The 51,918-nt window shown below is 72.8% G+C and carries 41 protein-coding genes, 1 tRNA gene and 3 pseudogenes; 24 read left to right on the forward strand and 21 right to left on the reverse strand.

All coding sequences use genetic code 11. The features are described 5' to 3' along the window. Window positions 1–37 precede the first annotated feature (37 nt). Window positions 38–964 (reverse strand): rhomboid family intramembrane serine protease, encoded by a 927-nt coding sequence (locus Sdagh_RS32350; protein WP_190008210.1) that lies wholly within the window; start codon window positions 962–964, stop codon window positions 38–40. Between the two features lie 151 nt (window positions 965–1,115). Here Sdagh_RS32350 and Sdagh_RS32355 point away from each other — a divergent pair, with 151 nt between their 5' ends. Continuing rightward, window positions 1,116–1,841, forward strand: coding sequence for a vWA domain-containing protein (locus Sdagh_RS32355; RefSeq protein ID WP_189425217.1), 726 nt, complete (start codon window positions 1,116–1,118; stop codon window positions 1,839–1,841). Window positions 1,842–1,863: 22 nt separating this feature from the next. Here the strand turns inward: Sdagh_RS32355 and Sdagh_RS32360 are convergent, their stop codons facing one another. After that, window positions 1,864–2,763: a hypothetical protein gene (locus tag Sdagh_RS32360; RefSeq protein ID WP_189425219.1), complete on the reverse strand. Its 900-nt coding sequence runs from the start codon at window positions 2,761–2,763 to the stop codon at window positions 1,864–1,866. 219 nt (window positions 2,764–2,982) lie between these two features. Here Sdagh_RS32360 and Sdagh_RS32365 point away from each other — a divergent pair, with 219 nt between their 5' ends. From Sdagh_RS32365 to pepN, 3 genes are all read left to right on the forward strand, one after another. Continuing rightward, window positions 2,983–3,345: a chorismate mutase gene (locus tag Sdagh_RS32365; protein ID WP_189425222.1), complete on the forward strand. Its 363-nt coding sequence runs from the start codon at window positions 2,983–2,985 to the stop codon at window positions 3,343–3,345. A 146-nt stretch (window positions 3,346–3,491) separates the two neighbouring features. Then, window positions 3,492–4,058: a response regulator gene (locus tag Sdagh_RS32370; RefSeq protein ID WP_190078756.1), complete on the forward strand. Its 567-nt coding sequence runs from the start codon at window positions 3,492–3,494 to the stop codon at window positions 4,056–4,058. Window positions 4,059–4,114: 56 nt separating this feature from the next. Further along, window positions 4,115–6,616, forward strand: a complete 2,502-nt coding sequence (pepN, locus tag Sdagh_RS32375; protein WP_190078755.1) for an aminopeptidase N — start codon at window positions 4,115–4,117, stop codon at window positions 6,614–6,616. A 163-nt stretch (window positions 6,617–6,779) separates the two neighbouring features. Here the strand turns inward: pepN and Sdagh_RS32380 are convergent. Continuing rightward, window positions 6,780–7,037, reverse strand: a pseudogene (locus tag Sdagh_RS32380) (hypothetical protein); the annotation flags it as partial. A gap of 119 nt (window positions 7,038–7,156) precedes the next feature. Here Sdagh_RS32380 and Sdagh_RS32385 point away from each other — a divergent pair. Together Sdagh_RS32385 and Sdagh_RS32390 are read left to right on the forward strand one after the other, a co-directional pair. Then, window positions 7,157–8,545 carry a pyridoxal phosphate-dependent decarboxylase family protein gene (locus Sdagh_RS32385; RefSeq protein WP_189425067.1) on the forward strand — a complete coding sequence of 463 codons (1,389 nt, stop codon included), beginning with the start codon at window positions 7,157–7,159 and terminating at the stop codon, window positions 8,543–8,545. Next, window positions 8,542–9,948: a lysine N(6)-hydroxylase/L-ornithine N(5)-oxygenase family protein gene (locus tag Sdagh_RS32390; RefSeq protein ID WP_190008216.1), complete on the forward strand. Its 1,407-nt coding sequence runs from the start codon at window positions 8,542–8,544 to the stop codon at window positions 9,946–9,948. The genes Sdagh_RS32385 and Sdagh_RS32390 overlap by 4 nt, the downstream gene beginning before the upstream one ends. A gap of 87 nt (window positions 9,949–10,035) precedes the next feature. Here the strand turns inward: Sdagh_RS32390 and Sdagh_RS32395 are convergent, their stop codons facing one another. Continuing rightward, window positions 10,036–11,844 (reverse strand): bifunctional metallophosphatase/5'-nucleotidase, encoded by a 1,809-nt coding sequence (locus tag Sdagh_RS32395; RefSeq protein WP_190078710.1) that lies wholly within the window; start codon window positions 11,842–11,844, stop codon window positions 10,036–10,038. 157 nt (window positions 11,845–12,001) lie between these two features. Here Sdagh_RS32395 and Sdagh_RS32400 point away from each other — a divergent pair, with 157 nt between their 5' ends. Further along, window positions 12,002–12,706, forward strand: a complete 705-nt coding sequence (locus Sdagh_RS32400; protein WP_190078711.1) for an SIMPL domain-containing protein — start codon at window positions 12,002–12,004, stop codon at window positions 12,704–12,706. Between the two features lie 166 nt (window positions 12,707–12,872). Continuing rightward, entirely contained in the window at window positions 12,873–14,297 is a 1,425-nt protein-coding gene (pyk, locus tag Sdagh_RS32405; protein ID WP_190008218.1) for a pyruvate kinase, read from the forward strand. Window positions 14,298–14,484: 187 nt separating this feature from the next. Here the strand turns inward: pyk and Sdagh_RS32410 are convergent. Further along, window positions 14,485–14,559, reverse strand: a tRNA-Leu gene (locus Sdagh_RS32410). Window positions 14,560–14,663: 104 nt separating this feature from the next. Between Sdagh_RS32410 and Sdagh_RS32415 the strand changes: the two genes are divergently transcribed. After that, window positions 14,664–15,326 carry an ANTAR domain-containing response regulator gene (locus Sdagh_RS32415; RefSeq protein WP_189425056.1) on the forward strand — a complete coding sequence of 221 codons (663 nt, stop codon included), beginning with the start codon at window positions 14,664–14,666 and terminating at the stop codon, window positions 15,324–15,326. A gap of 68 nt (window positions 15,327–15,394) precedes the next feature. Here Sdagh_RS32415 and Sdagh_RS32420 read toward each other — a convergent pair whose 3' ends face one another. The 9 genes from Sdagh_RS32420 to Sdagh_RS32460 all read right to left on the reverse strand — a co-directional run bounded on the left by Sdagh_RS32420 (window position 15,395) and on the right by Sdagh_RS32460 (window position 25,326). Continuing rightward, window positions 15,395–16,111 carry an ABC transporter ATP-binding protein gene (locus tag Sdagh_RS32420; protein ID WP_189425054.1) on the reverse strand — a complete coding sequence of 239 codons (717 nt, stop codon included), beginning with the start codon at window positions 16,109–16,111 and terminating at the stop codon, window positions 15,395–15,397. Then, complete coding sequence (locus tag Sdagh_RS32425) at window positions 16,108–17,001, reverse strand: ABC transporter ATP-binding protein (RefSeq protein ID WP_370594881.1); 894 nt, start codon at window positions 16,999–17,001, stop codon at window positions 16,108–16,110. Before Sdagh_RS32425 ends, Sdagh_RS32420 begins: the two co-directional genes overlap by 4 nt. After that, window positions 16,998–18,824, reverse strand: coding sequence for a branched-chain amino acid ABC transporter permease (locus tag Sdagh_RS32430; protein ID WP_189425051.1), 1,827 nt, complete (start codon window positions 18,822–18,824; stop codon window positions 16,998–17,000). Before Sdagh_RS32430 ends, Sdagh_RS32425 begins: the two co-directional genes overlap by 4 nt. Window positions 18,825–18,829: 5 nt before the next feature. Beyond that, window positions 18,830–19,762: a branched-chain amino acid ABC transporter permease gene (locus Sdagh_RS32435; RefSeq protein ID WP_189425050.1), complete on the reverse strand. Its 933-nt coding sequence runs from the start codon at window positions 19,760–19,762 to the stop codon at window positions 18,830–18,832. 145 nt (window positions 19,763–19,907) lie between these two features. Next, a complete protein-coding gene (locus Sdagh_RS32440) occupies window positions 19,908–21,140 on the reverse strand; it encodes a branched-chain amino acid ABC transporter substrate-binding protein (RefSeq protein WP_190078712.1) in 1,233 nt (410 codons plus the stop codon). A 288-nt stretch (window positions 21,141–21,428) separates the two neighbouring features. Further along, window positions 21,429–22,025 carry a Tat pathway signal sequence domain protein gene (locus tag Sdagh_RS32445; protein WP_189425069.1) on the reverse strand — a complete coding sequence of 199 codons (597 nt, stop codon included), beginning with the start codon at window positions 22,023–22,025 and terminating at the stop codon, window positions 21,429–21,431. Then, window positions 22,022–22,438, reverse strand: coding sequence for a hypothetical protein (locus tag Sdagh_RS32450; protein ID WP_190078713.1), 417 nt, complete (start codon window positions 22,436–22,438; stop codon window positions 22,022–22,024). Before Sdagh_RS32450 ends, Sdagh_RS32445 begins: the two co-directional genes overlap by 4 nt. A gap of 46 nt (window positions 22,439–22,484) precedes the next feature. Further along, on the reverse strand, window positions 22,485–22,961 hold the full coding sequence (locus Sdagh_RS32455; RefSeq protein ID WP_189425044.1) for a hotdog fold thioesterase: 477 nt from the start codon (window positions 22,959–22,961) through the stop codon (window positions 22,485–22,487). An 85-nt stretch (window positions 22,962–23,046) separates the two neighbouring features. After that, window positions 23,047–25,326 carry an FdhF/YdeP family oxidoreductase gene (locus Sdagh_RS32460; RefSeq protein WP_189425042.1) on the reverse strand — a complete coding sequence of 760 codons (2,280 nt, stop codon included), beginning with the start codon at window positions 25,324–25,326 and terminating at the stop codon, window positions 23,047–23,049. A gap of 552 nt (window positions 25,327–25,878) precedes the next feature. Here Sdagh_RS32460 and polA point away from each other — a divergent pair. The 3 genes from polA (at window position 25,879) to Sdagh_RS32475 (ending at window position 31,494) form a co-directional block, all read left to right on the forward strand. After that, window positions 25,879–28,605: a DNA polymerase I gene (gene polA, locus Sdagh_RS32465; RefSeq protein ID WP_189423733.1), complete on the forward strand. Its 2,727-nt coding sequence runs from the start codon at window positions 25,879–25,881 to the stop codon at window positions 28,603–28,605. A gap of 403 nt (window positions 28,606–29,008) precedes the next feature. Continuing rightward, window positions 29,009–29,404, forward strand: coding sequence for a hypothetical protein (locus tag Sdagh_RS32470; RefSeq protein ID WP_190078245.1), 396 nt, complete (start codon window positions 29,009–29,011; stop codon window positions 29,402–29,404). A gap of 317 nt (window positions 29,405–29,721) precedes the next feature. Continuing rightward, window positions 29,722–31,494, forward strand: coding sequence for a lytic transglycosylase domain-containing protein (locus tag Sdagh_RS32475; protein WP_190012036.1), 1,773 nt, complete (start codon window positions 29,722–29,724; stop codon window positions 31,492–31,494). Window positions 31,495–31,557: 63 nt separating this feature from the next. Here Sdagh_RS32475 and hrpB read toward each other — a convergent pair whose 3' ends face one another. After that, the gene (hrpB, locus tag Sdagh_RS32480; RefSeq protein ID WP_190078246.1) at window positions 31,558–34,059 is read right to left on the reverse strand and encodes an ATP-dependent helicase HrpB; all 2,502 of its coding nucleotides are present in this window, start codon (window positions 34,057–34,059) and stop codon (window positions 31,558–31,560) included. Window positions 34,060–34,063: 4 nt separating this feature from the next. Then, window positions 34,064–34,924 (reverse strand): class I SAM-dependent methyltransferase, encoded by an 861-nt coding sequence (locus Sdagh_RS32485; protein ID WP_190078247.1) that lies wholly within the window; start codon window positions 34,922–34,924, stop codon window positions 34,064–34,066. Between the two features lie 326 nt (window positions 34,925–35,250). Here Sdagh_RS32485 and rpsA point away from each other — a divergent pair, with 326 nt between their 5' ends. The 4 genes from rpsA to Sdagh_RS32505 all read left to right on the forward strand — a co-directional run bounded on the left by rpsA (window position 35,251) and on the right by Sdagh_RS32505 (window position 39,422). Further along, window positions 35,251–36,750, forward strand: a complete 1,500-nt coding sequence (rpsA, locus tag Sdagh_RS32490; RefSeq protein ID WP_189423723.1) for a 30S ribosomal protein S1 — start codon at window positions 35,251–35,253, stop codon at window positions 36,748–36,750. A gap of 425 nt (window positions 36,751–37,175) precedes the next feature. After that, complete coding sequence (locus Sdagh_RS32495; RefSeq protein WP_189423721.1) at window positions 37,176–38,114, forward strand: PAC2 family protein; 939 nt, start codon at window positions 37,176–37,178, stop codon at window positions 38,112–38,114. A gap of 248 nt (window positions 38,115–38,362) precedes the next feature. Further along, on the forward strand, window positions 38,363–38,992 hold the full coding sequence (coaE, locus tag Sdagh_RS32500) for a dephospho-CoA kinase (protein ID WP_189423719.1): 630 nt from the start codon (window positions 38,363–38,365) through the stop codon (window positions 38,990–38,992). 49 nt (window positions 38,993–39,041) lie between these two features. After that, on the forward strand, window positions 39,042–39,422 hold the full coding sequence (locus Sdagh_RS32505; protein ID WP_189423716.1) for a tetratricopeptide repeat protein: 381 nt from the start codon (window positions 39,042–39,044) through the stop codon (window positions 39,420–39,422). A 214-nt stretch (window positions 39,423–39,636) separates the two neighbouring features. Here the strand turns inward: Sdagh_RS32505 and Sdagh_RS32510 are convergent, their stop codons facing one another. Beyond that, entirely contained in the window at window positions 39,637–39,894 is a 258-nt protein-coding gene (locus Sdagh_RS32510; protein ID WP_190078266.1) for a DUF6343 family protein, read from the reverse strand. 151 nt (window positions 39,895–40,045) lie between these two features. On the opposite strand from Sdagh_RS32510, the gene Sdagh_RS32515 reads away from it, so the two are divergent. Further along, the gene (locus Sdagh_RS32515) at window positions 40,046–40,726 is read left to right on the forward strand and encodes a class I SAM-dependent methyltransferase (protein WP_190078248.1); all 681 of its coding nucleotides are present in this window, start codon (window positions 40,046–40,048) and stop codon (window positions 40,724–40,726) included. Window positions 40,727–40,781: 55 nt separating this feature from the next. Here Sdagh_RS32515 and Sdagh_RS32520 read toward each other — a convergent pair whose 3' ends face one another. Together Sdagh_RS32520 and Sdagh_RS32525 are read right to left on the reverse strand one after the other, a co-directional pair. Continuing rightward, a complete protein-coding gene (locus Sdagh_RS32520) occupies window positions 40,782–42,653 on the reverse strand; it encodes a CocE/NonD family hydrolase (protein ID WP_190078249.1) in 1,872 nt (623 codons plus the stop codon). Window positions 42,654–43,022: 369 nt separating this feature from the next. Beyond that, window positions 43,023–43,529: pseudogene (locus Sdagh_RS32525) on the reverse strand (RNA-binding S4 domain-containing protein); the annotation flags it as partial. 253 nt (window positions 43,530–43,782) lie between these two features. Here Sdagh_RS32525 and Sdagh_RS32530 point away from each other — a divergent pair. Beyond that, on the forward strand, window positions 43,783–44,544 hold the full coding sequence (locus Sdagh_RS32530; protein WP_190012040.1) for a uracil-DNA glycosylase: 762 nt from the start codon (window positions 43,783–43,785) through the stop codon (window positions 44,542–44,544). Window positions 44,545–44,553: 9 nt separating this feature from the next. Beyond that, entirely contained in the window at window positions 44,554–45,522 is a 969-nt protein-coding gene (gene pip, locus Sdagh_RS32535; protein ID WP_190078250.1) for a prolyl aminopeptidase, read from the forward strand. 179 nt (window positions 45,523–45,701) lie between these two features. On the opposite strand, the gene Sdagh_RS32540 is transcribed toward pip, so the two are convergent. Next, entirely contained in the window at window positions 45,702–46,355 is a 654-nt protein-coding gene (locus tag Sdagh_RS32540) for a GntR family transcriptional regulator (RefSeq protein WP_189423705.1), read from the reverse strand. 158 nt (window positions 46,356–46,513) lie between these two features. On the opposite strand from Sdagh_RS32540, the gene Sdagh_RS32545 reads away from it, so the two are divergent. After that, window positions 46,514–47,980: an NCS1 family nucleobase:cation symporter-1 gene (locus tag Sdagh_RS32545; protein WP_190078251.1), complete on the forward strand. Its 1,467-nt coding sequence runs from the start codon at window positions 46,514–46,516 to the stop codon at window positions 47,978–47,980. A 6-nt stretch (window positions 47,981–47,986) separates the two neighbouring features. Then, the gene (locus Sdagh_RS32550) at window positions 47,987–48,709 is read left to right on the forward strand and encodes an aspartate/glutamate racemase family protein (RefSeq protein WP_189423701.1); all 723 of its coding nucleotides are present in this window, start codon (window positions 47,987–47,989) and stop codon (window positions 48,707–48,709) included. Between the two features lie 27 nt (window positions 48,710–48,736). Here the strand turns inward: Sdagh_RS32550 and Sdagh_RS32555 are convergent, their stop codons facing one another. Then, entirely contained in the window at window positions 48,737–49,312 is a 576-nt protein-coding gene (locus tag Sdagh_RS32555) for a TetR/AcrR family transcriptional regulator (RefSeq protein ID WP_189423698.1), read from the reverse strand. Window positions 49,313–49,457: 145 nt separating this feature from the next. On the opposite strand from Sdagh_RS32555, the gene Sdagh_RS32560 reads away from it, so the two are divergent. From Sdagh_RS32560 to Sdagh_RS32570, 3 genes and pseudogenes are all read left to right on the forward strand, one after another. Further along, a complete protein-coding gene (locus Sdagh_RS32560) occupies window positions 49,458–50,195 on the forward strand; it encodes an SDR family oxidoreductase (RefSeq protein WP_189423696.1) in 738 nt (245 codons plus the stop codon). Window positions 50,196–50,296: 101 nt separating this feature from the next. Then, window positions 50,297–51,073: a nucleotidyltransferase domain-containing protein gene (locus Sdagh_RS32565; protein WP_190012044.1), complete on the forward strand. Its 777-nt coding sequence runs from the start codon at window positions 50,297–50,299 to the stop codon at window positions 51,071–51,073. A gap of 222 nt (window positions 51,074–51,295) precedes the next feature. Then, a pseudogene (locus Sdagh_RS32570) lies at window positions 51,296–51,918 on the forward strand (FUSC family protein); the annotation flags it as partial.

Here is a 51,918-nt window from a genome sequence, read left to right on the forward strand (position 1 = left end):
GCCACCGGTACCGCCGCGAAGGGCGGCACCCCGCGTCTCACGCCGGGCCCCCGCCGGTCAGCGCGGACACCCGGGCCAGCACCGCCGCCGCCAGCACCACCAGCAGCACGGCGCACGCGCCCGCCTGCACCGGCACCCGGCGCCCGTCCCGGGGCGCGTGGGCGAACGCCGCCGCCACCAGACCGCCGGTCACCAGACCGCCCACGTGCCCCTGCCAGGAGGTCAGCCCGGCGGAGAGCAGCAGCCACACCAGCAGATACGCCATGAACCGGTTCACCGGCCCCAGGTCGGCGCCGACCCGGCGGGCCAGCACGTAGTACGCCGCCCCCAGCCCGAAGACGCCGCCCGACGCGCCCACCGTCCCCTGCCCCGGATCGGCGAGCAGCACGACGCACACCGAACCGCCGAGCACCGCCAGCAGATACAGCGCCGCGAACCGGACCCGGCCGAGCATCGGCTCCACCACCCGGCCCAACTGCCACAGCGCCACCATGTTCATCACGATGTGCAGCAGCCCGAACGTGCCCTCGGTCGGCTGGAGATGGAGGAAACCCCCGGTCAGCAGCCGCTCCCACTCCCCGGCCACCACCCCCTCGGCACGGAAGCCGGCGGGACGGTCGGCCTGGTAGACGTAGTGCAGGCCGTCCGGACCGGCCAGCCGCGCCGTCAGCACCGAGAAGCGGTCCACGATCCCGGGCCGGACCACCTCGGCGACGTAGACCAGCGCGTTCAGCGCGATCAGCGCGTACGTCACCACGGGCGTCGCCGAGATCCGGCCGCCGACGATCGTCCGCGCCCGGCGCACCGACCGCGCCCCCTCCTTCACGCACTCCGGGCACTGGTGGCCGACCGGCGCCTCCCGCATGCAGTCGGGGCAGATGTACCGCTCGCAGCGGGTGCAGCGGACGTGGCACTCCACCGACGGATGGCGGTAGCAGGTGGTGACGACGGGCTCGGACTCCACGAGCCGGCTCCTCTGGTACGGGCGGACGTTCGGGCAGAAGCGGGCCGGTGGGGGCGGCGGCGAACAAAATAGCGAACCGCTGGGGACCGGCCGAGAGCAGGGTCGCCCCGTGCCGTACTCTCGGCAGCCGGTGCGCCGGAGGGGGAAACACATGGCCGCGATCGGTCTGCGCGAGATCGAGGAGAGCGCGCCCGCGCTGGTGAGCCTCTACAAGACCGCCGGCGACTCGCTGCGCGGGCGGGGACTCGACGGCCTCCGGGCCGCCGTCTACCTCGTCGTCGACTATTCCGGTTCCATGCGGCCGTACTACAAGGACGGCACCGTGCAGGCCCTCGCCGACCGGGTGCTGTCGCTCGCCGCGCATCTCGACGACGACGGCACGGTCCCGGTGGTGTTCTTCTCCACCGACGTCGACGCGGTCACCGACATCGCGCTCACCGGCCACCAGGGGCGGATCGACCGGATCGTGGCCGGACTCGGGCACATGGGAAAGACCGCCTACCACCTGGCCATGGACGCCGTCATCGACCACTACCTCGACAGCGGCGCCACCGCCCCCGCCCTCGTCGTCTTCCAGACCGACGGCGGCCCGGTCGACCGCCTCGCCGCCGAGCGCTACCTGTGCAAGGCGGCCCGGCTGCCGCTGTTCTGGCAGTTCGTCGGCTTCGGCGACCCCGGCAGCACGCAGTTCGACTACCTGCGCCGGCTCGACGAACTGCCCGTCCCCGACCGGCGCGCCGTGGACAACGCCGGCTTCTTCCACGCCGGACCGGACCCGCGCGCGGTCCCCGACGCCGAGCTGTACGACCGCCTGGTGGGGGAGTTCCCCGAGTGGCTGGCCGAGGCGCGGGCCCGGGGGATCGTCACCGGAAGCTGACCGCGTGCGGCGCCGCCCCGGCTCACGTGTCGCAGTCCAGCACCGTCCGGCACAGCCCGCACCGCGCCCGCACCCGCCCCCGCACCGGGACGCGGATGCGCTGGTGGCAGGTCGGGCAGGGGAAGGACACCCGCAGCGGGCCGGGCCCGTCCGCGGCGAACGCGTACAGCACCCCGCCGGCCCCCGCCGCGCCGGCCCCCTGGTCCCGCGCGCGGCGCCGGTCCCGGGCATAGCGGCGCCGGCCCGCCCAGCCGGCCGCCGTCAGCGGCGGCTGCCGCTCGTCCGCGCGGGCCCGCTCCCGGCCGGCGACGTACGCCGTGTACGCCTGCGGACTGGTGAACCACGCCGACGGGTCCTCATCGAACACCCGCGCCCGCTTGGCCAGCACGTACCCGAACTCCTCCGGCGTGAGATACCCCAGCTTCTGCGACGCCTCCCCGTGCTCCCGGAACGCGTCCAGCAGCAGCCACCCGGCACCCAGGTACGCCGTCACCGTGTCCGTCAGGATCTCGTTGTCCCGCGTCCCCGGGAACGACAGCCCCAGCCGGTGCAGGTACACGTGCGCGACCTCGTGCGCCAGCGCCGCCCCGACGTCCCGCCGGTGGGTACGGAACCGGTCGTTCAGCTCGATGAAGTACTCCGGCCCCGCGGCCAGTTCCACATCCGCCGCGTGCGTCATCGCGCGGAAGGAGACGACCGGGCGGGCGTCCGGGAGGCGGTAGTGCCGCACCAGCCCGTGCGCGACCCGCTGCGCCCCCAGGTGCAGGTCGTCGGTGTCGCCGAACGCCACGTCGGCGGGGGCCACGCTGGCCGAGAAGGTCCGCACGGTGTCGTACGACAGCCGCCGGTACAGCGCGGTGATCGCCGCCCGCACCGTCTCCAGATGCGGGAAGCCGTGCTCGACCGGTCCGTCGTCCGCCACGCCCTCACCCCCGACACGCCCTCACCGTTCCACTGTACGGTCCGACCCCCTGACACGGCCCGCCCACGACGGGCCCGTGCCTCCCGCGCCGGGTGCGGCGAGGGTGTCACGCCGGACGCCGCACCGCGCCCGAGGCACCCCGGCGGTACCGTGCCGTGGGCTTTCGCCACCTGAGACGGACCCGCGCCGCCCGCCCCCCGCCCCGTAGGCTGGCCCGTCATGACCACCAGCAACACCCGCACCGACACCGTCGACCCCGCCGTCCGCGAGGAGCTGGACCGGCTGCGCGACAGCATCGACAACATCGACGCCGCCGTCGTCCACATGCTCGCCGAGCGATTCAAATGCACCCAGCAGGTCGGCCACCTCAAGGCCCGCCACCGGCTGCCCCCGGCCGATCCGGCCCGCGAGGCCCAGCAGATCGCCCGGCTGCGCGACCTCGCGACGAGCGCCAAACTCGACCCGGCCTTCGCCGAGAAGTTCCTGAACTTCATCATCGCCGAGGTCATCCACCACCACGAACGCATCGCGGAGGACACCGGCGGCGGCACCGCCCCGGCGCCCGGCCGATCCGGCCACTGACCCCGGCCGGCGCCGTACCGGGGGAGTGACAGCCGGGCCCGCACGGTGCATGCTGCGCTGTGCACCCCCCGCCGGACGACGGAAGAGACCCGCCGCCGGCTCCTCGCACCGCCACCGGGCGGCGCACGAGGAAGGGACGTCGGGCCATGCCGTCGGATGCCGCACCCCCGGACGCCGCGATACTCATCGTCGACGACCACGAGGACACGCTGTACGCGCTGGAGAGCGCCCTGGCCCCGCTCGGCTACCGGCTGGCGCGGGCCACCAGCGGCGACCAGGCACTCAAACAGGTCCTGCGCGGCGGCATCGGCCTCCTCCTGCTCGACGTACGGATGCCCGGCGTCGACGGCCTCGACGTGGTCCGCTACATGCGCCGCGTCGAACAGACCCAGCACATCCCCGTCGTCCTGCTCACCGGCTTCGGCTTCGACCCCGACCTCAGCGCCACCGCCTTCCGCCTCGGCGTCGCCGACCTCGTCCTCAAGCCCGTCGACCCCTGGACCCTGCGCACCAAGGTCCGCCACCTCTACGACAGCCACCGGCGCGAAGTCGCCCTCCAACGCGAGGTGGCCGACCTGCGCGCCCGCGTACGGGAGCACTCCGAGAACCCCGCCCGCCCCGCCCGGCCCCACCCCGACACCCCCGCCCCGCCCGTCCGGCACCGGGGGGCGCGCGCGGGGGAGTGCGACAGCCTCCAGAGAGACCGGACATAGGCCGCGTACCGAACCGCCTCTGTGCCCTCCGACACCCATCGGGCAGCATGGCGTCCATGTCCGTACTGACGCGCGACGAAGCGCAGACCCGAGCCAGGCTCCTCGACGTCCACCACTACACGATCGCCCTCGATCTGACCGGTGGCGACGAGACCTTCGACTCCCTCACCACCATCCGCTTCACCGTCCGCGGCGACAGCTCCGCCACGGACACCTTCGTCGAGGTCAAGCCCGCCCAGCTGCGCAACGTCACCCTCGACGGACAGCCCCTCGACCCCCAGGACCTCAACGACAACCGGTTCCCGCTGAAGAACCTCGCCCCCGGCGACCACGAACTCCGCGTCGACGCCGTCATGGCCTACTCCCGCACCGGCGAGGGCATGCACCGCTTCACCGACCCCAGTGACGGCGAGACCTACCTCTACGCCCAGCTCGCCCCGGACGACGCCGAACGGGTCTTCGCCGCCTTCGACCAGCCCGACCTCAAGGCCCGCTTCGACCTCACCGTCCGCGCCCCCGAAGGCTGGACCGTCCTCGCCAACGGCGTCACCGAACACACCGACGACGGCCGCTGGACCGCCGCCACCACCCCGCCCATCTCCACCTACCTCGTCACCGTCGCCGCCGGCCCCTGGCACTCGGTCACCACCGAACACCGCGGCCTGCCCTTCGGCATCCACTGCCGCCGCTCCCTCGCCCCCCACCTCGACGCCGACGCCGACGAGATCCTCGACCTCACCCGCGCCTGCTTCGACCGCTACCACGAGAAGTTCGACGAGCCCTACCCCTTCGACTCCTACGACCAGGCCTTCGTCCCCGAGTTCAACTGGGGCGCCATGGAGAACCCCGGCCTGGTGACCTTCCGCGACGAGTTCGTCTACCGCTCCGCCGTCACCGACACCGAACGCCAGACCCGGGCCATGGTCATCGCCCACGAGATGGCCCACATGTGGTTCGGCGACCTCGTCACCCTGCGCTGGTGGGACGACATCTGGCTCAACGAGTCCTTCGCCGAGTACATGGGCTACCAGACCACCGCCGAGGCCACCCGCTTCACCGGCCCCTGGACCGAGTTCGGCGTCACCCGCAAGCCCTGGGGCTACGACGCCGACCAGCGCCCCACCACCCACCCCGTCGCCCCCGAGGCCGTCGAGGACACCGCCGCCGCACAGCAGAACTTCGACGGCATCTCCTACGCCAAGGGCGCCTCCGCGCTGCGCCAGCTCGTCACCTGGCTCGGCGAGAAGGACTTCCTCGCCGGCATCAACACCCACTTCGCCCGGCACCGCTTCGGCAACGCCACCCTCGCCGACTTCCTCGACTCCCTCGCCGCCGCCACCGACCGCGATGTCCACGCCTGGGCCGACGCCTGGCTGCGCACCACCGGCGTCGACACCCTCACCCCCGTCCTCGGCGCCGGCCCCGGCGTCACCCGCACCCTCACCGTCGAGCACACCGGCACCCGCCCCCACCGCGTCACCGTGGGCCTCTACGACCCCGACCTCACCGACGAACGCCGCCTGACCCCGCGCGGACGCCTCGAACTCGACATCCCGCAGAGCGAACCCCTCCCCCTCGGCAAGCGCCCCGCCCTGCTCCTCCTCAACGACGGCGACCTCACCTACGCCAAGATCCGCTTCGACCCCGAGTCCTTCGCCACCGTCCGCGACCGCCTCTCCGGCCTGCCCGACCCGCTCACCCGCACCGTCGTCTGGAACGCCCTGCGCGACGCGGTCCGCGACGGCGAACTCGACCCCGCCGTCTACCTCGGCACCGCCCGCGCCCACCTCCCGTACGAGACCGACCTCGCCCTCGTCCAGGGCGTCCTCGCCTTCGCCCACACCAACATCGCCGACCGCTACCTCGGCCCCGGCCGCCGCCCCGCCGCCCTGGCCACCCTCACCGACCTCTGCCGCGACCTCATCCGCCGCACCGAGGACGGCGACCACCCCGGCCTGCGGCTGACCGCCGTACGCCACCGCATCGACACCGCCGCCCACCCCGACACCCTCGCCGCCTGGCTCGCCGACGGCACCGTCCCCGGCGGCCCCGAACTCGACCCCGAACTGCGCTGGCGCATCCTCACCCGGCTCGCCGTCCTCGGCGCCACCGACGAGACCGCCATCGCCGCCGAACTCGCGGCCGACCCCAGCGCCACCGGCCAGGAGGGCGCCGCCCGCTGCCGCGCCGCCCTGCCCGACCCCGACGCCAAGGCCCGCGCCTGGGACGCCCTGTTCACCGGCGACGACCTCTCCACCTACCTGTTCACCGCCACCGCCCAGGGCTTCTGGCAGCCCGAACAGGCCGACCTGCTCCGGGAGTACGTACCCCGCTACTTCCCCGCCGCGGTCGCCGTCGCGGCCCGCCGCGGCCCCGCCGTCGCCGCCGCCGCCGGACGCTTCGCCTTCCCCGCCCACGCCGTCGACACCGACACCCTCCGCCTCGGCGAGGACTGCCTCGACGACGCCGGCCCCGTCCCCGCCCTGCGCCGCAGACTCGCCGACGAACTGGACGACCTGGCACGGGCGCTGCGAGTACGGGAGGCGCACGGGAGCTGACCGGGACGCGGGCGGCGGTCCTCAGGCCGCTCGCACGCTCCCCGCGCCTTCGGGGGACGTACAGCGGACGTACCCAAGAGGCGCGGGGAACCGCGCGACCAGCCCCCTGCCACCCGCACCCGACCACGGACCCCCGGCCCCGGCAGACACCCCCTGACCCACCGCCGAAGAGGCCGCGCAGCGTCATGAGCCGCTCGGACTGCTCGTTCACCCGGTCCGTGTACTTCTTGAAGATGTCGTAGCGGCCGGAGCGCGTGGAGTGCTGGAGGCGGAAGACCGTCTCGGGGTCGAACAGGTGCGGCTCGCCCTCGCGGCGCCACTGGTACTCACCGCCGATGTCCAGCGCCCGGTGCGCGGGCGCGATGCCGGAGACGGGGTACGCCTTGGCGTGCCGGGCGGCGACCTCCTCGGCGATGACGCGGAGCGGAGCCGCACCCTACACGACCCCTGACACGTGCCCCCGCCCGGCAGTGCCCCCGTTCGGGTACCGCTCGTTGAACCTTCCGGACGCGACCCCCTCACCGCGCCCGGGAGGAACCCATGAGCACTCCGCCACCCCTCGCCTCGGACCCCGACGCCTCCGCCGGCCCACCCGCCCTGCGGCCCCTGCTCGCCACCGTCCTCGACGCCCTCCGCACCGGCACCCGGCACCGCCGCGGACCCCTCCCCGCCGGCGGACCCGACGCCGTCACCGCCCGCACCCGCGCCGCCCTCGGCGAGATCCTCCCCGACCACGGCGACCCCGACGCCCTGCGCACCCTCGTCACCGCCCTCGCCGCCGGCTCCGCCGACCCCGCCCACCCCCTGTGCACCGCCCACCTGCACGGCCCGCCGCTCGCCGTCGCCTGCGCCGCCGACCTCGCCGCGAGCGTCCTCAACCCCTCCCTCGACTCCTGGGACCAAGCCCCCGCCGCCTCCGCCCTCGAAGCCGCCGTCACCCGCGCCCTCGCCCACGAGACCGGCCACGCCGACGCCCTCGTCACCACCGGCGCCACCGAGTCCAACCACCTCGCCCTGCTCCTCGCCCGCGAGACCCAGGGACCGGACACCCGCCTCGTCCACGGCACCAACGCCCACCACTCCCTGCCCCGCGCCGCCTGGCTCCTCGGCCTCCCCGACCCGGTGCCCCTGCCCACCCCCACCGGCACCCTCGACCCCGCCGCCCTCGACCACACCCTCACCCGGCTCACCGGCCCCGGCGGCCCCGGCGGCCCCCTTGTCGTGGCCGCCACCGCGGGCACCACCGACGCCGGCCTCATCGACCCCCTCCCCGAGATCGCCGGCCTCTGCGCCCGCCACGGCGCCCGCCTCCACATCGACGCGGCCTACGGCGGCGGCCTGCTGTTCAGCCCCCGCCACCGCGCCCGGCTCACCGGCCTCGACCGCGCCCACACCACCGCCCTGGACCTGCACAAACTCGGCTGGCAGCCGATCGCCGCCGGACTCCTCACCGTCCGCGACCCCACCGACCTCACCGCCCTGCGCCACCGCGCCGACTACCTCAACGCCGACGACGACACCGACGCCGGCCTCCCCGACCTCCTCGGCCGCTCCCTGCGCACCACCCGCCGCCCCGACATCCTCAAGATCGCCGTCACCCTCAAGACCCTCGGCCGCGACGGCCTCGCCACCCTCGTCGACACCGTCTGCGCCCGCGCCCGCGACCTCGCCCGCCTCGTCGAGGAACACCCCGCCCTCGACCTGTGGGCACCGCCCGCCCTCAGCACCGTCCTCTTCCGCCCCGCCGGCGCCCCCGACCCCGCCGTCGCCGCCGTCCGCCGCACCCTCCTCACCGAGGGCCGCGCCGTCCTCGGCCGCGCCCGCCCCGACGGCCGGCTCTGGCTCAAGGCCACCCTCCTCAACCCCCGCACCCGCCCCGCCGACCTCACCGCCCTGCTCACCCTCGTGGAAGGACACACCCCCCGATGACCCCCACCACCGCACCCCACGACCTCGTCGGCATCGGCATCGGCCCCTTCAACCTCTCCCTCGCCGCCCTCGCCCACCCCCTCACCGGCCTCGACGCCGTCTTCTACGACCAGCGTCCCGCCTTCCACTGGCACCCCGGCCTCCTCATCGACGGCGCCCGCCTCCAGGTCCCCTTCCTCGCCGACCTCGTCACCCTCGCCGACCCCACCAGCGACTGGACCTTCCTCAACTACCTCAGAACACGCGAACGCCTCTACCCGTTCTACTTCTCCGAGCACTTCCACATCCAGCGCACCGAGTACGACGCCTACTGCCGCTGGGTCTCCGAGAACCTTCCCACCCTCCGCTTCGGCCACCAGGTCGACGCCGTCCGCTTCAACCCCGAACACGGCGTCTTCGAGGTCGACCACACCCACCTCGGCCCCGACGGCGAAGCCCAGGCCCTCGGCCGCGCCCGCACCAAGAACCTCGTCCTCGGCATCGGCACCGAGCCCTACGTCCCCGACTCCCTCAAACCGCTCGTCGGCACCCCCGGCGCCCCCGTCCTGCACGCCGCCGACTACCTCGACCGCCGCGCCGAGCTGCTCACCGCCGGACACGTCACCGTCGTCGGCACCGGCCAGTCCGGCGCCGAGATCTTCCTCGACCTCCTCCGCCACCGCCCCGCCGGCCGCGAACGCCTCCACTGGATCGGCCGCACCGAGGCCATCGCCCCCATGGAGTACTCCAAACTCGGCCTCGAACACTTCACCCCCGACTACACCCGCTACTTCCACGCCCTCCCCGAGAACGTCCGCGACCGCCTCGTCCCCGCCCAATGGCAGCTCCACAAAGGCGTCGACGCCGACACCCTCGCCGCCCTCCACGACGAGCTCTACCGCCACTCCCTCGACGGCGGCTGGCCCGACGCCGTCCTCGCCCCCGGCGTCCGCGTCCGCACCGCCGGACGCGTCGCCACCACCCAGGTCGAACTCCACCTCGAACACACCGAACAGAACACCCGCTCCCGCCTCACCACCGACGCCGTCGTCCTCGCCACCGGCTACCGCGAACGCCCCCTCGACCACCTCCTCGCCGGCCTCGACCCCTACCTCCGCCGCGACAACGCCAACCGCCCCCGGATCGACGAACGCTTCCGCATCCTCCTCGACCCCACCGTCACCACCGCCGGCTGCCACCTCTACGTACAGAACGCCGAGACCCACACCCACGGCGTCGGCGCCCCCGACCTCGGCCTCGCCGCCTGGCGCAGCGCCACCATCCTCAACACCCTCACCGGCACCGACCCCTACCCCCTCCCGCGCCGCACCGCCTTCACCACCTTCGGCCTCGAACAACCCCGCCCCCGCATCCCCTCCGCCCGCGAAGCCACCGTCCTCATCCCCCTCGCCGACACCCTCTGACCCCCCGCGCACAGCACGGCCCCGGACCGGAAACCCACCCGGACCGGGGCCCACGACACCACCGTCGGAACACCGACGACACCACCCCTAGAACACCGGCGTACCGTCCCGCGTCAAACGCCAGTCCACCGACGCGAAGTCCGCCGGGTCCAGCACCCCCTTCGCCGTCACCCACTCCGCGATCCGCGTCCGGATCTCCGTCGACTCCGACCACACCTCCGGTGCCGACGCCACATGCGGGAACGCCCCGCCACCGTTCGCCCGGTAGTTGTTCACCGCCAGCACGAACCGCTGCCCGTCCTCCAGCGCCGCACCCCCGAACGTCAGGTTCCTGATCCGCGAACCCGCCACCCGAGCGATGTCGATCTCGTACGACAGCCCCGACACATAGTCGTAGTTGTAATCCGGCCGCCCACCCGCGTTCGTCAGCTTCTCCACGTCCACCGCCGCCCCCGCCGCCGTCCGCGCGAAGTACTCCGCCGAGTACTCCAGGTACTCCCGCACCTGCGCACCCGTCAGCACCTTCGCCACCAGCGTGTTGTCGTACACGTACAGACTCGACAGATCCCGGATCGTCACCTCGCCCGCCGGGATCTCCGACGTCCGCGAGAACGGCGACGCCTGCGCCAGCACCGGCAGCGACGCGTACTCCGTCCCCGCCAGCGCCGCCCTCACCACGTCCTCCTGGACCTTGGTGATCAGATCGATGATCGGCGCGTCCTTGTACCGCGCCTCCACCGTCGTCAGCGTCTGCGTCGCCGTCCCCACCACCTGGTTGACATACGCCACCACCAGCGCGTGCTCGTCCTTCAGCAGCCGCGTGATCCGCGGGTCGTCCGCCACCGTGCTCGAATCCCGCAACGACGCCCTGACGGACTCCACCCGCCAACGGCCCTGCTCGTGCACCAGACCGAAGTCGAACAGACTCAGCCGCTCCGCATAGCACAACGGCTCCGACAGCACGACCTCCCGGCCCGTCACCTCATTGACGACCCGCTGCTCCGCGATCTCCACATGCGCGTGCCCCACCAGGATCGCGTCGATCCCCGGCACCAGCCGCGCCACATTCGCCGCCGCGTTCTCCACGTACGGCACCTGATCACCGTACGACGACGTCCCCGACGTTCCCGAGTGCGCCGACACCACCACCACGTCCGCACCCATCGACCGCAGCTTCGGCACCCACTTCGCCGCCTGCTCCTCCAGCCCCGGGAACGCCAGTCTCCCCTGCACGTACGCCTTGTCCCAGACAGCGATACCGGGATTCGTCAGCCCCAGCACCGCCACCTTCACCGGCGGAGCCCCCTTCACCCGGAACGTCTTCATGAAGTACGGCGGAAACGCCGGCCGCAGCGTCTTCGCGTCCACCGCGTTCGCCCCCAGCAACGGGAAATCGCACTGCTCCTCGAACTTCCGCAGCGTCTCGATCCCGTAGTTGAACTCATGATTGCCGAGCGCCACCGCGTCATAACCGATCGCGTTCATCGCCTGCGCCATCGGATGCACCGGCCCGCCCTCGGCCGTGATCGGGTCCACCTTCGCGAAGTAATACGTCAGCGGCGTCCCCTGAATCGTGTCACCCGCGTCCAGCAGCAGCGTGTTCTCCCGGCCCTTCTCCTCACGCACCTGATTCACCAGCGTCGAGACCCGCGCCAGACCCTGCGCATTGCCCGCCGCGTCCGCGTACTCCGCGTCCTTGAAGTAATCCCAGTTGAAGACATGCCCATGCAGATCGGTCGTCCCCAGCACCGTCAGCGCGTACCGCTTCGCCCTCTTCCGCCCGCGCCCCGCACCCCCGGACGCCGCCTCGGCCACCGGAGCCGCCGCACCGGCCAGCGCCACCCCGGCCCCCGTCACAGCGGACCTCTGCAGAAACTTACGACGGTTCAACGGCATGCCGGCTCTCCTGACGAAGGGATGACGGGTTGGACGACCCACCCGAACAACGCGCGTAGATTCTGACCCCTCGACACGACCCGCAACAGCCCCCGCAGGTTTCGATCCGGTGACTCACCGGGTCCCCCCACCCCGCACCGGTGACAGAGTGGGACGTATGACCACCCCACCGGCCGACGCCCCCTACGGAACCCCCGACGCCCCCCGCATAGCCGTCCGCGGCGAAGCCCACCTCGAAGTCGACCCCGAGGCGGCCCACCTGCGCATCACCGTCACCGCCCGCGGACGGGACCGCCGCACCGCCCTCGACGACCTCACCCGCCGCAACGCCACCGTCCTCGACCTCGTCAAGTCCTACGGCGACGCGGTCGCCCACCTGGAGACCGGCGCCCTCTCCCTCACCCCCGAACTCACCCGGCACGGCCGCGGCGAACGCGTCCACGCCTACCACGGCGCCGTCCGCGTCCACGCCGAGCTCAGCGACTTCACCGCCCTCGGCGAACTCGCCACCCGCCTCGCCGACCTCGACCTCACCCAGGTCCACGGCCCCCGCTGGACCCTGCGCACCGACTCCCCGGCCTACCGCCGCGCCCGGCAGCAAGCCGTCCACGCGGCCGTCCAGCGCGCCCGCGAATACGCCGAAGCGCTCGGCACCACCCTCGCCGCCCTGGTGGAACTCGCCGACATCGGCGCCGACGAGGCCCGCCCCGTCCGCGGCGCCCCCGCCGGCGGCTGGCGGCGCGCCTCCGCCGCCGCCCCCACCGAGGAGGGCGCCCCGGCCCCGCTCGACCTCGAACCCCAGCGGCAACACGTCCACGCCGCCGTGAACGCCCGCTTCACCCTGGTTCCGCCGACCCTCTGAACGAGCCTCGAAAAAGGACCCGAAAAGCGCGCGGAATAACCCTCGCGCGCTCATCGGAGCACCCCTCCGCACAATACGGCACTTGTCAAAAGAGCTTCATGCAAAGGTCGTTGAGCAGTCACGCCCAGCCAATTCTCTACCCGCCGGTAAGTCATAGGCTCGAACCATGCGCCGAGCAAAAATCGTCTGCACCCTCGGACCCGCCACCGACTCCTACGACCAGATCAAGACACTGGTCGAAGCCGGAATGGACATCGCCCGCTTCAACCTCAGCCACGGCGGCCACGCCGAACACGAGGAGCGATACCGGCGCGTCCGCAAGGCATCCGACGAGACCGGCCGCAGCGTCGGCCTCCTCGCCGACCTCCAGGGTCCCAAGATCCGCCTCGGCACCTTCACCGAAGGACCCGTCCTCCTCGAACGCGACGACACCTTCACCCTCACCGTCGAGGACGGCGCCCGGGGCGACCGCACCGGCTGCGGCACCACCTACGCCGGCCTCGCCGCCGACGTCACCCCCGGCGAACGCGTCCTCGTCGACGACGGCAAGGTCTGCCTCGAGGTCACCGCCGTCGACGGACCCCGCGTCCGCACCCGCGTCGTCGAAGGCGGCATGGTCTCCGACCACAAGGGCCTCAACCTCCCCGGCGTCGCCGTCTCTGTCCCCGCCCTCGCCAAGAAGGACGAGGACGACCTCCGCTGGGCCCTGCGCACCGGCTTCGACGCCATCGCCCTCTCCTTCGTCCGCAGCGGACGCGACATCCACGACGTCCACCGCGTCATGGACGAAGAGGGCCGCCGCCTCCCCGTCATCGCCAAGATCGAGAAACCCCAGGCCGTCGACCACCTCGACGACATCGTCGCCGCCTTCGACGGCGTCATGGTCGCCCGCGGCGACCTCGGCGTCGAAATGCCCCTCGAACTCGTCCCCATCGTCCAGAAACGCGCCGTCACCCTCGCCAGGCGCAACGCCAAACCGGTCATCGTCGCCACCCAGATGCTCGACTCGATGATCGACAACTCCCGCCCCACCCGCGCCGAGGCCTCCGACGTCGCCAACGCCGTCCTCGACGGCACCGACGCCGTGATGCTCTCCGGCGAGACCAGCGTCGGCAAACACCCCGTCGACACCGTCCGCACGATGTCCCGCATCGTTCAGGCCGCCGAGGAGGACCTCCTCGCCGCCGGACTCCCCCCGCTCACCGACCGCACCAAACCCCGCACCCAGGCCGGCGCCGTCGCCCGCGCGGCAGCCGAGATCGGCGACTTCCTCGGCGCGAAGTACCTGGTCGCCTTCACCCAGTCCGGCGACACCGCCCGCCGTCTCTCCCGCTACCGCTCGCCCATCCCCCTCCTCGCCTTCACCCCCGAACCGGCCACCCGCTCCCAGCTCAACCTCACCTGGGGCGTGGAGACCTTCCTCGGCCCCCATGTCGACTCCACCGACGCGATGGTCGCCCAGGTCGACGAACTCCTCCTCCGCCACGGCCGTTGCGCGAAGGGTGACGTCGTCATCATCACGGCGGGCTCCCCGCCAGGAGTCTCGGGCACGACCAACCTGGTCCGCGTCCACCACATCGGCGAGGACTGAACCCTGCCGGTCAGTACTGCGGCCCCGCGTGGACGCCCATGAGGGCGACGGAGGCTCCGCGGGCGACGGAGCTGTTACCTGTGGCCATCTGCGCGGGCGGAGTGATCCCGGCACGCGCCAAAAAGCGGATGTTCACGAGAACGTGGACATCCGCTTCTAGAGGGCGACCTTCGAATTGAAGGAAAAGTGCCCCGGGTCGGACTCGAACCGACACTGTATGGGTTTTGAATCCATTGCCTGCTGCCAATTGGGCTACCGGGGCTCGCAGGATCGAAGGTTTCCCCTGACCCTCAGCGCGTCCACCTTACCGCAGCTAGGTAGGCTCTGGGCAGCAGCATCACCTGCCCCGGAACAAGGAGCGCCCACGTGACCGCCCCCGAGTCGCCCCAGCCCGCCGACGTGACCGATGACGACAAGTCGCACGTGCCCCCGCTGACGACCCGCGTCGTCATCGCCGAGGACGAGGCGCTCATCCGGCTGGATCTCAAAGAGATGCTGGAGGAGGAGGGGTACTCCGTCGTCGGCGAGGCCGGTGACGGTGAGCAGGCCGTCGAGCTGGCCCGTGAGCACCGCCCCGACCTGGTGATCCTGGACGTGAAGATGCCCAAGCTCGACGGCATCTCCGCGGCGGAGAAGATCGCCGGCGAGAGCATCGCCCCGGTGCTGATGCTGACCGCGTTCTCGCAGCGCGACCTGGTGGAGCGGGCGCGGGACGCCGGTGCGATGGCGTACCTGGTGAAGCCGTTCTCCAAGAGTGACGTCGTACCGGCGATCGAGATGGCCGTCTCGCGGTTCACGGAGCTGAAGGAGCTGGAGAAGGAGGTCGCGGACCTCTCGCAGCGGCTGGAGACGCGGAAGCTGGTGGACCGTGCGAAGTCGGTCCTGCAGACCCAGTACGGGCTGACCGAGCCGGCCGCGTTCCGGTGGATCCAGAAGACGTCGATGGACCGGCGGATGTCGATGCAGCAGGTCGCTCAGGCGGTCATCGACGACGCCGCGGAGAAGAAGTCGTCGAAGGACAAGGACTGAGGCGTGGCCCCGAGCACGCGCGAGGCCCGTACCCCGCCCGGGGTACGGGCCTCGCGCGTGCGGTGGTTTCAGTCCTCGCCGAGGTAGGCCTTGCGGACGGATTCGTCGTGCAGGAGGTCGCGTCCGGTGCCGGAGAGCTTGATGCTGCCGACTTCCATGACGTGGCCGTGGTCGGCGAGGGAGAGCGCGGCCTGGGCGTTCTGCTCGACGAGGAGAATGGTGGTGCCCTGGGCCTTCAGCTCGGCGATGGTGGCCATGATCTTCTGCATCATGATCGGGGAGAGGCCCATGGAGGGTTCGTCGAGCATGAGCAGTTTGGGCTGGGACATGAGGGCGCGGCCCATGGCGAGCATCTGCTGTTCGCCGCCGGAGAGGGTGCCCGCGGCCTGTTTCCTGCGTTCGCCGAGGATGGGGAAGAGGTCGTAGGCGCGCTGGATGTCCTTCTCGATGCCGGGCCGGTCGCTGCGGAGGAAGGCGCCGAGGCGGAGGTTGTCCTCGATGGTCATGCGGGGGAAGATGTGCCGGCCTTCGGGGGAGTGGGCGAGACCGAGGGCGACGATCTGGTGGGCGGGGACCTTCTTCAGGGACCTGCCGTTGAAGCGGATCTGGCCGCCGACCGGTTTGAGCAGGCCGGAGAGGGTGCGCAGGGTGGTGGTCTTGCCGGCGCCGTTGGTGCCGATGAGGGTGACGACCTCGCCGGCGTCGACGGTGAAGGAGATGCCCTTGACGGCTTCGATCTTGCCGTAGGCGACGCGGAGGTCCTCGACCTCCAGGAGTGCGGTCATCGGTCGTTCTCCTTGCCGGCTGCGGTGTCGTGCGGGGTGTCGGCGTGGGCCTCGGCGGCCTCCACCTCGGCCGCTTCGGCCGCGCCGGGGTCGTTCTCCAGGGGTTCGCCGAGGTAGGCGGCGACGACGCGTTCGTCGCCCTGGACGGTGGCGCTGTCGCCCTCGATGAGTTTCTCGCCCTGGACGAGGACGGCGACGCGGTCGCAGAGGTTGAAGATGAACCGCATGTCGTGCTCGATGACGAGGACGGCGATGCCCTGGTCGCGGATGGCGAAGACGAGTTCCTCGGTGGCGCGGGTCTCCTGGGGGTTCATGCCGGCGGTGGGTTCGTCCAGGAGGAGCAGGCCGGGTTCGCTGGCGAGGGCGCGGGCGATCTCGAGCTTGCGCTGTTCGCCGTAGGGGAGGTTGCGGGCGAGGTGGTCGGCCTTGGCGGCGAGGCCGACGAACTCGAGGAGCTCGGTGGCGCGGGCGCGGGAGGCGGCTTCGGCCTTGTGGAAGCCGGGGCCGCGCAGGACGGCGGACCAGAAGCCTTCCTTGGTGCGGGTGTGGCGGCCGACGAGGACGTTCTCCAGGACGGTCATGTTGGCGAAGAGGCGGATGTTCTGGAAGGTGCGGGCGATGCCGGCGGCGGTGACCTTGTAGGAGGTGGGGGGGAGGACGGTGTCCTTGTAGCGGACCTCGCCCTCGGTGGGGGTGTAGAGACCGGTGAGGCAGTTGAAGAAGGTGGTCTTGCCGGCGCCGTTGGGGCCGATGAGTCCGACGATCTCGCCGCTGCGGACGGTGAGGTCGACGCCGCGGACGGCGGTGAGGCCGCCGAAGCGCATGGTGACGCCGCGGGCGTCGAGGACGGTCTGGCCGGTGGTGGTGGCGGTGGTGGTCATGGTGGTCACGCCCCTGTCTTGCCGAGGGCCGCGGGCGCGTCGGCCTCTTCGTGGAATTCGAGTTGGCGGCGGCGGTTGGGGATGAGTCCTTCGGGGCGGAAGCGCATCAGGAGGACGAGTGCGACGCCGAAGGCGAAGAGCTGGTAGTCGCCGAGGAACTGGAGTTTGTTGGGGATGAGGAAGAGCAGTGCGGCGCCGAGGAGAGGTCCGCCGATGGTGCCCATGCCGCCGAGGACGACGGCGGCGAGGAGGAAGGCGGAGTTGGGCGGGGTGGTGCCGGCGAAGAGGTACTGCTCGGGGGTGACGGTGTAGGTGACGTGGGCCTGGACGGTGCCGGCGAGGCCGGCGAGGGAGGCGCCGACGGCGAAGGCGATGAGTTTGACGCGGAAGCCGTTGATGCCCATGGCGAGGGCGGCGGTCTCGTCCTCGCGGATGGCGACCCAGGCGCGGCCGATGCGGGAGTCGCCGCTGCGTCGGAAGACGAGGACGACGACGGCCGTGATGAGCAGCATCAGGAAGAAGTAGTTGGCGAAGCGGCCGATGGTGAAGCCGGCGATGTCGTGGGGGGTGCCGAAGTCGAAGCCGAGGATCTTGAGGTCGGGGATGCCGGCGATGCCGTTGGAGCCGTTGGTGACGTCGGGCCCTGAGGTGCCGTCGAGGTTGTTGGCGGTGATGCGGAAGATCTCGCCGAAGCCGAGGGTGACGATGGCGAGGTAGTCGCCGCGCAGGCGGAGGGTGGGGGCGCCGATGAGGACGCCGAAGACGAGGCTGGCGGCGGCGCCGACGAGGACGGCGGCCCAGAAGGGGAAGTGGACGTCGAAGGGGCTGGAGGGGGAGCCGGAGACGAGGGAGGCGGCGTAGGCGCCGACGCCGAGGAAGGCGACGTAGCCGAGGTCGAGGAGTCCGGCGAGGCCGACGACGATGTTCAGGCCGAGGGCGACGGTGGCGAAGATGAGGATGTAGACGCCGATGGTGGCGTACTGGTCGTCGGTCTGGGTGAAGGGGAAGAGGGCGGCGGCGAGGAAGGCGCCGAAGACGGTGGTGTTCTGGTGCCGGGCGGTGAGTTCGGAGATGTGGGTGATGAGGCCGGTGCGGTGCAGGGCGGTGAAGCCGAGGCCGGCGGTGATGAGGAAGCCGACGAAGAGTTCGTCGTACTCGGTGCCGATGCCGTAGGTGAAGACGGTGAGGGCGAGGGCGAGGACGGCGACGATGACGAGGATCTCGGCCCAGGTGGGCAGGGGTTTGCGGGGGCGGGGGGTGGTGCCGGCGAGGGCGGCCTTGACGGTTGCCCAGTTCTGGGCGGCGCGGTGGCGTGCCTTGTCCCAGCCGGTGTCGTCGGGGTCGAAGGGGTCGGGTTCGGGTCGTTCGAAGGGGAGGGCGAGGGCGCCGAGGAGGGCGATGAGGGTGACCGCGGCGGCGAGGTAGCCGCCGGGTTCGAGGTTGACGACGCCGCCGAGCTGGGCGCTGATGGCGATGACGGTGTACCAGGTGGTGGCGAAGGCGCCGAGGGCGGCGAATTTGAGGGCCGCGTCGGCGCCGGCGGGGACGAGCCAGCGCAGGCCCTTGACGCCGTAGGAGGCGAGGCCGAGGAGGGTGGTGAGGGCGCCGGCGATGAGGACGAGGACCTGGAGGCCGCCCGGGTAGCCGTAGACGGTGAGGTCGCCGGGGAAGGCGTCGGTCCAGGTCCAGGCGAGGAAGGTGGAGAGGACGGTGAGGGCTCCGCCGCCGGTGGCGAGGGCGCGTCCGAGGGGGGCGGGGATGCCGATGAGGCCGGTGGGGCTGCCCGGGGCGGGGGTGTCCGGGGTCTTCGGGGTGGTGGTCTGTGTGGTCATCGGTGTCACGCCCTGTCCGCAACGCGTTCGCCGAGCAGGCCCTGTGGCCTGAGCAGCAGCACGAGGATGAGGAGGATGAAGGCCCAGACGTCGGCCCAGGACTGGCTGCCGAACTTGTCGAGGCCGGGGATGTCGGCGATGTAGGCGGTGGCCAGGGTTTCGGCGACGCCGAGGACGACGCCGCCGATCATGGCGCCGTAGATGTTGCCGATGCCGCCGAGGACGGCGGCGGTGAAGGCCTTGAGGCCGAGGATGAAGCCCATCTTGAAGTCGATCTGGCCGTACTTGAGGCCGTTGGCGACGGCTCCGACGGCGGCGAAGACGGCGCCGAGGGCGAAGGCGATGACGATGATGCGGTCGGTGTTGACGCCCATCAGGCGTGCGGTGTCCGGGTCCTGGGCGGTGGCCTGCATGCCGCGTCCGGTGCGGGTGCGCATCACGAAGTAGGCGAGGAGGGCCATGCTGACGGGGGCGGCGACGAGGAGGAAGATGTCGCCGGTCTGGATGGTGACGCTGCCGATGTGGAAGGGGCCGCCGTCGATCTGGGGGAAGGTGCGCGCGGATTTCGCGTCGGGGTACCAGGCCCAGACCGCCTGCTGGAGGGCGAGGGAGAGGCCGATGGCGGTGATGAGGGGGGCGAGGCGGGGGGCGCCGCGCAGCGGCCGGTAGGCGAAGCGTTCCGCTCCCACGGCGACGCCGACGGCGACGATCATGGCGCCGATCAGCATCAGGGGCAGGGCGATCCACATGGAGGTGCCGTCGGGCAGGATGTAGACGTAGACCGTGAGCGCGCCGAAGGCGCCGGTCATGAAGATCTCGCCGTGGGCGAAGTTGATGAGCTGGACTATGCCGTAGACCATGGTGTAGCCGATGGCGACCAGCCCGTACATGGATCCCAGTAGCAGGCCGTTGACCAGCTGCTGCGGCAGTTCGTTCACCGCATGTCCTCCGAGACGTTCGGATGTTCGACGGATGGGGCCCGGACGGTGGCCGGGGCCGGCCGGACGGGCCGGGTGGTGTCCGGATGCGTGAGCGCGCGGGGCGCTTGTGGAACAGCGCCCCGCGCGGCTCGGTGCGGGTGGGTCAGCCGGTGTAGGTGCCGGACTTGACGGCCGTGAAGGCCCCGTTCTCGACGGCGTAGACGGTGAGCTGCTTGTTGGTGGCGTCACCGAACTCGTCGAAGGAGACCTTGCCGGTCACTCCGTCGAAGGAGACGTTCTGCATGGCCGCGGTGACCTTGGCGCGGGCGTCGTCGGGGAGCTTCCCGTCGTTGTCCTCGACGACCTTCTTGACGGCCTCGATGATGGCCCAGCCGGAGTCGTAGGAGTAGCCGCCGTAGGCCGCGTAGCCCTCCTTGTAGCCGGCCGCCTTGTAGTCGGCGACGAACTTCTTCGCCGAGTCGAGTTCCTCGACGGGGGCGCCCACGGAGGTGGCGAGGTCGCCGTCGCTGCCGGTGCCGGCGAGCTTGATGAAGGTGTCGTCCTTGATGCCGTCGCCGCCGACCAGCGGGATCTTGGCGCCGGCTTCCTTGATCTGCTTGCTCAGCGGGCCGGGCTGCGGGTACTCGCCGCCGTAGTAGACGACGTCGGCGCCGGAGTTCTTGACCTTGGTGGCGACCGAGGAGAAGTCCTTGGTGTCCGGGTTGATGTGCTCGGTTCCGACCACGGTGCCGCCGAGCTTCTTGAACTCCTCGGTGAAGGTGGCGGCGAGGCCGGCGCCGTAGGTCTTCTTGTCGTCGATGACGAAGACCTTCTTCTTATTGGCGTCGTTGTAGACGTACTGCGCGGCGAACGGGCCCTGGATGGCGTCGGTGGTCGCGGTGCGGAAGTACGACTTGTACGGGCGGACCTTCTTGGTGCGCCAGTCGGGGCCCTGGGTGAGGGAGGGGCCGGTGTTGGCCGGGGAGACCTCGACGAGGCCGGCGCTGTCGAAGACCTTCTGCATCGACTCGCCGACGGAGGAGTTCAGCGGGCCGACGACGCCGAGGACGTCCTTGTCGGCGACGAACTTGGAGGCGTTCTGCTGGCCGACGGAGGGCTGCCCCTGGTCGTCGAGTGCCTCGATCTCGAAGGTGACGCCCTCGACGTACTTCTCCTTGTTGGCCGTCTTGACGGCCAGGTCCACGGAGTTCTTGATGCCGAGGCCCAGCGCGGACAGGTCGCCGGTCATCGGGGCGTCGACGCCGATGACGACGGTGGTGCCACCGCCGTTCCCCGAGTCCGAGCCGCCGTCGTCGTCACGCGAACCGCAGGCGGTGAGGGTCAGTGCTCCCGCCGCCAGAGCGGCGGTGATGGCGATGAGCGAACGTTGGCGCACGATCAGTCCTTTCCCTGGCACAGCCGTTTCCCCGTGGAGACGGCCGAGTCGAACGCTGGGCCCGAAATCACTTTCGGAGGGCGCGGTGACTGGCCGTGACTCTAGGCGTGTGTGGGGAACGTGGAGGAGAGTCTGGCAAAGGCTGTGACTCTCTTGTTATGACACCGCGTAATGCAGAGCGGTACTGGCTGGGAAGAACGGTGGAATTCTGGCCGATTCGCCCTGTCCGCATGCTGAGAACCAGCAGGACCGTCCGGGTGCGGACAGGTGTCTGAGGTGTTTTGCTGATTACGGGTTTCCTTGGCCGCAGGCGTCCCGCAGGGCTCGGGAGAGGTCGCGTGCATACCGCCGACCCAGGATGAAACTGTGGGTCTGTATTGCGCGTGTATTACGCAGTGTTACATCCAGGAAAGGGAATCCGGCATTCCGCGGCGCTTTTCCGCATTCCGTCGCCCGGAGCGTGACGGTGATCTTGCGGGTGGAATGCGGTTTTGTACGGAAAGGGGCGGCGGGGGACGAGGTCACGGAGAGACCGGCGTTGGGCTGGCTCACCCGCGTCACCGTGACGGGCGGCCCGGACCGGACGACGAGGGCCACGGTGAAGCGGAACCCCCCGGCCGGGGCCGTGCCCGCGGGGGCGACCGGGGTCAGGTAGACGAGGTCGACCACCTGGGAGGGGTAGGGCGGCGGGGGAGCGGGCCGGGGCTGCGGCCGGGTCGCGTACAGGTAGCCGCCGGCGGCCGTGACGGCGAGGGCGGCGGTGGCGGCGGTGGCGGTACGGCGGGCGCGGCTGCCGGCGCGGAGCCGAGGGGTGTGGCGGCCGGGGCGCCCGGCGTCATGGGCCCGGGTGTCCTCGCCGGGCTCGACCGGGCCGATGCCGGTCACCGCTGCCACGGGCCTTCGCTCGGGCCGCCGTCGCGGTACCGCGCGGCGCACCGCTCGCGGGCCAGCCGGTCCGCCGACCGTACGGCGGCGTCGTCGCCCCGTTCGTCGCGGACGGCCCGGGCGGCGTCCACCACCTCGCGCAGGACGTCGTACTGCCGGTTGGACAGCCCCATCGACTGGTAGTCGCCGTAGGTGTCCCCGCCCGCCAGCAGCTCGCGCACCCAGGGGGCGACGACCCGCGTGCACAGGTCCCCGGGGGAGAGGGAGGCGGAGGGGCTGGGGGCGGAGGGGGAGGCGGGGGCCGGTGGCGGGCCGGTGGGCCCGCAGCCTGCCGCCAGTACGCCCGCCAGCAGCGCCGCCCGCACGGAGCCGCCCTTCGCCGCCCCCGGCCAGGGGGCCCCAGCCCGTCCCATGCCCCGACGCTAGGGCGCCGGAGCGCCGGCGGCAACGGCGGCGGCGTCAGGCCGCGGCGCCGTCCCCGGGGCTCACGTCCCGCAGCATGCAGGTCAGCCGGGCGCTGCACACCCGCCGCCCCTCCTCGTCGCTGATCACGATCTCGTACGTCGCCGTGGAACGGCCCCGGTGCAGGGGCGTGGCCACGCCGGTGACCAGGCCGGAGCGGGCCCCGCGGTGGTGGGTGCAGTTCAGGTCGACGCCGACGGCCATCTTGGAGCTGCCGCCGTGCAGCATCGCGCCGACCGAGCCGAGCGTCTCGGCCAGCACGGCGGAGGCGCCGCCGTGCAGCAGCCCGTACGGCTGGGTGTTGCCCTCCACCGGCATGGTGCCGACGACCTTCTCCGCCGACGCCTCCAGGATCTGGACGCCCATCCGGTCGCCGAGGTGCCCGGCGGAGAACAGGGCGGGCAGGTCGACACCGAGCGCGGCGTACTCGTCGACGACCTCCTGCGGGAACCTCACGTGCTGCTGCTCGCCCATGCGTTGTGCTCCGTTCTCGTACGTCCTGGTCCGAGGCGCTCGGCGGCACCGGCATCGTGACACCGGCGTCGGGCTGAGCAAACGCTCAGTCGGTGGCCGATTGTTCCAGACGGACGATGACGGACTTGCTGGCCGGGGTGTTGCTGGTGTCCGCGGTGGCGTCCAGCGGCACCAGCACGTTGGTCTCCGGGTAGTACGCCGCCGCGCAGCCCCGCGCGGTCGGGTAGTGCACGACGCGGAAACCGGGCGCCCGCCGCTCCACGCCGTCCTTCCACTCGCCGACGAGATCCACATAGGAGCCGTCCCGGACGCCCAGCTCACGGGCGTCCTCGGGGTTGACCAGGACGACCCGGCGGCCGTTCCTGATCCCCCGGTAGCGGTCGTCGAGGCCGTACACCGTGGTGTTGTACTGGTCGTGCGAGCGCAGCGTCTGGAGCAGCAGGCGGCCCTCGGGCAGCCTCGGGTACTCCACGGGGGCGGCGGTGAAGTTGGCCTTGCCGGTGGCGGTGGGGAAGCGCCGCTCGTCGCGCGGGGCGTGCGGCAGGGCGAAGCCGCCGGGCAGCGCCACGCGTGCGTTGAAGTCCTCGAAGCCGGGAATCACGCGGGCGATGCGGTCGCGGATCGCGGCGTAGTCCTTCTCGAACTCCTCCCAGGGCGTGCTGCTGCGCCCGCCCAGCACGCGGCGGGCCAGCCGGCACACGATGGCCGGTTCCGACAGCAGGTGCCGGCTCGCGGGCTCCAGGCGTCCGCGGGAGGCGTGCACCATGCCCATGGAGTCCTCCACGGTGACGAACTGCTCGCCGCCGCCCTGGACATCGCGCTCGGTGCGGCCCAGGGTCGGCAGGATCAGGGCCCGCGCGCCGGTGACCGCGTGGCTGCGGTTGAGCTTCGTCGACACGTGCACGGTGAGCCGGGCGCGGCGCATGGCCGCCTCGGTGACCTCCGTGTCGGGGGAGGCGGAGACGAAGTTGCCGCCCATGGCGAAGAAGACCTTGGCCTCGCCGTCGCGCAGGGCGCGGATGGCGCGCACGACGTCATAGCCGTGCGCGCGCGGCGGGGCGAAGCCGAACTCCCTCTCCAGGGCGTCGAGGAAGGCGGGCGCGGGGCGCTCGAAGATGCCCATGGTGCGGTCGCCCTGCACGTTGGAGTGGCCGCGCACCGGGCAGACGCCGGCGCCCTCGCGGCCGATGTCGCCGCGCAGCAGGAGGAAGTTGACGACTTCACGGATGGTGGGCACGGAATGCTTGTGCTGGGTGAGGCCCATCGCCCAGCACACGATGGTCCGCCGGGAGGCGAGGACCATGGCCAGGGCCTGCTCGATCTCCGCGCGGGTGAGGCCGGTGGCGGTCAGCGTCTCGTCCCAGTCGGCGGCGCGGGCGGCCCGCGCGAACTCCTCGTAGCCGTGGGTGTGCTCGCGGACGAACTCCTCGTCGACGGCGCCCTCGGTCTCGACGATCAGCTTGTTCAGAAGCCGGAAGAGGGCCTGGTCGCCGCCGATGCGGATCTGGAGGAACAGGTCGGTGAGCGCGGCGCCCGAGGTGAGGCCCTTGGGGGTCTGCGGGTTCTTGAAGCGCTCCAGGCCGGCCTCGGGCAGCGGGTTGACGCTGATGATCCGCGCGCCGTTCGCCTTGGCCTTCTCCAGGGCGGAGAGCATGCGCGGGTGGTTGGTGCCGGGGTTCTGCCCGGCGACGACGATGAGGTCGGCCTTGTAGAGGTCCTCCAGCAGGACGCTGCCCTTGCCGATGCCGATGGTCTCGCTGAGCGCCGAGCCGGAGGACTCGTGGCACATGTTGGAGCAGTCGGGGAGGTTGTTGGTGCCCAGCTCGCGGGCGAAGAGCTGGTAGAGGAACGCGGCCTCGTTGCTGGTGCGTCCCGAGGTGTAGAAGACGGCCTCGTCGGGGGAGGCGAGGGCGCCGATCTCCTCCGCGACGATGTCGAAGGCGCGCTCCCAGGTGACCGGTTCGTAGTGCGTGCCGCCCTCGGGCAGGTACATGGGGTGGGTGAGCCGGCCCTGCTGGCCCAGCCAGTAGCCGCTGCGGGTGGCGAGGTCGGCGACGGGGTGCGCCGCGAAGAACTCGGGGGTGACCCGGCGCAGGGTGGCCTCCTCGGCCACCGCCTTCGCGCCGTTCTCGCAGAACTCGGCGGCGTGCCGGTGGTCCGGCTCCGGCCAGGCGCAGCCCGGGCAGTCGAAGCCGTCCTTCTGGTTCACGTTCAGCAGTGTCAGCGCGGTCCGTCTGACGCCCATCTGCCGCTGGGCCATGCGCAGGGTGTGCCCGATGGCCGGGACCCCGGCCGCCGCGTGCCGGGGCCCGGTGACCCGCGGCGCGTCCTGAACGGGGTCGCCCTTGGGCGCCTTGCCGACCATCGCACGCTCCTTCGCCTGCACGGGTGAGATACGTCTCCGATCCTCCCACGCCCCACCGACACCCCTACCGGAGACGACGGCACAAACGCCCCCGGGGGGCGCGAGGAACGGCGCGCGTGGCCGGTCCCGTCCCGTGCCAGGGCGGCGTCTCTGCCGCTTCGGTGGGCCGGGTCTGCTTCCTTCGGTGTCGCCGGTGGCGCTGCCGGCGGGGGAGGGCGAGGAACGGCGCGCGTGGCCGGTCCTGTCCTGTGCCGGGGTGGCGTCTCTGCCGCTTCGGTGGGCCGGGTCTGCTTCCCTCGGTGTCGCCGGTGGCGCTGCCGGCGGGGGAGGGCGAGGAACGGCGCGCGTGGCCGGTCCTGTCCTGTGCCGGGGTGGCGTCTCTGCCGCTTCGGTGGGCCGGGTCTGCTTCCCTCGGTGTCGCCGGTCGCACCGCCCCCGGAGGGGCGCGAGGAACCGCGCACGTGGCCGGTCCCGTCCTGTGTCAGGGCGGCGCCCCCCCCGGCACCGCGCCAGCGGACCGCACTGTCAGTGGGCCATGGCAGGATCGGACCCGTGGCAGAGAAAGCAGCGAAGAAGACCGAGACCCCCACCGGCGGCAGCCGCCCGCGCCTGATGCTCATGGACGGGCATTCGCTGGCGTACCGCGCGTTCTTCGCGCTGCCCGCGGAGAATTTCACCACCGCGACGGGCCAGCCGACCAACGCGATCTACGGCTTCGCCTCGATGCTGGCCAACACCCTGCGTGACGAAGCCCCCACCCACTTCGCGGTGGCGTTCGACGTCTCCCGCAAGACCTGGCGGTCGCAGGAGTTCACCGAGTACAAGGCGAACCGCTCCAAGACCCCGGACGAGTTCAAGGGCCAGGTCGAGCTGATCGGCGAGCTGCTCGACGCCATGCGCGTGGAGCGCTTCGCCGTCGAGGGCTTCGAGGCCGACGACATCATCGCCACCCTCGCCACGCAGGCCGAGGCCGAGGGCTTCGACGTGCTGATCGTCACCGGCGACCGCGACTCCTTCCAGCTGGTCAGCGACCACACCACGGTCCTGTACCCGACCAAGGGCGTCTCGGAGCTGACCCGGTTCACCCCGGAGAAGGTCTTCGAGAAGTACGGCCTGACCCCCGCCCAGTACCCGGACTTCGCCGCCCTGCGCGGCGACCCGTCGGACAACCTCCCCGGCATCCCGGGCGTCGGCGAGAAGACGGCCGCGAAGTGGATCAACCAGTTCGGTTCCTTCGCGGAGCTGGTCGAGCGCGTCGACGAGGTCAAGGGCAAGGCCGGGCAGAACCTCCGCGACCACCTGGAGTCGGTCAAGCTCAACCGCCGCCTCACCGAGCTGGAGCGGCAGGTCGAGCTGCCGAAGACGGTCACCGACCTGGAGCGCGCCGCGTACGACCGCAAGGGCGTCGCGATGATCCTGGACACCCTGGAGATCCGTAACCCCTCCCTGCGCGAGCGGCTCTACGCCGTCGACCCGGGAGCCGAGGAGGCCGAGGCCGCCCCCGTCGTCGCGGACGGCGTGGAGCTGGACGGCGCGGTGCTCGGCACGGGCGAGCTGGCCGGCTGGCTCGCCGAGCACGGCACGGGGGCTCTCGGCGTGGCCACCGTCGACACCTGGGCGCTGGGCGCCGGCTCGGTCGCCGAGGTCGCCCTCGCCGCGGCGGACGGCAAGGCCGCCTGGTTCGACCCGTCCCAGCTGGACGAGGCCGACGAGCGGGCGTGGACGGCATGGCTGGCCGCCGCCGACCGCCCCAAGGTCTTCCACAACGCCAAGGGGGCGATGCGGGTCTTCGCCGAGCACGGCTGGAGCATCGCCGGCGTCGGCATGGACACCGCGCTCGCCGCCTATCTGGTCAAGCCGGGCCGCCGCTCCTTCGACCTGGACGCGCTCTCCCTGGAGTACCTGCACCGGGAGCTGGCCCCCGCCGCGGCGGCCGACGGCCAGCTCGCGTTCGGCGCGGACGACGAGGCCGAGGCCGAGGCCCTGATGGTCCAGGCCCGGGCCGTCCTCGACCTGGGCGAGGCGTTCGAGGGGCGGCTCCAGGAGGTCGGCGCGGCGGACCTGCTGCGCGACATGGAGCTGCCCACCTCCGCGCTGCTGGCCCGGATGGAGCGGCACGGCATCGCCGCCGACCGCGAGCACCTCCAGGCGATGGAGCAGATGTTCGCCGGCGCGGTGCAGCAGGCGGTCAAGGAAGCCCACGCGGCGGCCGGCCGCGAGTTCAACCTGGGCTCGCCCAAGCAGCTCCAGGAGGTCCTCTTCGGCGAGCTGAACCTGCCGAAGACGAAGAAGACCAAGACCGGCTACACCACGGACGCCGACGCCCTGGCCTGGCTCGCCACCCAGACCGACAGCGAACTGCCGGTGATCATGCTCCGCCACCGCGAGCAGGCCAAGCTGCGTGTCACCGTCGAGGGCCTGATCAAGACGATCGCCGGCGACGGCCGCATCCACACCACGTTCAACCAGACGGTCGCCGCCACCGGCCGCCTCTCCTCCACCGACCCGAACCTGCAGAACATCCCGGTCCGCACCGACGAGGGCCGGGCGATCCGCCGCGGCTTCGTGGTCGGCGAGGGCTTCGAGTCGCTGATGACGGCGGACTACAGCCAGATCGAGCTGCGCGTCATGGCCCACCTCTCCGAGGACGCCAGCCTGATCGAGGCGTTCACCTCCGGCGAGGACCTGCACACCACCGCCGCCGCGCAGGTCTTCTCCGTGGAGCAGTCCGCGGTGGACGCGGAGATGCGCCGCAAGATCAAGGCGATGTCGTACGGGCTGGCGTACGGTCTGTCGGCGTTCGGCCTGTCCCAGCAGCTGAACATCGACGCGGGCGAGGCCCGCATGCTGATGGACGCCTACTTCGACCGCTTCGGCGGTGTACGGGACTATCTGCGCCGGGTCGTCGACGAGGCGAGGGCGACCGGTTACACGGCGACGCTCTTCGGCCGCCGCCGCTACCTCCCCGACCTCAACAGCGACAACCGGCAGCGCCGGGAGGCCGCCGAGCGGATGGCCCTCAACGCCCCGATCCAGGGCACGGCGGCGGACATCGTCAAGATCGCCATGCTCAACGTGGACAAGGCACTGACCGAGGCGGGCCTGCGCTCCCGGATGCTGCTCCAGGTCCACGACGAGGTCGTGCTGGAGATCGCCCCCGGCGAGCGGGCGGCGGCCGAGGAACTGGTCCGCCGCGAGATGGCCGCCGCGGTGACCCTCCGGGTGCCGCTGGGCGTCTCGGTGGGCGTGGGCCCGGACTGGGAGTCGGCAGCGCACTAGCCCCCCGGCGGGGGCCGGGTCGGGGGCGAGTTGCGGGACCGTCCGGGCCGCCGGCCCCCCGGCCCCGGACCGGCCGCCCCCGCAGCTCGGCAAACGCCACCGACAGCCGCCTCCGCGCCATGCTCCGGCCCCCCGTCGGAAAGGGCCGTTCCACCGCCTCCGCGCCATGCTCCGGCCCCCCGTCCGGAAAGGGCCGCTCCGCCGCCTCCGCGCCATGCTCCGGCCACCCCCTCGGAAAGGGCCGCTCCCCCGCATCCGCGGCGGCACCCCGCCGCCGCGGCCCCGAGCCGATGCGGCCGGTGCCGGTCACCCCGCCCTGCAGCCCGGCCCTGCCCCGGCCCGGGGCACCCGTCACTCAGCTGGCCCCGAGAGAACGCCCCCGGCTCCCGTGGAGGATGCGGGCATGGGTATACGCATGCTCCACCACCGCCCGGTACCGGCGCGGCCCGGTGTCGGCGGGCCGGTCCGCGGGTGGCTTCCGCAGGTCCCGGCCCTGGCCCTGGGCGCCAGTACGGCCCGTGCCCCCGCGACCCTCGCCCCGGCCGTGTGCCGGGTCCGTCACGGCCTCGGGCGCGGAAGCGCCCACCGGAAACCCGCCGCGCCGGGCGGCGCTCCCGGGAAGACCCCCGCCTGGCGGCTCTGGGCCGACCCGGCCCGCGGCTGGCTCGCCCCGGCCCTCACACTCCTGCCGCGCCCCCGCCCCGACCGCACGACGACCCCGTTCATCGCCACCGCCGATCCGGTCGGCGCCCGGCCCGCCGGCCCGGTCCGGCACCGACGCGGGCCCCGGACGGGATGAACGGCCACCGCACCCCTGACGACCAGGAGGTGCCCGACAGGCGACACGACACGGCCAACCGGGCAGAATCGGGCGCGAACGAATGCACGAGCAAAGGAAGTTGTCGTAGGGTCGCCTGCGCACCATAACGGTCGAACGGGCGCACGCGGTTCTCCGGGATGATCTGGAACGATGTGGAGCGATCCGGATGCAACCCGCGGCGCCGTCCGTTCGTCACCACAAGGCGAGCACACGGCGAGCACCACGGGGCGAGCACGACAGGGCGAGCACGCGACGGAAAGGGACGCCCCGGGCGTCCACTGGGAGGGGTTCACTCTATGGCGGCGCATTTCGGCAGTCGGTTGCGCAAGAGCGCGATGACCACCACCGTCGCGGCGGTCGCGGTCGCGGCCCTGTCCGCGTCCCAGGCCCCCGGCGTCATCGCCGGCGGTGACGCCGGTGACGGCAGACCGACCACCGCCGACTCCGCGTCGTCCGGTGCCGACGACACCGCCACCGGCAACTCCCAGTACTTCACGGACCTTCCGCCGCTCGACAGCCCCGTCCCCTCGCCCTCGTCGACGGCGGGCACCCCCGTCGTCCAGGGGTCGGCCGAGTCCGGCATCCCCGCCACCGTCCTCGACGCCTACAAGAAGGCCGAGGCGTCGCTGCGCGCGTCGAAGCCGGGCTGCAACCTGCCCTGGCAACTCCTCGCCGCCATCGGCAAGGTGGAGTCGGGACAGGCCCGCGGCGGCGCCGTGACCGCCGACGGCACCACCACCAGCCGTATCCTCGGGCCCGAACTGGACGGCAACGGCTTCGCGCTCATCGAGGACACCGACGACGGCGCGTACGACGGCAACAGCCGGTACGACCAGGCCATCGGCCCGATGCAGTTCATCCCGTCCACCTGGGCCTGGGCCGGCCGCGACGGCAACGGCGACGGCACCGCGGACCCCAACAACGTGTACGACGCCGCCCTCGCCGCCGGCCACTACCTGTGCCGCTTCGGCTGGGACCTGTCCGACCAGGGCGATCTCGACGCGGCCATCCTCAGCTACAACAACTCCCGCGACTACCTGGACACCGTCCTCTCCTGGCTGGAGTACTACCGCAAGGGCACCTACGAGGTCCCGGACGGCACCGGCACGCTGCCCGTGAACCGCAGCGGCGGCACCACCCCCGCGACCACCACGCCCCGCACCCCGTCCACCGGCGGCGCCTCCGCCACCCCGCGGGATCCCGGCACGGGGAAGCCCGCGGCGCCGGGCACCAAGCCCCCGTCCACGCCGGGCACGTCGACCCCCACACCGCCGCCCACGACCCAGCCGCCCGCATCCGAGACGCCGCCCCAGCCCCCCCGGACGCCCACCGACACCGTGGCCCGTCTGGAGAACGCCGGCACCGGCACGCTCAGCGCCATGGCGGGCGACACGTTCACCGAGCGGATCAGCGCCCGCGCGGAGACCAAGACCGGCAAGGCCGTCGGGAAGGTACGCGTCCGCTTCACCGTCGTCGGCACGAACGACACCGAGTTCAGCACCGGCGAACGCGTCGCCACGGTCGTCACCGACAGCTCCGGCGTGGCCACCGCGCCCGCGCTGCGCGCCGGTGAGGAGACCGGGCCGTTCACCGTCCGCGTCTCCGTCGTCGGCCGCGCGACTCCCGTCCTCGACTACCAGGCCACCGTCACCGAACGCGTCGCCGACACCGTCGTCCGCACCGACGCCACCACCGAGTTCACCTGCGTCGCGGGTGGCGCGTTCGCCGACCAGGTCGAGGTGAAGGCCACCTACAAGGACGCCGTGGCGGACGGCGTCGCGGCCACCGCCACCCTCGTCACCTCGGCCACCGACGCCACCGAGAACGACAAGGGCCCCTACTTCAAGGACGCCGACGGCCGGGCGGTCCGCACCCTGACCGGGCTGAAGACCGACGCCAAGGGGCTGCTGAAGCTGCCGGCGCTGTACGCGGACGACACCGCCGGCACCTACCTCCTCCGGATCACCACGGCGGGCGGCGCGGTCCTCGACGTCGAGCTGAAGGTCACGGCCCCGGAGACCGCCTCGCCCACCCCGTCCGGGAGCGCCTCCGCCGACCCCGCCGCCTGACCCCCCGAGCACCGGCCGCGGCGGCGCCCTCCCCCCGGGAGCGGCGCCGCCGTCGTACGACCCTCAGTTCCCGCGTGCGAGGCGGGCGTTGGTGTACCGCGTCGGCTCCGCGCCCGCCGGGTCCTCGGGCCACGGGTGCTTCGGGTACCGGCCGCGCAGCTCCGCCCGTACGCCCTTGTAACCGTCCCGCCAGAAGGAGGCGAGGTCGGCGGTGACCGCCGCCGGGCGGCCCGCGGGGGAGAGCAGGTGGACGAGGAGCGGCACCCCGGCCACCTCCGGCGTGCGCTGGAGCCCGAACATCTCCTGGAGCTTCACCGCCAGCACCGGCCGCTCGGGATCGCCGTAGTCGACCCGGACCCGGGAACCGCTGGGGACGGTGATCCGCTCCGGCGCCAGGTCGTCGAGCCGGGCCGCCTCCCCGGTGGCCCAGGGCAGCAGCCGCGCCAGCGCCTGACCGGCGTCCACGCGCGCCAGGTCCGCGCGCCGGCGTGCGCGGCTCAGCTCCGGCTCCAGCCACTCCGCCACGCGCGCGAGCAGCGCCTCGTCGGAGACGTCCGGCCACGGGGCGCCCCGGTGCCGGTGGAGAAAGGCCAGCCGCTGCCGCAGCAGGTCGGCCTCCGCCGACCGGCGCAGCAGCCCGAGCCCCTCCTGCCGCAGCCCGTGCAGCAGGGCCTCCCGGACGAGACGGGGGTCGGGGTCGCGCAGCGGACGCGCCGCCAGCTCGATGGCGCCGAGCCGCTCGACCCGGCGGGCCACCACGTCCCCGTCCGCCCAGCGGACCTCGTCCTCCTCGGCCAGCAGCGCGCCGGCCGCGCGCCGGGCGGTGTCCTCGTCGACGGCCGCGCCGAGCTGCACGCGCGCGTGGCGCCGTCCCACGGGCCGGTCGGCCACGGCGACCGCGATCCAGTCCGACCCGCGCAGCAGCGACCCCTCGGACAGCTCGGCCCGGGTCCCGGAGGCCATGAGGTACGACCCGCCGTCCGCCCTGGCGACCCGCTCGGGGAACGCCAGCGCGGCGACCAGCCCCGCGGCCCGCGCGTCGGCGGCCCCGGCGGCGCTCCCCGTGGCCTCCTCGGAGACCTGCCGCAGCCGTCGCACCTCCCGCCGCCAGCGCGCGGCGTAGGCGTCGTCCCCGCGCCGGGCGGCCCGTACGGCGGACGCCAGGTCGTCCCCGTACTCCCGTGGCGCCTCCTCGCTCAGCAGGGCGACGACCTCCGCGCCCGCCCCGGACGCCCCCGCGTCCAGCAGCGCCCGGCCCAGCCGGGGATGCACCCCGAGCCGCGCCAGCCGCTCACCCCGCGCGGTGGCCCGTCCGGCGGCGTCGACCGCGCCCACCGCCGCCAGCACCGACCGGGCCGCCGCCATCGCCCCGCCCGGCGGCGGATCGAGCAGCGCCAGCCCGGACGCGTCCGGATCGCCCCAGCAGGCCGCCTGGAGGGCGAACGCCGTCAGGTCGGCCACCTTGATCTCCGGCGCCGGGAAGGCCGGCAGCCGCCCGTGCTCCGCCTCCGTCCAGCACCGGTACACCACGCCCGGCGCCTCGCGCCCGGCCCGCCCCGCCCGCTGCCGGGCCGCCGCCCGGGAGGCCCGTACCGTCGCCAGCGCGCTCAGCCCGCGCGCGTGGTCGACGCGCGGCTCCCGCGCCAGCCCCGAGTCGACCACCACCCGCACCCCCGGAACCGTCAGCGACGACTCCGCGACCGACGTCGCCAGCACCACCCGGCGCCGCTCCCCGGGGGCCAGCACCGCGTCCTGCACGGCGGCCGGCGCCCGCCCGTGCACCTGGAGCACGTCCACCCCGTCCAGGCCGCCCAGCAGCCCCGCGACCCGCGTGATCTCCCCGACGCCGGGCAGGAAGCACAGCACGTCCCCGTCCCGCTCGGCCAGCGCCCGCCGCACCACCGACGCCGCGTGCGCGAGCAGCGCCGGGTCGACCCGCATCCCGTGCGGCGGCCGCACCGGCACCGCCGGCGGCGCCCACACCGTCTCCACCGGATACGCGACACCCGCCGCCTCGACCACCGGGGCACCGCCCAGCAGCGCCGCCCAGCCCGCCGCGTCGGTCGTCGCCGACGCGGCCACCAGGCGCAGTTCCGGACGGAGCGCCTGGCGCACGTCCCAGAGGAACGCCGCCGCCGTGTCGGCGTCCAGATGCCGCTCATGGCACTCGTCGAGGATCACGACGTCCACGCCGCTCAGCTCCTGGTCGCGCTGGAGCCGCTGGAGCAGCACCCCGGTCGTGACGACCTCCACGCGCGTGTGCCGCCCCACCAGGCGCTCCCCGCGCACGGTGAACCCGACGCTCCCGCCGGGCTTCTCTCCCAGGAGCCAGGCCATCCGCCGGGCCGCCGCGCGGGCCGCGATCCGCCGGGGCTCGGCCACCACCACGCGCCGCGCGGGGACGCCGTCGCCCACCAGACCGGCCAGCACCAGCGGCACCAGCGTCGTCTTGCCGGTGCCGGGCGGGGCGACCAGCACGGCGGTGCCGTGCCCCGCCAGGGCGTCGTTCAGCCCGGGCAGGGCGGCGCGTACGGGAAGGGCGTCCAGGGCGTCGTAACGGATCACACCCTCAGTCTCGTACGCAGACGAAGATCGCCGTCCCCGGGATCAGGTTGCCGCGCAGCGGGGACCAGCCGCCCCACTCGGAGGTGTTCCACGCCGGCCACTCCGGCTCGACCAGGTCCACCAGCGTCAGGCCGGAGGCGACGACGTCCCGGACCCGGTCACCCAGCGTGCGGTGGTGCTCGACGTACACCGCGCGGCCCTCGTCGTCCTGCTCGACGTAGGGCGTGCGGTCGAAGTAGGACGACGCGACGCTCAGCCCCTCCGGACCCGGCTCGTCCGGGAAGGCCCAGCGGATCGGGTGCGTCACCGAGAACACGAACCGCCCGCCGGGGCGCAGCACCCGCCGCACCTCCCGCAGCACCAGCCGCGGATCGGCGACGAAGGGCAGCGCCCCGTACGCCGAGCAGGCCAGGTCGAAGGAGGCGTCCGCGAAGGGCAGCACGCCCGCTTCGGCGCACACCAGGGGGAAGGGGGCGCCGATGCGCAGGGCGTGCTGGAGCTGGCGGTGGGAGAGGTCCAGGGCGACCGGGCGGGCCCCCTGGGCGGCCAGCCAGCGCGAGCACTGGGCGGCGCCGGCGCCGATCTCCAGGACGTCCTTGCCCTTCAGCTCCTCGGGCGGGCCGAGCAGCTCTGCCTCGACCTCGTCGAGTCCCTCGGGGCACCACACGAAGCGGTCGTCGCCGAGGAAGGTGCCGTGCTCGACCTGGTACTCGTCCGCGTTCCGGTCCCACCAGCCACGGTTGGCGCGGGTGCTCTCGGTGACCCCCGCCGCACGCCGGGTGGCCTCGGGCTCGGGACCTTCGGGCTCTTGGATGATCGGCTCCCTCGTACTAATCTGCGGCTCCTCCGCGCGACCGTGTCCCACGGGTGTCACACGCGGGCGCCGCAGGGCCCACGTGGCCTCGACGGACACGTTTTGTGCCGGGTATGCGGCGATCCGCCCCGGGTGTGCGCTTCGCGCATTGACCCTGCCCGGCTGCCCCCGTATGCTACAAGTTGCGCTGCGGGCTTGCGCACCTCAGACGTAGCAGGCTGCGCTCGCATCTGTATGTATGTCCCCTCGGTTGTCGAGGCGCTGTCACCGGTCAGCCGGTGAGGCGCTTCCTTGGCTGTCCGGCTTCTGCAGAGCGAAACGGGCTCCGGCGTAGCAGTACCTACGACTTCAATGTCCGTACCGGAGCCCTTTCCCACATGACGAGCAGCACCGAGACCACCGCCACCACCCCGCAGGTAGCGGTCAACGACATCGGTAACGAGGAAGCTTTCCTCGCCGCGATCGACGAGACGATCAAGTACTTCAACGACGGCGACATCGTCGACGGCGTCATCGTGAAGGTCGACCGGGACGAGGTCCTGCTCGACATCGGTTACAAGACCGAAGGCGTTATCCCGAGCCGCGAGCTCTCGATCAAGCACGACGTCGACCCCAACGAGGTCGTCGCCGTCGGTGACGAGATCGAGGCCCTTGTTCTCCAGAAGGAGGACAAGGAAGGCCGCCTGATCCTCTCGAAGAAGCGCGCCCAGTACGAGCGTGCCTGGGGCACGATCGAGAAGATCAAGGAAGAGGACGGGATCGTCACCGGTACCGTCATCGAGGTCGTCAAGGGTGGTCTCATCCTCGACATCGGCCTCCGTGGCTTCCTCCCGGCCTCCCTGGTCGAGATGCGCCGCGTCCGCGACCTCCAGCCCTACGTGGGCAAGGAGCTCGAGGCCAAGATCATCGAGCTGGACAAGAACCGCAACAACGTGGTCCTGTCCCGCCGTGCCTGGCTGGAGCAGACCCAGTCCGAGGTCCGCCAGACCTTCCTCACCACCCTCCAGAAGGGCCAGGTGCGGTCCGGCGTCGTCTCCTCGATCGTCAACTTCGGTGCCTTCGTGGACCTGGGTGGCGTCGACGGCCTGGTCCACGTCTCCGAGCTGTCCTGGAAGCACATCGACCACCCCTCCGAGGTTGTCGAGGTCGGTCAGGAAGTCACCGTCGAGGTCCTCGACGTGGACATGGACCGCGAGCGTGTCTCCCTGTCGCTGAAGGCGACCCAGGAAGACCCGTGGCAGCAGTTCGCCCGCACCCACCAGATCGGCCAGGTCGTGCCCGGCAAGGTCACGAAGCTGGTTCCGTTCGGTGCGTTCGTCCGCGTGGACGAGGGCATCGAGGGTCTGGTCCACATCTCCGAGCTGGCCGAGCGCCACGTGGAGATCCCGGAGCAGGTCGTCCAGGTCAACGACGAGATCTTCGTCAAGGTCATCGACATCGACCTCGAGCGCCGCCGCATCAGCCTCTCGCTGAAGCAGGCCAACGAGTCCTTCGGTGCCGACCCGTCGGCGGTCGAGTTCGACCCGACCCTGTACGGCATGGCCGCGTCCTACGACGACCAGGGCAACTACATCTACCCCGAGGGCTTCGACCCCGAGACCAACGACTGGCTCGAGGGCTACGAGAAGCAGCGCGAGGAGTGGGAGCGCCAGTACGCCGAGGCGCAGTCGCGCTTCGAGCAGCACCAGGCGCAGGTCATCAAGTCCCGCGAGGCGGACGAGAAGGCCGCTGCCGAGGGCACCGACGTCGCGGGTGCGGCTCCGGCCGCGTCCGGTGGCGGTTCGTACTCGTCCGAGGGCGGCGACAACTCCGGCGCCCTGGCGTCGGACGAGGCGCTGGCCGCGCTGCGCGAGAAGCTGGCCGGCGGCCAGAGCTGACGCTCGCTCCGGCCCGCGCCGAGCGGACCTGAGCAAGAATCGGCGGAAGGCCCCGCTCCCCTTCGAGGGGGCGGGGCCTTCCCGCGTTCCCGGAACTCCCGGGCCGCCTTCCCGCGCCGCGCCGGTGTCACGGTCACGGATGGCGCCGGCGCCCGGTGAGGACTCGGCGCCCGGGCGCGCCCGCGTACGCGCCCCTCACCAGGCGCGAGGGCGCGCGTACGTGGCCGATGACTACCTCAGCCGCCCGGACGCCTGGCAGCATGGCGCGATCTCCTGCGCCCGCACGGTGGTGACGGAGCCGCGCGCGTGCTCGCTTGCTGACGCCCGGACAGTCCACCGGGGTTCGGCCGTCACGGGGTACGGGCGGGAATGCCCGGGCCCCCGCGGACGTTGGTCGAGGGGGAAGACAAGGGAGGACCGCCACAGTGCTTGATCCGCAGGATTTGTACGCATGGGAGCCGAAGGGCCTGGCCGTGGTCGACATGGCGCTCGCCCAGGAGTCGGCCGGCCTTGTCATGCTCTACCACTTCGACGGCTACATCGACGCCGGGGAGACCGGCGACCAGATCGTCGACCAGGTGCTGGACTCGCTGCCCCACCAGGTCGTCGCCCGGTTCGACCACGACCGGCTCGTCGACTACCGCGCACGCCGCCCGCTGCTCACCTTCAAGCGCGACCGCTACACCGACTACGAGGTGCCGAGCCTGGAGGTCAGGCTGGTCCAGGACGCCACCGGGGCGCCCTTCCTGCTGCTGTCCGGCCCCGAGCCCGATGTCGAGTGGGAGCGTTTCGCGGCGGCCGTCGGCCAGATCGTGGAGCGGCTCGGCGTCCGGCTGTCCGTCAGCTTCCACGGCATCCCGATGGGCGTCCCGCACACCCGCCCCGTCGGCATCACCCCGCACGGCAACCGCTCCGAGCTGATCCCCGGCCACCGCAGCCCCTTCGAGGAGGCGCAGGTCCCGGGCAGCGCCGAGGCGCTCGTCGAGCACCGGCTGATGGAGGCCGGGCACGACGTCCTGGGCGTCGCCGCCCATGTCCCGCACTACATCGCCCGGTCCGCCTACCCGGACGCCGCGCTGACCGTCCTGGAGGCCATCACATCGGCCACCGGCCTGGTCCTGCCCGGCGTCGCGCACGCGCTGCGCACCCAGGCCCACCGCACCCAGACGGAGATCGACCGGCAGATCCAGGAGGGCGACGAGGAGCTGACCGCGCTCGTCCAGGGCCTGGAGCACCAGTACGACGCCGCCGCAGGCGCCGAGACACGGGGCAACATGCTGGCCGAGCCGGTGGAGATCCCCTCGGCGGACGAGATCGGGCGCGAGTTCGAGCGGTTCCTGGCGGAGCGTGAGGGCGACAACTAGGGCCTGTCGTTCGGGACGCCGCGGACGCGGGGCCTGGTGCGCGTAGCTGCCGCGTTGTCGTCACTCGCCGACTGCTCCGCGACGACTCCCTCCTCCGCCTCGCATCTGCACGCACCCTCGCATCTGCACGCACCAGGCCCCGCTCACCAGGGAGAGGAAGACGCAGCCGATTCCCCGCGACCTGATCCGAACGACAGGCCCCGGGGCCGGGCGCTCCCGGTCCCGGGGCGGGCCCTAAGCTTCCGTTCATGCTGAAGGTGGGCCTGACCGGCGGTATCGGCGCCGGCAAGAGCGAGGTGTCGCGGCTGCTCGTGGAGCACGGCGCCGTGCTGATCGACGCCGACCGCATCGCACGCGAGGTGGTCGCGCCCGGCACCGAGGGGCTCGCCGCGGTGGTGGCGGCCTTCGGCGAGGAGATCCTCACCGAGGACGGCGGCCTCGACCGGCCGAAGCTCGGTTCCGTCGTCTTCGCCGACAAGGAACGGCTCGCCGTACTGAACTCGATCGTGCACCCCCTGGTCGGCGCCCGGTCCCGCGAACTGGAGCAGGCCGCCGCCGCGGACGCCGTGGTCGTCCACGACGTCCCGCTCCTGACGGAGAACGGCCTCGCACCGCTCTACGACGTCGTGGTCGTCGTCGACGCCGACCCGGCCACCCAGCTCGACCGGCTGGTCCGGCTGCGCGGCATGACCGAGGAGGACGCCCGCGCCCGCATGGCCGCCCAGGCCACCCGGGAGCAGCGCCGCGAGATCGCGGACATCGTCATCGACAACGACGTCCCCCTTCCCGACCTGCGGCGCCGGGTCGAGGAGGTCTGGGACGACCTGGCCGACAGGGCGCGCACGGCGCCCCGGAGGTCCCGGCCGCTCCAGGAATAGCGGTCCGGGCACGCGCGTTGAACCGCCTCAGCGAGGGAAGGACTCTGCCGTGCCCGAGACCAGCGGACCGACCGGACGCACCCCGGAGACGGACGTGATCGACTTCCGTGCCGCCGAGCAGCTGCTCGCGGCACGGGACCCGCGGGGCGCGGTGAAGCTGCTGGACGACGTGATCGCCGCGCACCCCGAGAACACCGCCGCGCGGTTGCTGCGCGCCCGCGCCTTCTTCGCCGCCGCCCAGCTCAGACCCGCTGAGCTGGAGTTCACGGTCGTCCTGGAGCGGGAGCCGGACAACGCCTTCGCGCACTTCGCGCTCGCCCGGACCTACGAGCGGCAGAACCGCCCTGACCAGGCGCGACGCCATTTCCGGCTGGCCGCCGCGCTGGACCCGAACCCGCAGTACCTCAGCCGGGCGCGCTTCGAGGGCTGACACCGGGACCGGCCGGTTCCCGCGCCGGGGCCAGGGCCTGTCGTTCGGATTGGCCCGCGGACGCGGGGCCTGGCACGCCCGTCCGCGGCGTTGTCGTCGGTCCCCGACGCTCCGCGTCGGCTCCCGCATCCGCCGTGCAGCCGCACGCACAGGCCCCGCTCAGGGCATGAGAAGTCGCCGCCGCCGCTCTGCGACCTGATCCGAACGACAGGCCCTAGCGGTCCGGCGGCCGGTACGGCGGGATGTTCCGGCCGGGCTGCCAGTGCGGGCCCTGGCGGATGTGCCGTACGACGACGGCCAGGTCGATCGTGACGACCAGCCACAGCGCCGCGCAGGCCGCGGCCCATCCGGGCCGCCCGGTCAGCGCGAAGGCCGCCGTCCCGAAGACCGTCCAGACCACGCCCCACACGCTCAGCCAGAACCGCGCTCGCAGCGCACTGCGCGCGGTCGCCGGCTCACTGCCCGTACGCATCTCGATCACCGCTCCTCCTGGCAACGTACTCGGTACCGGACCCCTTCGCCAGACAGGACCGTGCCGCCCGTCGTTCACTCGTTCGGGTGGACGGTCCGGGGAGGGGAACGGCCGTGCGGGGGCGGTCCGTTGGACGGGCATGGAGCCGAAAATGCGAGCGGGACACAAGGGGACGGGACCGGGGGCCATCACCCCGGACGGATGCGCGGTCGAGCTGTACGCGCGGCTGCCGGCCGGGGACGAGCCGGACATCATCGCGTCGGCCGTGCCCGCGGGGGCGCGCGTCCTGGAGCTGGGCAGCGGCGTCGGCCGCCTGACGCGTCCGCTGCGGGAGCGCGGGTTCACGGTGACGGCGGTGGACGAGTCCGCCGAGATGCTGGAGCGGGTGCGCGGCGCCCGCACGATATGCGGCCCCATCGAGGAGCTGGACCTGGACGAGACCTTCGACGCGGTGCTGCTGGCCTCGTTCCTCGTGCACACCGCCGACCTGGACGTGCGGCGCGGGCTGCTGCGCGCGTGTGCGCGGCACGTGGCGCCCGGCGGCTGCGTCCTGATCCAGCGGGAAGGGGAGGAGTACCACACCCGGGTGCCCCGTGAGCGGGCCGACCCGGCCGGCTTCACCGTGCGCATCGCCTCCTCGGAACCGGTCGGCGGCGGGGTCCATGAGGTGCACGCCGAGTACGCGTTCCCGGACGCGGTGTGGACGCAGACCTTCCGGGCCCGGCCGCTGACCCGGGAGGCGTTCGAGAAGGCGCTGCGGGAGGCGGGGCTGGAAGTGGACCGGTATCTGACGGAGGACCGGACATGGGTGAGGGCCGTGCCCGTGTCCTGAGCCCGCGCCGTGGCGGGGGCGGCGTGCGCGGGCACGGCCGGGGCGGTGCCGGGTGTCAGAGGCGTCCGCCCGGCACCACGGAGAACGACGGCGGGCCCGCCGGCAGCCGCACCGTGTACTGGCTCAGATAGGTGTCCAGGAACGGCGACCGGTCGCCCTGCGTGGCGATGTCGTCGGCCGGGTCGTCCAGGGCCAGCTCCAGCCGGGCCCCGCTGACCTGGATGATTTCGCCGGAGGGCGTGTCGCGCCACGAGCCGGTCTGGATGGAGCCGATCTCGACGGCCAGGACGTGCCCGGCGGTCAGGGTCCAGTCGGTCGACTTCAGGTCGACGGACAGGCGGCCGGACTCCACCAGGGAGACCTGCTCGTCGAACATGACGGCGCTGCCGTCCGGGGCGACGTCGTACAGCTTGAGCATGATGTTGCCCTCGCCCTTGGCCTTCAGGGAGATCCGCGGGGTGCCGGTCACGCGGACGTCCCGCTTCACCGGACGCGACCACACGAAGAAGCTGGAGGTGGTGTCACCGGCCCGCAGGCTCTTGAGCTGGGCCTCGGCCAGGCCCTCGGGCGGGGCCTGCTCGGTGGCGGGCGCGTTCTCCATGTCCCAGGTGCCGGACGGCTGCGCCCGCTTCGGGGCCGGGGTGCCGGACGCGGTCAGCGCGGCGCGGGCGGAGGCGCCGCCGTCGTCCACGTAGGAGCCGCCGCCCAGGGGGAGGCCGACGGACCGTTCGACGACGGGCCAGGTGCGCTGGGCGCGCCAGGCCCCGGTGGAGTCCTCGACGGCGTACGCCGGGTAGCGGACGGACGGCTTGATGCCCTTGAGGTACTGGTCGTAGAAGGAGAGCGTCTCCGCGTACCAGCCCTCGCGGCCCATGGCGAGGCGGCCGTCGCCTACGCGGTCACCGCCGCGGACGTGGTCCCACTGGCCGAGCCAGCCGCGTTCGACGCCGTGGTGGTTGTCGAGGTACTCCTCCATCTCCTCGGGCTTGGTGTTGTTCTCGATGAAGCCCTGGGTGACGAAGAGGGGGGTGTCACTGCCCTTGGCCAGCTTCGCGAGATCACGGGAGGTCCAGTGCTCGTCCCTCTGGTCGGCTATGCGGTATCCGGCCGAGTTCTCGGTCAGGCACTCCGGGTGGGTGTCCTCGTACCGGGCGTTGGCCTGGTAGTGGGGGTCGTCGTCGGCCATCGGCTCCATGGTGGCGATGGAGTTGTAGGCGCCGGCGGTGCCGGTCACGTTCGGCCGGGGGACACCGTTGGAGTAGATGTACTGGTACATGTCCCAGACCGGTTCCTGGGCCACCACGGCCTTCAGCGCGCGCTGGTCCAGGTTGTTGCCGATGAGGCCGGTGACGGCGTCGTAGGACTTGCCGTACATGCCGACGGCGCCGGTGGACCACGGTTGCTTCGCCGCCCAGGCGACGGCGGCCTTCACATCGGCCTGCTCGCCGGGGCCGCCCCAGTCGAGGCAGCCGGTGGAGCCGCCGAAGCCGCGCAGGTCGACCATGACGAAGGCGTAGCCGTTGTCGAACAGGTCGGCGCCCTCGATGAAGTCCTGGAAGCGGGCGGAGGGGCCGGCGTGGGTGAAGCCCTCGGGCCCGGTCTGCCCGGAGTGCGCGAAGTAGGGGCCGATCGACAGGATGACCGGGACCTTCTTGCCCTTGGGGAGGGAGTCGGGCAGCAGGACGTCGGCGTGGAGTTCGGTGCCGGAGTCGTCCGCGGAGGGGAAGTAGTGCTGGGTCCAGACCGAGCCCTCGGGGACGCGGTCGTTCTCCTCGTGCGTGACCGGGCCGGTCGCGGTGGCGGCCGGAGACGGGGCGGTGCCGGATGCCGCGGTGGCGGGGCCGGCGAATCCGGAGAGTCCGGCGGTCAGCGCGAAGGTGGCGACGAGCGCCGAGGCGGCCCGGACGGCCGCGCGACGTGCTCTCACATGCTCCTCCTGGGAGATGGGTGGAGGTGGTGCGGTAGCGGTGGTGCGGGTGACGCGAAAACCTCGAATGGCGTGAACCTGACATACCGGAACCGGCAGGTGGTGCGGCGGTACCGGTGGTGCGGATCGTGCCGGTGGTACGGGTGGTGCGTTGTGCAGGTCTAGCAGTGGTACCGGGCCGCCGTCGATGGGGCGTCGCCGAAGGGGCGGGCGCCGGGCGGGCGCCGGCGGCCGGACCCACTGATCATCTTCGGCCGGTCACGTCGCGGCGGGGTGTCCGGTGCGTTACCGGCGTGGCGCGCGCGGACAGCGTGCGGACAGGGGGAGTGCGCATCGACCGCCGGGGCGGGAAGGGGGCGTGCCGGGCGGTCAGCGTCCGCCGGGGCAGTCCTTGGGCCCGGTCGCGGCGTTCAGGCTGTTCAGCGCGCGCAGGCGTTCCAGTTCGCGCCGGTCGCGCTTGGTGGGGCGGCCCGCTCCGGGGGCGCGGACCGCGACGGGGGCCACGGCCTGGCGGGGCGGGGGCGGCGGGGAGTTGTCGACGTAGCACTGGACGGCCGCCGGAGCGCCGACCCGCTTGCGGATCAGCCGTTTCACCACGACGACGCGTTCCCGTCCCTCGTGGCGCAGGCGGACCTCGTCGCCGGCGCGCAGCGAGTGGGAGGGCTTCACCCGCTCGCCGTTGACCCGCACATGACCGCCCCGGCAGGCGGTGGCCCCGAGGGAGCGGGACTTGACCAGGCGGACGGCCCAGATCCAGCTGTCGACACGGACGGGCCCGCCCTGCTGCGGCCCGGCCGCCTCGGCCGCGGCGATCGCGGCGGCGACCTTCGGATCGACGGGCCCCGCAGCCGTGGCCCCGGAGCCACCGGCGTCGGCAGCGGGGGTGCCGGAGCCACCGGCGTTGGCAGCGGGGGTGCCGGGGCGGTCGGCGGTTCCGAGGGAGGCGGCCGGCTCCGCGCCGGACCGGTCGGCGGCCGGGTGCCCGGCCGGCGTCCGCGGGGCGGCCGTCCCTCCGGTGGGCCCCGTGGGCCCGGGGGCCGCGCCGGTCCTGTCCTCGTCACGCTCGGAAGCCATGCCCCCGACCTTAGCCGCTCGACCCCCTCCGGCGCCCTGGCCCTACGGTGGAGCCATGGACACCAGCGGCCTCACCGGACTCGATCAGCGCATCGCCGGCTGCCGGGCCTGCCCGCGGCTGGTCGCCTGGCGGGAGGAAGTGGCCCGCACCAAGCGCGCGGCCTTCGCCGACTGGACGTACTGGGGCCGCCCGGTGCCCGGCTTCGGACCGGCCGACGCCCGGCTGCTGATCGTCGGCCTCGCCCCCGCGGCCCACGGCGGGAACCGCACCGGGCGGATGTTCACCGGCGACCGCTCGGGCGATGTGCTGTACCGGGCGCTGTACGACGTGGGGCTCGCCTCCCGGCCCACCGCCGTCTCCGCCGACGACGGACTGCGCCTGCACGGCGTGCGCATCACCTCGCCCGTGCACTGCGCCCCGCCCGCCAACAAGCCCACCCCGCGGGAGCGCGACACCTGCCGCCCCTGGCTGGTCCGGGAACTGCGGCTGCTGCGGCCGACCCTGAGGTCCGTGCTCGTCCTCGGCGCCTTCGGCTGGCAGGCGGCCCTGCCCGCGTTCGCCGCGGCGGGCTGGACGGTGCCCAGGCCGCGCCCGGTGTTCGGACACGGCGCGCGGTACACCCTCGCCGCCGAGGACGGAGGGGACCGGTCCGGCGGCGAGGACCTCGGTCTCTTCGGCTGCTTCCACGTCAGCCAGCGCAACACCTTCACCGGCCGCCTCACCCCGGAGATGCTCCGCGAGGTCCTCACCACGGCGGCGCGCACCGCCGGCCTGCCCGCGGGAAACCGCACGACAGGCCCGTCCGGGGCCGGTTAGCGTGCGCGGATGCGCCTCTACCCGGAGACCGGACCGTACGACCACGGCATGCTCGACGTCGGTGACGGCAACCGCGTCAGCTGGGAGACCTGCGGCAATCCGCACGGCAAGCCGGCCGTGGTGCTGCACGGTGGTCCCGGGAGCGGCAGGAGCGCGGCGTTCCGGCGCTACTTCGACCCGGCGGTGTACCGCATCGTGCTGTTCGACCAGCGGGGCTGCGGGCGTTCGACCCCGCACGCGAGCGCCCACGACACCGACATGAGCGTCAACACCACCGCGCACACCCTCGCCGACCTGGAACTCCTCCGCGAGCACCTCGGCATCGAACGGTGGCTGGTCTGGGGCGTCTCCTGGGGCTCGGCCCTCGGACTCCGGTACGCGCAGACGCACCCCGACGTGGTGACGGAACTGGTGCTCACAGCGGTCGCGACCGGCTCGAACCCCGAGGTCGCTCTCTTGACCCGAGGGCTCGGGCAGCTGTTCCCGGCGGCCTTCGAGGAGTTCTGCGCCCTGCTCCCCGAGGACGAGCGGGACGGCAATTTGGCCGCCGCGTACAACCGGCTGCTGGAATCCCCCGACCGGGCGGTACGGGAACGGGCGGCGCGCGCGTGGACCGACTGGGAGACGGCGATCGCCTCCCGCCCGCCGCGCTCGGTGCCACGGTACGAGGACCCGGTGTTCCGCATGGGCTTCGCCCGTACGGTGACGCACTACTGGGGCAACGACCACTTCCTCGGCGAGGGCAACGACGAGGGCGTGGTCCTGCGCGACGCGCACCTTCTGGCCGGTGTCCCCGGCACCCTGGTCCAGGGCAGCCTCGACCCGGGCAACCTGCTCGGCATCGTCTGGCGGCTGCACCACGCCTGGCCGGGGAGCGAACTCCTGATCGCGGACGAAGTGGGGCACGACGCGGGCGCCCCGGGCATGACGGAACTGCTGGTGGCGGCGACGGACCGGTACGGGCGGGGGGAACGGTAGCGCGCGGCGCGGAGAAGTACCGCGCGGCGCCCGTCCGCGTCCTGCCGTCGCTGGCCCCCCGCCGCTCAGCCCGCGTCCTGCCGTCGCTGCCCCCCCCGCCGCTCAGCCCGCGTCCTGCCGCCCCCCGGCACGCTCTTACCGCACGCGTCCCGCTCCCCCCGCACCACGACCCCGCCGCCTCAGCCCGCGTCCTCCCCGAACAGATGTCGCACCGTGGCGCGGTAATTGGCCCGTACGTGGCGCAGGGCGTGCGCGCGGGCGCGGGCCGGGTCGCCGGAGGCGATCGCCTCGTACAGCTCCCGGTGTTCGGTGAGGAGCTGGGGCCACTCCTCGTTCTGCCGGGTGAGCCAGCGCAGCCGGCCGTCGACCGGTTCCATGACGGACCTGAGCAGGCTGTTGCCCGCCAGGGCGAGGATGCGGTCGTGGAAGCGGGTGTTGACGTCGGTGATCGCCTCCGCGTCCCCGGCTCCGGTGGCGAGCGCGGCGGCGCGCAGCAGGCCGGCCAGCTCCGCCAGCGCCTCGGGGGCGGCCCGGGTCGCCGCCAGGCCGGCCGCGTACACCTCCAACGCCTCGCGCAGTTCGAAGAGTTCCCGCACATCGGTCGGGGTCAGACGCCGCACCACGGTGCGGCGCGGCGTCTCGAACAGTACGAACCCCTCGGTGACCAGCGCCCGGATCGCCTCCCGCACCGGCACCCGGGACACCCCGAAACGCTCGGCCAGCTCCCGTTCCACGAGCCGGTCGCCGGGCCGCAGGCGTCCCGCGATGATGTCCTGCCGCAGCCCCGCGAGGACGCGCTCGCGCACCGCGCCGAGCGGTTCGATCTTCCCCATGGGCCCATCTTCGCCGACCCCGGCGGTGTTTTACGGGCCGTTAACGAGCGGGACATCGGTCCGAAGGGTTGACGGGAGGACCATGACGGCAGTTTGGTATACCAAAACTGTACGCGGTATGCCCCTCCCTCCGTCCCCTCCCTCGCCCTGGAGGCTCCGTGTCCCTCGCCGACCGCGCAGAGGCCACCGGCACCGCAGCGTCCGCCCCCGTCCCCGACCCACGGCTCATCAACGAAGACCTCGCCCCCGCGGGCAAGCGCACCTGGAAGGTCTTCGACCTCTTCGCGCTGTGGATGTCCGACGTCCACAACCTCGGCAACTACACCTTCGCCGCCGGACTGCTCTTCCTCGGCATGAACGTCTGGCAGGTCTTCACGTCCCTGCTCGTCGGCTTTGTGATCATCTACGCCGGGATGAACATGATGGGCCGCGTCGGCCAGCGCACCGGAGTCCCGTTCCCGGTGGTCGGCCGGATCGCCTTCGGCGTCTGGGGCGCCAACGTGCCGGCGCTGATCCGGGCCGTCATCGCCATCATGTGGTACGGCATCCAGACCTACCTCGCCTCCGTCGCCGTCGACGTGATGCTGCTGGCGGCCTGGCCGGGCCTCGCGTCCTGGACCCACTCCTCCTTCCTCGGGCTCGACGCCCTCGGCTGGGTCTCGTTCGTCGCGCTGTGGCTGGTCCAGGCGCTGATCATCAGCCGGGGCATGGAGTCGGTCCGCAAGTTCCAGGACTTCTGCGGACCCGCGATCTGGCTGGTGATGATCGCCCTCGCGGTCTGGATCTTCGCCAAGGCCGGCTGGAGCATCTCCCTCACCAGCACCCCGCACCCGGTGTCCGTGGGCGAGCAGTGGCGCCAGTGGTTCGGCGCGATCGGCCTGGTCCTCGCCACCTACGGCACGCTGATGCTCAACTTCTGCGACTTCTCCCGCTTCGCCCCGGACCACCGCACGGTCCGGCGCGGCAACTTCTGGGGCCTGCCGGTCAACTCCACGGCCTTCGTCATCCTCTCCGTCGTCGTGACCGCGGGCGCCTACGAGGTGTTCGGCAAGGAGATCACCGACCCCGCCTACCTGGTCGCCGAGATCGGCAACACCTGGGTCCTGGTGCTGGGCGCGCTGACCTTCGCCATCGCCACCATGGGCGTCAACATCGTCGCCAACTTCGTCTCGCCGGCGTACGACCTGGCCAATGTCTGGCCGCAGAAGATCACCTTCCGGACCGGCGGCATGATCAGCACGGTGGCGGCCCTGGTCGTCACCCCCTGGAACCTCTTCTCCAACCCCACCGTCGTCAACTACTTCCTCGGCGGCCTCGGCGCCTTCCTCGGCCCCCTCTTCGGTGTGATCATGGTCGACTACTACTGGGTCAAGCGCGGCCGGGTCGACGTGGACCAGCTCTTCCGCGCCGAACCGGGCTCCCGCTACCACTACCGCAAGGGCGTCAACCCGGCGGCGCTGGGGGCGTTCCTGCCGTCGGCGGCGGTGGCGGCCGTTCTGGCGCTCGTGAAGGACTTCGGCGACGCGGCGCCGTACTCGTGGTTCATCGGGACGGCGGTGGCCGCCGGGCTCTACGGGCTCCTGTGCCGGAAAGAGCGGGCGGCGGCGGCCGGGGCGGAGGGCTGAGTCCTCGTGCGCATCGTCGTCACCAACTGCAACACGACGCAGCGGATGACCGAGGAGATCGTCCTCGGGGCCCGCGCCGCCGCGAGCCCGGGGACCGCGGTGACCGGACTGACCCCGGCGTGGGGCCCCGAGTCGGCGGAGGGCTGGCTCGACAGCCACCTCTCCGCCGCCGCCGTCATCGACGCGCTGCGCACCTACGAGGGACCGGCGTACGACGCGGTCGTCCTCGCGGGCTTCGGGGAGCACGGACGCGAGGGCGTCCGCGAACTGGTCGACGTACCGGTCGTCGACATCACCGAGGCCGCGGCGCACCTCGCCTGCCTGCTGGGGCGGCGCTACGGCGTCGTCACCACCCTGGAGCGCTCCCGCGGCCAGATCGAGGACAGCCTGGAGACGGCGGGCGTGGCCCGGAACTGCGCGGCCGTCGCCGGCACCGGCCTGGGCGTCCTCGACCTGGCCGACGGCGAGCGCACCAGGGCCGCGTTCCGCGCCGCCGCCGAACGGGTCCGGGCGGCGGGCGCGGAGGTGCTGGTCCTCGGCTGCGCCGGCATGACGGGACTGCGGCGGTCGGTCGAGTCGGTGGGGGAGGAACTGGGGCTGCCGGTCGTGGACGGCGTGGCGGCGGCGGTACGGCTGGCGGAGTCCCTCGTCGCCCTCGGGCTGACCACCAGCAGGGCGGGGAGTTACGCGGTGCCCTTGCCGAAACGGCGGGTGTGGGGCCGGCCGTGATCCCGCGCCCATGTTCCGGCGGCCGGCTCAGGGCCGGCGGACGGTGAGTCCGTCGAGGACGAGGTCGAGCAGGCGTTCGGCCTGGTCCCGCTGGTCCGGCCTGGCCGAGGAGAGGGCGATGCCGGCAAGCGCGGCGCTCACGTCGCCCGGGGCGACGTCGGAGCGGATCGCGCCGGCGGCCACGCACGCGTCCATCAGGTCGGAGAGGGCGGCCTCGATCATGTCCCGGCTCTGCCCGTACGGGTTGCCTCCCGTCGCGGCGATGGCGCGCAGGGCCTCCGCCATGCCGAGTTTGGCGGTGACGTAGTCCAGGAAGAGGCGGGTCCACGCGCGCAGGGCCTCGTACGGCGGGCGGGCCGCCAGCAGGCCGGGGACGGCCTCGCAGAGCTGGGCCACCTCGTTGCGGTAGACCGCCTCGATCAGGGCCTCCCGGGTAGGGAAGTTGCGGTACAGGGTCGCACTCCCCACCCCCGCCGCCTTGGCGACGCGTTCCAGGTGCGCGTCCAGTCCCTCTTCGGCGAAGACCCGTACCGCCGCCGTGAGGATCTTTTCCCGGTTGCGTCGCGCGTCGGCGCGCAGCGGGCGTCGCGTGTCTTCTGCCATCGGCGGCTGCCGTCCCTCTCCTCGTGATGTCCCCGCTTGCTAAGTGGAGGCGTGCCCACTTAGTCTGAAGAAGTGGTGGCGCCCCCACTTCCACTGTAGGTCATGGCCTGACCTGCGCGCACTCCGCCAGTAGGGACTACGGATCATGTCGGGAATCGAAGGCAAGGTAGTGGCGATCACCGGAGCCAGCAGCGGCATCGGAGCGGCGACGGCGGCGTACCTGGCCGAGAGGGGAGCCCGGCTCGTCCTCGGCGCCCGCCGGGAGGACCGGCTGAAGGAGGTGGTGGACGGGATCCTCGCCCGGGGCGGCACGGCTGCCGGAGTCGTCATGGACGTGACGCGCCGGGACGGTCTGACGCTCCTCACGGACACGGCGCTCGACCGTTTCGGCAGGCTGGACGTCCTCGTCTCCAACGCCGGGACGATGGCGGTGTCCCCGTTCGACGAACTGCGCCAGGACGACTGGGACGCGATGGTCGCCACCCACATCACCGGCCTGCTGAACGGCGTCGGGGCCGCCCTCCCCGTCTTCCGCCGGCAGGGCTCCGGCCACTTCGTCAACGTCGCCTCCACCGCGGCCTACGTGGTGAAGACCCCGCAGGGCGTCTACGCGGCCACGAAGACGGCGGTCAAGGTCCTGACCGAGGGCCTGCGCCAGGAATCCGGCCCTGACCTGCGCGTCACCCTCGTCTCGCCCGGACTCACCGACACCGAGGGAGTGGGCAAGGGAGCGAGCCCCGAGACGGCGGAGGCGATGACCCGGCTGCGCGACGAGATCGGCGCCCCGCCCTCCGCCGTCGCCGCCGCGATCGGATTCGCGATCGGGCAGCCGGACGGCGTCGACATCAGCGAGGTCGTGGTCCGGCCCACCGCGCAGGCGTGACAGCCGCCGGTCCGCGCAACGCGTGAATTCCGTCGTACGGCGTGAGCGGCCCCCCCTACGCTGTCGGCGCGGCGTACCCGCCCCGACCGGAAGGACCACCCATGCCGGCCCGCAGCGACCAGGACTTCCTCGACACCACCGCCGACCGCCTCGCCGCGCTGCCCGCCGTCCGCGCGGTGGCCCTCGGCGGCTCCCGGGCCCAGGGCACCCAACGCCCCGACAGCGACTGGGACCTGGCCGTCTACTACCGCGGCGCCTTCGACCCGGCCGACCTCCGTGCCATCGGCTGGGAGGGCGAGGTCGGCGAGATCGGCGGCTGGGGCGGCGGGGTCTTCAACGGCGGGGCGTGGCTGACGATCGACGGGCGGCGGGTCGACGTGCACTACCGGGACCTCGGCGTGGCCGAGCACGAACTGAGGGAGGCCGAGGCGGGCCGCTTCCGGGTCGAGCCGCTCATGTTCCACCTGGCCGGCATCCCGACGTACCTGATCGTCGCGGAACTGGCGGTCAACCGGACCCTGCGCGGCGCTCTGCCCCGCCCCGCCTACCCGGCAGCCCTGCGCCGGACCGCTCCCGCACACTGGTGGGGCACGGCCGAGGCGACTCTCGCCTACGCCGAGGCCGGTCACGCTCCCCGGGGCGCCGTCACCCAGGTCGCGGGCGCGATCGCCGTCGCCACGGCCCAGACCGCACACGCGGTCCTGGCGGGACGGGGGGAGTGGGTCACCAATGAGAAGGGTCTGGTGGAGCGGGCCGGGCTGGGCGGGGTCGACGCGCTCATGACGGGGCTGCCGGCCGACCCGGACGGCCTGACGGGGGCGGCCCGCCGGGCGCGCGCTCTCCTGGCGGACGCCGTGGACGCCGCCACGCGCCCCTGAACCCGCCGTCCCGACCACCCGGAAGGAAGGGGCAGCGGAAGGACCGGGCCGGGGCGCGCGGGCTGACCCGCGTCGAGGGCGCGCCCGGTCCGTCACCTCGTGGAAACGTCGCCGTTCGCTTCCACGCACATCGAGGCCCTACGGTGGGGTACCCACCCCTTTCAGCCCGGCCACCGTCGCCCGAAGGCTCCCGCCCTCGAAGTGATGTACGGAGGCCGTGCCGTGTCCCGCCGCACCCCTGGCCCAACGCTCCCGCCCTGGCTGGCGCACGCCCTGCGCGCCCAGCGCGGACCCGTGCCCTGGAGCGCGGTCGCACGCGGGGCGCTCTCCGCCGGGCCGCTGCTCGCGGCCGCCCTCGCGGCGGGCCGGGTCTCCCTGGGCGTGGTCGCCGCCGTCGCCGCCATGCTCGCCGGGATCAACGACCGGCCGGGCAGTCGGCGGGCCTCCGTCCAGCGGATCGGCGTGCCCGCGCTGGCCGGCGCGGCGGGAATGTGCGCTGGCACGTATGCCGGTGACCACCTCGGCGCCGTCGCGCTGACCGTCGTACTGACCGTGCTCGGCCTGCTCGCCGGGAGCCTCAGCGCCGTCGGGCCGGTGGCCTCCGGGGCGGCCACGCAGGTACTGGTCGCCTCCGCGATCGGGGCGGGGATGCCGCTGCCCGACCCGGGCTGGCAGCGGGTCCTGGCGTTCCTCGCCGGGGCCGGGTGGCTGCTCGCGCTGCGGCTGGCCCTGCCCACACCCGGTTCGCTGACCCGCGACTTCCGTCTCGACTTCCGCTTCGACGGGGAGCGCGCGGCCGTCGCCGGGGTGTACGACGCCGTCGCCGCGCTGCTCGACGCGGCCGG

The organism is Streptomyces daghestanicus, assembly GCF_020521275.1.
In the GTDB taxonomy this organism is placed as follows: Bacteria; Actinomycetota; Actinomycetes; order Streptomycetales; family Streptomycetaceae; genus Streptomyces; species Streptomyces griseoviridis.

What these genes read in the sequence shown, in the direction of transcription:
- Sdagh_RS32355 (WP_189425217.1), top strand. Translation starts at nt 1,116, where the DNA reads ATGGCCGCGATCGGTCTGCGCGAGATCGAGGAGAGCGCGCCCGCGCTG.
- Sdagh_RS32365 (WP_189425222.1), top strand. Translation starts at nt 2,983, where the DNA reads ATGACCACCAGCAACACCCGCACCGACACCGTCGACCCCGCCGTCCGC.
- Sdagh_RS32370 (WP_190078756.1), top strand. Translation starts at nt 3,492, where the DNA reads ATGCCGTCGGATGCCGCACCCCCGGACGCCGCGATACTCATCGTCGAC.
- pepN (WP_190078755.1), top strand. Translation starts at nt 4,115, where the DNA reads ATGTCCGTACTGACGCGCGACGAAGCGCAGACCCGAGCCAGGCTCCTC.
- Sdagh_RS32385 (WP_189425067.1), top strand. Translation starts at nt 7,157, where the DNA reads ATGAGCACTCCGCCACCCCTCGCCTCGGACCCCGACGCCTCCGCCGGC.
- Sdagh_RS32390 (WP_190008216.1), top strand. Translation starts at nt 8,542, where the DNA reads ATGACCCCCACCACCGCACCCCACGACCTCGTCGGCATCGGCATCGGC.
- Sdagh_RS32395 (WP_190078710.1), bottom strand. Translation starts at nt 11,844, where the DNA reads ATGCCGTTGAACCGTCGTAAGTTTCTGCAGAGGTCCGCTGTGACGGGG.
- Sdagh_RS32400 (WP_190078711.1), top strand. Translation starts at nt 12,002, where the DNA reads ATGACCACCCCACCGGCCGACGCCCCCTACGGAACCCCCGACGCCCCC.
- pyk (WP_190008218.1), top strand. Translation starts at nt 12,873, where the DNA reads ATGCGCCGAGCAAAAATCGTCTGCACCCTCGGACCCGCCACCGACTCC.
- Sdagh_RS32420 (WP_189425054.1), bottom strand. Translation starts at nt 16,111, where the DNA reads ATGACCGCACTCCTGGAGGTCGAGGACCTCCGCGTCGCCTACGGCAAG.
- Sdagh_RS32430 (WP_189425051.1), bottom strand. Translation starts at nt 18,824, where the DNA reads ATGACCACACAGACCACCACCCCGAAGACCCCGGACACCCCCGCCCCG.
- Sdagh_RS32450 (WP_190078713.1), bottom strand. Translation starts at nt 22,438, where the DNA reads ATGGGACGGGCTGGGGCCCCCTGGCCGGGGGCGGCGAAGGGCGGCTCC.
- Sdagh_RS32455 (WP_189425044.1), bottom strand. Translation starts at nt 22,961, where the DNA reads ATGGGCGAGCAGCAGCACGTGAGGTTCCCGCAGGAGGTCGTCGACGAG.
- Sdagh_RS32460 (WP_189425042.1), bottom strand. Translation starts at nt 25,326, where the DNA reads ATGGTCGGCAAGGCGCCCAAGGGCGACCCCGTTCAGGACGCGCCGCGG.
- Sdagh_RS32470 (WP_190078245.1), top strand. Translation starts at nt 29,009, where the DNA reads ATGGGTATACGCATGCTCCACCACCGCCCGGTACCGGCGCGGCCCGGT.
- Sdagh_RS32475 (WP_190012036.1), top strand. Translation starts at nt 29,722, where the DNA reads ATGGCGGCGCATTTCGGCAGTCGGTTGCGCAAGAGCGCGATGACCACC.
- rpsA (WP_189423723.1), top strand. Translation starts at nt 35,251, where the DNA reads ATGACGAGCAGCACCGAGACCACCGCCACCACCCCGCAGGTAGCGGTC.
- coaE (WP_189423719.1), top strand. Translation starts at nt 38,363, where the DNA reads ATGCTGAAGGTGGGCCTGACCGGCGGTATCGGCGCCGGCAAGAGCGAG.
- Sdagh_RS32510 (WP_190078266.1), bottom strand. Translation starts at nt 39,894, where the DNA reads ATGCGTACGGGCAGTGAGCCGGCGACCGCGCGCAGTGCGCTGCGAGCG.
- Sdagh_RS32515 (WP_190078248.1), top strand. Translation starts at nt 40,046, where the DNA reads ATGCGAGCGGGACACAAGGGGACGGGACCGGGGGCCATCACCCCGGAC.
- Sdagh_RS32530 (WP_190012040.1), top strand. Translation starts at nt 43,783, where the DNA reads ATGGACACCAGCGGCCTCACCGGACTCGATCAGCGCATCGCCGGCTGC.
- pip (WP_190078250.1), top strand. Translation starts at nt 44,554, where the DNA reads ATGCGCCTCTACCCGGAGACCGGACCGTACGACCACGGCATGCTCGAC.
- Sdagh_RS32540 (WP_189423705.1), bottom strand. Translation starts at nt 46,355, where the DNA reads ATGGGGAAGATCGAACCGCTCGGCGCGGTGCGCGAGCGCGTCCTCGCG.
- Sdagh_RS32555 (WP_189423698.1), bottom strand. Translation starts at nt 49,312, where the DNA reads ATGGCAGAAGACACGCGACGCCCGCTGCGCGCCGACGCGCGACGCAAC.
- Sdagh_RS32560 (WP_189423696.1), top strand. Translation starts at nt 49,458, where the DNA reads ATGTCGGGAATCGAAGGCAAGGTAGTGGCGATCACCGGAGCCAGCAGC.
- Sdagh_RS32565 (WP_190012044.1), top strand. Translation starts at nt 50,297, where the DNA reads ATGCCGGCCCGCAGCGACCAGGACTTCCTCGACACCACCGCCGACCGC.